General features: G+C 53.5%; 48 protein-coding genes, 1 tRNA gene and 2 pseudogenes. 24 read left to right on the top strand and 27 right to left on the bottom strand.

The window, feature by feature from the left end; all coding sequences use genetic code 11:
- Positions 1-832: pseudogene (locus AC5S3R_RS20695) on the bottom strand (mechanosensitive ion channel domain-containing protein); the annotation flags it as partial.
- Between the two features lie 241 nt (positions 833-1073).
- On the opposite strand from AC5S3R_RS20695, the gene AC5S3R_RS20690 reads away from it, so the two are divergent.
- Positions 1074-1367, top strand: a complete 294-nt coding sequence (locus AC5S3R_RS20690; RefSeq protein WP_494269098.1) for a ComEA family DNA-binding protein — start codon at positions 1074-1076, stop codon at positions 1365-1367.
- A gap of 15 nt (positions 1368-1382) precedes the next feature.
- Here the strand turns inward: AC5S3R_RS20690 and AC5S3R_RS20685 are convergent, their stop codons facing one another.
- Both AC5S3R_RS20685 and AC5S3R_RS20680 read right to left on the bottom strand, forming a co-directional pair.
- Positions 1383-4559 carry an efflux RND transporter permease subunit gene (locus AC5S3R_RS20685; RefSeq protein WP_494269097.1) on the bottom strand — a complete coding sequence of 1059 codons (3177 nt, stop codon included), beginning with the start codon at positions 4557-4559 and terminating at the stop codon, positions 1383-1385.
- Positions 4560-4631: 72 nt separating this feature from the next.
- On the bottom strand, positions 4632-5696 hold the full coding sequence (locus tag AC5S3R_RS20680; RefSeq protein ID WP_494269096.1) for an efflux RND transporter periplasmic adaptor subunit: 1065 nt from the start codon (positions 5694-5696) through the stop codon (positions 4632-4634).
- 416 nt (positions 5697-6112) lie between these two features.
- Between AC5S3R_RS20680 and AC5S3R_RS20675 the strand changes: the two genes are divergently transcribed.
- Positions 6113-6190, top strand: a tRNA-Glu gene (locus AC5S3R_RS20675).
- A gap of 188 nt (positions 6191-6378) precedes the next feature.
- Here AC5S3R_RS20675 and AC5S3R_RS20670 read toward each other — a convergent pair.
- From AC5S3R_RS20670 to AC5S3R_RS20655, 4 genes are all read right to left on the bottom strand, one after another.
- Positions 6379-6678 carry a hypothetical protein gene (locus AC5S3R_RS20670; protein ID WP_494269095.1) on the bottom strand — a complete coding sequence of 100 codons (300 nt, stop codon included), beginning with the start codon at positions 6676-6678 and terminating at the stop codon, positions 6379-6381.
- Between the two features lie 32 nt (positions 6679-6710).
- On the bottom strand, positions 6711-6887 hold the full coding sequence (locus AC5S3R_RS20665) for a hypothetical protein (RefSeq protein WP_494269094.1): 177 nt from the start codon (positions 6885-6887) through the stop codon (positions 6711-6713).
- Positions 6888-6921: 34 nt separating this feature from the next.
- Positions 6922-7809: a tyrosine-type recombinase/integrase gene (locus AC5S3R_RS20660; protein WP_494269093.1), complete on the bottom strand. Its 888-nt coding sequence runs from the start codon at positions 7807-7809 to the stop codon at positions 6922-6924.
- A 164-nt stretch (positions 7810-7973) separates the two neighbouring features.
- Positions 7974-8633, bottom strand: a complete 660-nt coding sequence (locus AC5S3R_RS20655) for a hypothetical protein (protein WP_494269092.1) — start codon at positions 8631-8633, stop codon at positions 7974-7976.
- 149 nt (positions 8634-8782) lie between these two features.
- On the opposite strand from AC5S3R_RS20655, the gene AC5S3R_RS20650 reads away from it, so the two are divergent.
- From AC5S3R_RS20650 to AC5S3R_RS20585, 14 genes are all read left to right on the top strand, one after another.
- A complete protein-coding gene (locus AC5S3R_RS20650) occupies positions 8783-8983 on the top strand; it encodes a helix-turn-helix domain-containing protein (protein WP_494269091.1) in 201 nt (66 codons plus the stop codon).
- Positions 8980-9756 (top strand): ParA family protein, encoded by a 777-nt coding sequence (locus AC5S3R_RS20645; RefSeq protein WP_494269090.1) that lies wholly within the window; start codon positions 8980-8982, stop codon positions 9754-9756. Before AC5S3R_RS20650 ends, AC5S3R_RS20645 begins: the two co-directional genes overlap by 4 nt.
- A complete protein-coding gene (locus tag AC5S3R_RS20640; RefSeq protein ID WP_494269089.1) occupies positions 9740-11152 on the top strand; it encodes a DnaA N-terminal domain-containing protein in 1413 nt (470 codons plus the stop codon). Before AC5S3R_RS20645 ends, AC5S3R_RS20640 begins: the two co-directional genes overlap by 17 nt.
- 179 nt (positions 11153-11331) lie before the next feature.
- Entirely contained in the window at positions 11332-11736 is a 405-nt protein-coding gene (locus AC5S3R_RS20635) for a plasmid mobilization protein (RefSeq protein WP_494269088.1), read from the top strand.
- Positions 11702-13219 (top strand): relaxase family protein, encoded by a 1518-nt coding sequence (locus AC5S3R_RS20630; RefSeq protein ID WP_494269087.1) that lies wholly within the window; start codon positions 11702-11704, stop codon positions 13217-13219. Before AC5S3R_RS20635 ends, AC5S3R_RS20630 begins: the two co-directional genes overlap by 35 nt.
- The gene (locus AC5S3R_RS20625; protein ID WP_494269086.1) at positions 13167-14042 is read left to right on the top strand and encodes a metallophosphatase domain-containing protein; all 876 of its coding nucleotides are present in this window, start codon (positions 13167-13169) and stop codon (positions 14040-14042) included. The genes AC5S3R_RS20630 and AC5S3R_RS20625 overlap by 53 nt, the downstream gene beginning before the upstream one ends.
- Before the next feature lie 82 nt (positions 14043-14124).
- Positions 14125-14442, top strand: coding sequence for a helix-turn-helix domain-containing protein (locus AC5S3R_RS20620; RefSeq protein ID WP_494269085.1), 318 nt, complete (start codon positions 14125-14127; stop codon positions 14440-14442).
- 2 nt (positions 14443-14444) lie between these two features.
- A complete protein-coding gene (locus AC5S3R_RS20615; protein ID WP_494269084.1) occupies positions 14445-15167 on the top strand; it encodes an ImmA/IrrE family metallo-endopeptidase in 723 nt (240 codons plus the stop codon).
- Between the two features lie 93 nt (positions 15168-15260).
- A complete protein-coding gene (locus AC5S3R_RS20610; RefSeq protein ID WP_494269083.1) occupies positions 15261-15545 on the top strand; it encodes a DUF3892 domain-containing protein in 285 nt (94 codons plus the stop codon).
- A gap of 15 nt (positions 15546-15560) precedes the next feature.
- Complete coding sequence (locus AC5S3R_RS20605) at positions 15561-16028, top strand: multiubiquitin domain-containing protein (protein WP_494269082.1); 468 nt, start codon at positions 15561-15563, stop codon at positions 16026-16028.
- The gene (locus AC5S3R_RS20600; protein ID WP_494269081.1) at positions 16003-17190 is read left to right on the top strand and encodes a ThiF family adenylyltransferase; all 1188 of its coding nucleotides are present in this window, start codon (positions 16003-16005) and stop codon (positions 17188-17190) included. Before AC5S3R_RS20605 ends, AC5S3R_RS20600 begins: the two co-directional genes overlap by 26 nt.
- On the top strand, positions 17187-17627 hold the full coding sequence (locus tag AC5S3R_RS20595) for a ubiquitination-like system serine protease family protein (RefSeq protein ID WP_494269080.1): 441 nt from the start codon (positions 17187-17189) through the stop codon (positions 17625-17627). The genes AC5S3R_RS20600 and AC5S3R_RS20595 overlap by 4 nt, the downstream gene beginning before the upstream one ends.
- 1 nt (position 17628) lies before the next feature.
- Positions 17629-18312 carry a metallophosphatase domain-containing protein gene (locus tag AC5S3R_RS20590; protein WP_494269079.1) on the top strand — a complete coding sequence of 228 codons (684 nt, stop codon included), beginning with the start codon at positions 17629-17631 and terminating at the stop codon, positions 18310-18312.
- A gap of 53 nt (positions 18313-18365) precedes the next feature.
- Complete coding sequence (locus AC5S3R_RS20585; RefSeq protein ID WP_494269078.1) at positions 18366-18863, top strand: very short patch repair endonuclease; 498 nt, start codon at positions 18366-18368, stop codon at positions 18861-18863.
- Here the strand turns inward: AC5S3R_RS20585 and AC5S3R_RS20580 are convergent.
- From AC5S3R_RS20580 to AC5S3R_RS20500, 17 genes are all read right to left on the bottom strand, one after another.
- Positions 18855-20465, bottom strand: coding sequence for a hypothetical protein (locus tag AC5S3R_RS20580; RefSeq protein ID WP_494269077.1), 1611 nt, complete (start codon positions 20463-20465; stop codon positions 18855-18857). The genes AC5S3R_RS20585 and AC5S3R_RS20580 overlap by 9 nt on opposite strands.
- Positions 20462-20725 (bottom strand): helix-turn-helix domain-containing protein, encoded by a 264-nt coding sequence (locus tag AC5S3R_RS20575; RefSeq protein ID WP_494269099.1) that lies wholly within the window; start codon positions 20723-20725, stop codon positions 20462-20464. Before AC5S3R_RS20575 ends, AC5S3R_RS20580 begins: the two co-directional genes overlap by 4 nt.
- Before the next feature lie 53 nt (positions 20726-20778).
- Positions 20779-21774: a DNA cytosine methyltransferase gene (locus tag AC5S3R_RS20570; RefSeq protein WP_494269076.1), complete on the bottom strand. Its 996-nt coding sequence runs from the start codon at positions 21772-21774 to the stop codon at positions 20779-20781.
- 1109 nt (positions 21775-22883) lie between these two features.
- Positions 22884-23819 carry an acyl-CoA dehydrogenase family protein gene (locus AC5S3R_RS20565; RefSeq protein WP_494269075.1) on the bottom strand — a complete coding sequence of 312 codons (936 nt, stop codon included), beginning with the start codon at positions 23817-23819 and terminating at the stop codon, positions 22884-22886.
- Positions 23813-24529 carry a glycosyltransferase family 2 protein gene (locus AC5S3R_RS20560; RefSeq protein ID WP_494269074.1) on the bottom strand — a complete coding sequence of 239 codons (717 nt, stop codon included), beginning with the start codon at positions 24527-24529 and terminating at the stop codon, positions 23813-23815. The genes AC5S3R_RS20565 and AC5S3R_RS20560 overlap by 7 nt, the downstream gene beginning before the upstream one ends.
- Positions 24526-25101 carry an SAM-dependent methyltransferase gene (locus AC5S3R_RS20555; protein ID WP_494269073.1) on the bottom strand — a complete coding sequence of 192 codons (576 nt, stop codon included), beginning with the start codon at positions 25099-25101 and terminating at the stop codon, positions 24526-24528. Before AC5S3R_RS20555 ends, AC5S3R_RS20560 begins: the two co-directional genes overlap by 4 nt.
- Positions 25098-25787 carry a PIG-L deacetylase family protein gene (locus AC5S3R_RS20550; protein ID WP_494269072.1) on the bottom strand — a complete coding sequence of 230 codons (690 nt, stop codon included), beginning with the start codon at positions 25785-25787 and terminating at the stop codon, positions 25098-25100. Before AC5S3R_RS20550 ends, AC5S3R_RS20555 begins: the two co-directional genes overlap by 4 nt.
- 35 nt (positions 25788-25822) lie before the next feature.
- Entirely contained in the window at positions 25823-27922 is a 2100-nt protein-coding gene (locus tag AC5S3R_RS20545; protein WP_494269071.1) for a catalase, read from the bottom strand.
- Between the two features lie 48 nt (positions 27923-27970).
- A complete protein-coding gene (locus AC5S3R_RS20540; RefSeq protein WP_494269070.1) occupies positions 27971-28465 on the bottom strand; it encodes a YciE/YciF ferroxidase family protein in 495 nt (164 codons plus the stop codon).
- A 222-nt stretch (positions 28466-28687) separates the two neighbouring features.
- Positions 28688-29317 carry a hypothetical protein gene (locus tag AC5S3R_RS20535; RefSeq protein WP_494269069.1) on the bottom strand — a complete coding sequence of 210 codons (630 nt, stop codon included), beginning with the start codon at positions 29315-29317 and terminating at the stop codon, positions 28688-28690.
- Positions 29318-29454: 137 nt separating this feature from the next.
- A complete protein-coding gene (locus AC5S3R_RS20530) occupies positions 29455-30789 on the bottom strand; it encodes an alpha-amylase domain-containing protein (protein ID WP_494269068.1) in 1335 nt (444 codons plus the stop codon).
- A 28-nt stretch (positions 30790-30817) separates the two neighbouring features.
- Positions 30818-31294 carry a ferritin-like domain-containing protein gene (locus tag AC5S3R_RS20525; RefSeq protein WP_494269066.1) on the bottom strand — a complete coding sequence of 159 codons (477 nt, stop codon included), beginning with the start codon at positions 31292-31294 and terminating at the stop codon, positions 30818-30820.
- Between the two features lie 77 nt (positions 31295-31371).
- Positions 31372-31977 carry a hypothetical protein gene (locus AC5S3R_RS20520; RefSeq protein WP_494269065.1) on the bottom strand — a complete coding sequence of 202 codons (606 nt, stop codon included), beginning with the start codon at positions 31975-31977 and terminating at the stop codon, positions 31372-31374.
- Between the two features lie 30 nt (positions 31978-32007).
- On the bottom strand, positions 32008-32259 hold the full coding sequence (locus AC5S3R_RS20515; protein ID WP_494269064.1) for a GlsB/YeaQ/YmgE family stress response membrane protein: 252 nt from the start codon (positions 32257-32259) through the stop codon (positions 32008-32010).
- Between the two features lie 74 nt (positions 32260-32333).
- Entirely contained in the window at positions 32334-33029 is a 696-nt protein-coding gene (locus AC5S3R_RS20510; protein ID WP_494269063.1) for a lipid-binding SYLF domain-containing protein, read from the bottom strand.
- Between the two features lies 1 nt (position 33030).
- Complete coding sequence (locus tag AC5S3R_RS20505) at positions 33031-33462, bottom strand: response regulator (RefSeq protein ID WP_494269062.1); 432 nt, start codon at positions 33460-33462, stop codon at positions 33031-33033.
- 83 nt (positions 33463-33545) lie between these two features.
- Positions 33546-33746, bottom strand: a complete 201-nt coding sequence (locus AC5S3R_RS20500) for a CsbD family protein (RefSeq protein WP_494269061.1) — start codon at positions 33744-33746, stop codon at positions 33546-33548.
- Positions 33747-34115: 369 nt separating this feature from the next.
- Here AC5S3R_RS20500 and AC5S3R_RS20495 point away from each other — a divergent pair, with 369 nt between their 5' ends.
- The 3 genes from AC5S3R_RS20495 to AC5S3R_RS20485 are packed head-to-tail and all read left to right on the top strand — an operon-like array spanning position 34116 to position 35757.
- Positions 34116-34664: an RNA polymerase sigma factor gene (locus AC5S3R_RS20495; protein WP_494269060.1), complete on the top strand. Its 549-nt coding sequence runs from the start codon at positions 34116-34118 to the stop codon at positions 34662-34664.
- Entirely contained in the window at positions 34661-34933 is a 273-nt protein-coding gene (locus AC5S3R_RS20490; protein WP_494269059.1) for a hypothetical protein, read from the top strand. The genes AC5S3R_RS20495 and AC5S3R_RS20490 overlap by 4 nt, the downstream gene beginning before the upstream one ends.
- Positions 34934-34935: 2 nt before the next feature.
- Entirely contained in the window at positions 34936-35757 is an 822-nt protein-coding gene (locus AC5S3R_RS20485; protein WP_494269058.1) for a mechanosensitive ion channel family protein, read from the top strand.
- 258 nt (positions 35758-36015) lie between these two features.
- Here the strand turns inward: AC5S3R_RS20485 and AC5S3R_RS20480 are convergent, their stop codons facing one another.
- Positions 36016-37749 carry a sensor domain-containing diguanylate cyclase gene (locus AC5S3R_RS20480; RefSeq protein ID WP_494269057.1) on the bottom strand — a complete coding sequence of 578 codons (1734 nt, stop codon included), beginning with the start codon at positions 37747-37749 and terminating at the stop codon, positions 36016-36018.
- A gap of 661 nt (positions 37750-38410) precedes the next feature.
- Here AC5S3R_RS20480 and AC5S3R_RS20475 point away from each other — a divergent pair.
- Positions 38411-39196 carry a dienelactone hydrolase family protein gene (locus tag AC5S3R_RS20475; RefSeq protein ID WP_494269056.1) on the top strand — a complete coding sequence of 262 codons (786 nt, stop codon included), beginning with the start codon at positions 38411-38413 and terminating at the stop codon, positions 39194-39196.
- A gap of 58 nt (positions 39197-39254) precedes the next feature.
- Here AC5S3R_RS20475 and AC5S3R_RS20470 read toward each other — a convergent pair whose 3' ends face one another.
- Positions 39255-40274, bottom strand: a complete 1020-nt coding sequence (locus AC5S3R_RS20470) for a metallophosphoesterase (RefSeq protein WP_494269055.1) — start codon at positions 40272-40274, stop codon at positions 39255-39257.
- A 152-nt stretch (positions 40275-40426) separates the two neighbouring features.
- Positions 40427-41116 (bottom strand): hypothetical protein, encoded by a 690-nt coding sequence (locus AC5S3R_RS20465; RefSeq protein WP_494269054.1) that lies wholly within the window; start codon positions 41114-41116, stop codon positions 40427-40429.
- 228 nt (positions 41117-41344) lie between these two features.
- On the opposite strand from AC5S3R_RS20465, the gene AC5S3R_RS20460 reads away from it, so the two are divergent.
- From AC5S3R_RS20460 to AC5S3R_RS20445, 4 genes and pseudogenes are all read left to right on the top strand, one after another.
- On the top strand, positions 41345-42538 hold the full coding sequence (locus AC5S3R_RS20460; RefSeq protein WP_494269053.1) for an ROK family transcriptional regulator: 1194 nt from the start codon (positions 41345-41347) through the stop codon (positions 42536-42538).
- A 325-nt stretch (positions 42539-42863) separates the two neighbouring features.
- On the top strand, positions 42864-43046 hold the full coding sequence (locus tag AC5S3R_RS20455; RefSeq protein WP_494269051.1) for a hypothetical protein: 183 nt from the start codon (positions 42864-42866) through the stop codon (positions 43044-43046).
- Positions 43047-43050: 4 nt separating this feature from the next.
- Positions 43051-43829, top strand: a pseudogene (locus tag AC5S3R_RS20450) (IS5 family transposase).
- Between the two features lie 61 nt (positions 43830-43890).
- On the top strand, positions 43891-44104 hold a 214-nt coding region (locus AC5S3R_RS20445), incomplete at its 3' end, for a transposase (RefSeq protein WP_494268401.1).

The following is a 44104-nucleotide window of genomic DNA, read 5'->3' as shown; positions in this document are numbered from 1 at the left end:
CTTCGTAAATGCTCACCAGTTGCTGCCGCAGGCTTGCCGCCTGGATACGAGCCAGCCGTGTCGTTCCATTGCTGGCCGCCGCATTTGCTTGTGAGCCTGCTTGCGTCGCAAGCGTGCTCTGCGTCTTGGCCAGGTTGGTTGCTGCCGCACGCGCCTCATCCGCGGCCTGCTCAATTAGCATCAGCCGCGAGCTCTGCTTGAACCACGCGCCGACTCTGCCTGCCAACGTGGCATACTTCGCCGCGTTCATCACAGCGGTCTCGCCGGTCGCATGGTCTTCGGCGTCATACTTCTTCATCGCCGCATTGCGTGCACCCAGCTCATCTTCAATCTGAGGACGAACATCTCCTGACGCCCGTGCCACATCTTGCCTGGCATCCGTCAACTCATCCGAATCCAGGGACAATTGCGCCTTCGCAATATCAAGATCGCTTCCGCTGCTCGATTGCCCGCTTTGTTGGCCGCCCTGTGGATTCTGTCCAGCCGCCGCGCCTGCAGTGCTCTGCGCCGCCGCCAACTGCTTCACCAGCGTCTGGTCCTGCGCCACTGCCTGTTCCAGTTGTGTAACCTTCTGGGCCAGCGCCAGCGCGGGGCCGGTCAGCGTGGTATTTTGCGCTCTCAGCGTAGCCTCACGCAGCGCCGCGGCAAATGCCTGATCCACGGCATGGTCCGCCAGCCGTTCCGCTTCGCGCGCATACCGAATCTCTTCCGTGCTCACAGCCAGCGGAGTCAGCGCCTGCGCCGTCTGCCATGGGCTCTGGTCAACAAGGGAAGTGCCGGTTCTCAGCTTGCCCCTCAGTCTCGGCAGGCTGCGCATGGCGTCGCGTGTCACCCACGCAAACACCAGGCAAAGAATAAGCAGAACAGAAAAAATAATTATCGATATAAGGCGTGGCCGTGTCAGAATACGTTCTTTTATATCTGGCCCGGCCGCAGAAGAATGCGGTGTAGTTGCCATGCAGCTATTCTTGCAGATTTGCGCCGATTCTCACAGCGCGCCCACGCAACAACCTGTCACGTGCCCCGCGCATCATGCTCTTGCGAGCCGCCGCCCTCTGTCGCACAATGAAAGCGTGCGCCCCCTTGCCATCTTCTTCTTCGCGCTTCTATGCGCAGCCCAGCCCGCGCTGCCGCAGACACAGCACGCTCCTTCCGCGCATATCACCATTGCGCCAGAAGACCGCATCGACATCAATCACTCAACCGTCGAACAGCTCATGAAAGCCCCCGGCATCACGCGCATCTGGGCCAACCGCATCGTGCGTTTCCGTCCTTATCGCGCAAAAAATGAGCTGATAGAGCACGGCATTCTTCCTGCCAGTGTCTATCAGCGCATCAAGGATTACATCATCGCGCACCGGGAGTAGCGCTTGCGCAATGTTTTAGGCGTGCGCCGGCTCTGACTCCGCCTTGCCTGCCTTCGCTCCCAATATCCTGCTCAAAATCACATACAGCACAGGAATAAAGAAGAGATTCAGTACAGTTGAAAGCAGCATGCCGCCCACAATCGTGGTACCCACAGAACGCCGCCCCAACGCGCCCGCGCCTGTTGCAAATGCCAGCGGCAGCACGCCAAGAATAAACGCGAACGATGTCATCAGAATCGGACGCAGTCGCAACTCCGACGCCTCAATCGCAGCCTCCACAACGGAACGCCCCTGCTTGCGGAGCTGCTCGGCAAACTCCACAATCAGAATCGAGTTCTTTGCCGAGAGGCCAATCAGCATCACCAATCCAATCTGGCAATACACGTCATTCGATAGCCCGCGCCACCACACTGCACCCAGCGCGCCCAGCACCGCCATCGGCACCGCCAACAAGATAATGAACGGCAGCGCAAAGCTTTCATACTGCGCGGAAAGCGTCAGGTACACAACCAGGATGCCGAGTCCGAAGATGATGATTGCCTTACCGCTCGATTCAATTTCATCCAGCGTCAGGCCAGTCCACTGATACGTCATTCCCGGCATCATGCTCTGCTTCGCCAGGTCTTCCATCGCGTTGATGCTCGCGCTGGAGCTATACCCCGGCGCCGACGAGCCATCAATTTCCACAGCGCGGAAAAGATTGTAGTGATTGATGACCGGCGGACCTGCGTTGTTAGTCACCTTCACAATGTTGTCCAGCGGCACCATCGTTCCTGAGTCCGACCGAACATAGAACGCATGCAGATTGCTCGCGTTCATGCGAAAGCCTTGATCCGCCTGCGCATATACGCGATACGTTCGGTTGTTGAAGTCGAAATCATTCACATACTGCGAGCCCATGAAGACGCCCAGCGTCGAAGTAATCTGCGAGAGCGAAATATTCAACGCCTTCGCCTTCTCGCGGTCAATCGTCACCAGCACCTGCGGGTCATTTGCAGAGAACTGCGTCAGCACGCTCGTCAGCTCTTTATGCGCTCCGGCAGAATTCACAATCTGGTGCGCCACGCGGTCTAAATCGGCCACCGTATTCTGTCCCGTGTCCTGCAGCATGAACTGGAATCCGCCCACGCTGCCCACACCCTGCACAGCCGGCGGCTCAATCATCGCCACCAGACCGCCATCCGGCGCAAACATCAGCATCTGCAGCTTCGGCCCAAGCCGCGCCACAATATCTTTTGCCGAGTGCCCCTTGGCCTTGCGCTCTGCGGACGGCTTCGTTGCCACAAACATCAAGCCCGCATTCGATGCAGCACCAGAGAAGCTAAAGCCCATAACCGCAAACGCACCCGCAATATCCGGGTCCTGCGCGATAATCGCATTCGCGCGGTCAGCAAGCGACGTTGTATACGCCAGCGACGAGCCCGGAGGCGCCTGCACAATCACCATCAGAAAGTTCTGGTCTTCCTGCGGAATAAATCCCGTCGGCACCACGCGGTACATCCACGCCGTCACGCCGAGCCCCACAAAGAAGATGAGCAACAGCAGATAGCGCAACCGCAGTGCCACGTGAACCATGCGCGCATACGTGCTCCCCATCCACTGAATCAACGCATCCGCGCCATGAATGAACGAGGCAAACGCCTTGGACAACGGAGCAATGTGCAAAAAGTCCAACTGCTTCGGACGTTCTTCCTCACCACGCAAAAACAATGCCGACAACGCCGGGGAAAGCGTCAGCGCATTAAACGCAGAAATCGCAATCGAGAACGCAATCGTCAGCGAAAACTGCCGGTACAGAATACCCGTCGTCCCCGGAAAGAATGACACTGGCACAAACACCGCAATCAGCACCAGCGACGTCGCAATTACCGCACTTGTCACCTCGTGCATTGCGCGCGAAGCCGCCAGGTGCGGGTCCGAGTGCTCAAGGTGCATGTGCCGCTGCACATTCTCAATCACCACAATCGCGTCGTCTACAACAAGTCCCGTCGCCAGCGTAATGCCAAACAACGTCAGCGTGTTGATCGAGAACCCGAACAGCTTGATAAACGCAAACGTACCGACAAGCGAAACCGGAATCGTCACCGCCGGAATAATCGTCGCTCTCCAGTCCAACAGGAACATGAAGATCACGACAATCACAATCACAATCGCTTCCACCAGCGTCGTAATCACTTCATGAATCGAGTCGCCAACCACCGTCGTTCCGTCAAAGGCAATCGCATATTCCAGCCCCGGCGGAAAACTCTTCGACAGCTTATCCAACATCGCTCGCGCCTCTTTATCCACCTCCAGCGCATTAGCCGTTGCAAGCTGCTGCACACCGATGCCCATTGCATCGTGCCCCATAAACTTCAGCGACGAGCTATAGTCCTCCGCGCCAACTTCGCTGTGCCCCACATCCTTCAGCAGCACCAGCCCGTTCGCCGAGTTCTTCACAATAATGTTGTCGAACTCCTGCGGACTGCTCAGCCTGCCCACCACGCGCACTGGTACCTGGTATGCCTGCCCGTTATCCGATGGCGGCTGTCCAAGCTGGCCTGCGGGAATCTCCACGTTCTGCTCGCCCAGCGCATTCACTACGTCTGCCGCAGTCAAATTCCGCGTCGCCAGCTTCGCCGGATCAAGCCATACGCGCATCGCATATTTGCGCTCGCCAAAGATCATCACATCGCCCACACCCGGAACGCGCTTCAGCGCATCCTTCACATAAACGTCCAGGTAGTTCGATAAAAACTCCGACGAGTAGCGCCCATCCTTCGTATAAAAGCCCGCGCCAAAGACAAAGTTGCTGTTTGCCTTGGTAATCGAAATGCCGGCCTGGTTCACAGCAGAAGGCAACCGCCCGGACACGCTGGCTACGCGGTTCTGCACGTCCACCGCGCCAATGTCCATGCTGTAGCCCGTCTGGAAAGTTACCGTAATCGTACTCACGCCGCTGTTCGTGCTCGACGAGTTGATATACCGCATTCCCTCAACGCCGTTAATAGCCTCTTCGAGAGGAATCGTCACAGCCTTCTCAACGGTATCCGCATTCGCACCCACATAGCTGCTCGTAACCGTCACCTGCGGCGGCGCCAACTGCGGATACATCGCAATCGGAAGCGTCGGAATACAAACCGCGCCCGCAAGAATAATCAGCAGTGCGCAGACCGTAGCAAATACCGGCCGATGAATAAAAAAATCTACCAAAGCGAGCCTTCCTTATCGTGTCGTGCATGGGTTCGCGGCCAGGTTTCATGGCCAAATCACGCGACCGGATTTTTAGCTGGGCAGCAGCATCACCGGCATTCCATTCACCAGGAACTGAGTAGCCGAAACAATCACCTTATCGCCCTCGCTCAGGCCCGCGGTCACGGCATAGTTGTTGCCCACCACATCGCCCAGCGTCACTGGAACCTGCGTGGCAAAATAATGCCCCTGCTGCTCCTTCGCCACATACACAAAGCTCTGCACGCCCTGCCGCGTCACCGCCAGCACCGGAACCACAGGCATCGGCTTGGTCTGCCATATCACGCGAGCCTTCACAAGCTGCGCCGTCCGCACCTTCTCCAGGCTTGAGTGAACGGGAGCTTTCACCAGCACGCCCTGCACTGTCGAATCCACCTGCGGCGAAAGGAAATTGATGCTCGTCTTCTCCAGCAGATTCCCATTCGTATCGGTCAAATCCACCGCAAGCCCCTGCCGCAGATCCGTCGCCCGCTCCGTCGGCACATAAATATAGGCTTCGAGATCTTTGTTCTCATCCACCGTCGTCAGCATCGTCGTAGCCGAAACATAATCGCCCACGTGCACGGGAATATCGCCAACCACCCCATCAAACGGCGCGCGAATCGTGTAGTAAGCAAGCTGCTCTTCCGCTGTCTTGCGCTGCGCCACCGAACTCTCATAATCAGCCTTCGAGTTCTCGTAAGACTGCTCGGCCTGCTCATACACATCGCGGCTCGTAATGCCGGCGTCAAACAGCTTCTTCTGCCGGTCAATCTCACGCACGTTGTAGTCGTAAACTGCCTTCTTCTGCAGCTCCGTCGCCTTCTGCGCATCCACGGTGGCCTGCTGGTGCAGCGGATCAATCGTCATCAGCACCTGCCCAGCCTTCACATGGTCACCCGAATGCGAATGAATCCCCGTCAACCGCCCATCCACCTGCGGCTGCAGCGTCGCCGAGCGCCGGGACTTGACTGTCGCAACATACTCACTCGCCTGCGCCACCGGAGCCATCGACACCGCCACCGTCCGCACCGGCATCGCCTGCGCACCGCCACCCTGCGCCGCCGGAGCAGCCGCCTGCTTATGACACCCGGCCACCGCCATGCCCATCACAATCATTCCGCTAAGCTTCCCAACACGCTTCAACAAAATAGATACCCTCACTATCGTCACTTCAGACAGGACTTCTCTCACTCATCGCTGCCACTCAGTCGATCCGGTTCAGCAACAGCAACTCATATTCCGGGGACGGTCCATTGTCGCAAAACTCTCATGAACTTGCCCATCTCCACGCACCCAGGCACAGAAAAGGTATCCAAAGATACGCACAACCCGCCCCGCCAGTTTCAAGCACCACAAAACCCTGCCCGCAGCACGTACCCTGCGCCCTGTACCCCGTCCCCTGTCTCTTTGACATACCCCCATAAAATTGATAATTTTGTAGATGGGCATCTGCGGCCACGCAGTCAGCCCTCTGGCCTTGGGACGATCCGTCGTACAACCGACCAACCAGCCCTCGCAGCCATCCCAACCGCGTCCCCGTCGTCTAGCCCGGCCTAGGACACCGCCCTTTCACGGCGATAACACGGGTTCGAATCCCGTCGGGGACGCCAATTAGAATCAATTACTTACAGGAAATATCATTGCCGGGCCGAAATTCTGGTAACGCCTGGGTAACGTATTTCTTTGATAATACTGGCGCGCACACTACTTTCTTCGATACACAATCTCGCCTACAGCATGGTAAGGAATTCCTATCGACTCAACTCGCCGGAGACATACTGCTTGGCCAGTTCGCGCACTACGCATCCCGCCAAGTGTGCTCTTTGAAACGCAGCCGCCAAAACTCTTCGGTTTCGGCCTTTCGATACCAGAAGGGCTTGCGGTCAATTATGGAACCATCGGGGCCGTCCACATCGCACACTCCCTGGGCATACAGGTGGGCCTCTTCGGGCGGCGGCGGGTCGTAGCGATCTGTTGCTTTGATGATTGTTCCCAACTCGTCCAGACGAGCGCGGTCAGCCTCGGTGAAGACGTGCTCACCTATCGGCAGGTTAGCAAGCAGGCTGAGATCAGCGGCAGTGTAAGGCTCGTTGCTCATAGGCTCTCCAGAAATTAGACGCTGCTCAACGTTTAGGCTCGGTTATCATTCAGCCTCATGATCTGCTGCACACCCTCGTGGAACGTCGCCGCCATTCGCATGAGCTTTTTGTCGAGCCGGTCGGTGTAGTGCCTATGTAGCACAGCCTGCACGATAAAGGCCAGCGTCGGTACACTTGCCGCGAGAATTGCGATAACTACTGTTCTCATCGTCAGCACCATCCTTGTTCCCTGTTCTAAATTTCTAGTTCGTGGTCGCGGGCAAGCTCTCAAGCTGGCCGAACACACCATCCAGTCTACCGACTGCCTCGGAGAGAAATGTTGGGGAGAGGTGCTGATACCGCGCGGCCATTCGTAAATCCTTGTGGCCGAGTAGCAGCGCGACAGTATGGATATCAGCCCCCTGCATCCGTAGCCAGCTTGCAGCGGTGTGGCGTAGATCATGAAATCGGAAGTCGTGAATTTCGAGCCGCGCACAAATACGGGAAAATGTCATACTGACGTGCGCTCCGGTGAATTCACCAAATGGCCGCGCTGTTGGTTGCGGCTTTTTCTCTGGAACTACAGATTCGAGCGCTGCAACGGCCATTTTGTTCAAGTAAACAATTCGGCCCTCGCCGTTTTTTGTCTGCGGTAGCAGAACACGGTTATTTTTGAAATCAATATCCAGCCACCGCAGTCCGAGAATTTCGGAGCGTCTCATCCCCGTGCACGCTGCTATAACCACAATCGGCTGCAACCATTCCGGGCACGCTTCCGTTACAGCTTTCAGCTCGCCGGGCTGCAAATACCGGATTCGACCAGCAGGCACGCGCGGCGGTTTGATCCCCTGTGCAGGATTGACTGGAATAATTTCCCACTCCATAGCCATCCGCAGCAAATGCTTCAGGCTGTTCAGTTCCTTTTGCACGCTATACGCCGAAACAATTCCGGAGCGTTTGGTAATGTACCGCTGAATGTCGCCACGGCGGATCGATGCGATAGGTCCCGGAAAAGCAGGCTGCAGGTGGTCTTCCAGAATTCCCTTTTCGCGGACGTATGCAGTATGGCTCACGCGAGCTTTTTGATGCGCCAAGTATCGCGGAGCAAGCTCGGACAATGTTTCTTTCCCCGGCGGCGTGAATCCCAGCACCTTCGCGTGTTCCACTCGGAGCAGTTCTGCCGCTCTTGCAGAGCGAGCCTGCGATAGCGTTTGTGCATTTGTTTTTCGGAACCGACGCCGGCCCTGAGCGTCCGTCCATGAAATCCAATAACCCTCACGATCAGGTCGCGTGTAAACGCCATCTGCACTTTTGCTCATTTATGGCCCCCAATTTTCTTTCGGCCATTTCGAGAGAAGAAGTTCTTTTCCCGTTCCGCCGAATTTCGATAGCTTTTCCGCCGAACAGCGTTTCTCTGTTCCCGCTTTTCTGGGCGGTTTTCAAAATCCCGTTGTCGGCACGCAATCGAACAAAACCTATTGTCATCGCGTATAGCTGCAATCCATTTGTTGCAGCATGAACAGCGGCGAATTCTGTCGAGTCGGTTTGCACTGAGCAATTCCAATGTCCAAATAATCAATCTCCGATAAGAAATAGGAATTGCGTCAGGCAGTTCAAACTCGGGCACCATCTCCTCTCCATAGCTTCCGTCCACATAGTGAACTACTTGCAAATGAAACTTGAACGGTGCCAGTCTGTCGTTCAGAGCACGAAGCGATTCCCATTGCTCGAAAACACGAGGTTCAAAACTATCGCGTTCTCTCACTCCTGGCGCAGCGAGTGACTTCCGTTCCACTTGAATTGACATTGCCAAGTCAAAAACTGCCCAGAATTCTGGCGGCAACCCCTCATTCAAGTGGTCGGCAAGCATTTGGGACTGGAGAGTGAGGCGACCTCTCGCGCGCCTTCGCGCCCGCTCATCTGAAGTGGAATCCTTGTGCTCCCAGACTAACCGCATCTCTTCTTCGCCACTCATGTCGGATTTAGATATACCACACATAATCAGTGTTATACGATGCACGACGCAGTAATTTTTAATCCGTCGTTACGAAAGTACCAACGGATTAAAACTGCCCTCCTTCAAACTGCAACCAGTTGTAAGCCTTTGTTTGAAAGGAGCACTACATGGACGAGTTGTTATCTGTTCAGGTCGCAGCAGCGCGACTTGGAGGACTTAGTAAATGGACCCTGTATGCCTGGCTCAGTCAGGGCAAGTTGACGCGTGTCAAAATCGGCGGACGCACCATGATTCGCGCCAGTGATCTTGAGAAAATCCCGCAAGTCGGTGCCAAATCGCCAGCACCGCGGAGGCGCGATTGGCAATGACAACAAGAATCACCATCTCAAATCAGCGCGGCGGCGTAGGAAAGACAACTACGGCAATCAATATTGCAGCTATGGCTGCGGATCAGGGAGTCTCCACGCTGCTCATTGACGCCGATCCGCAGGGCTCGATTGGCACAGTGCTCGGCCTATCGCCCAAACATCACCTGTATGACTTTATTGTTGGCGGTGTCGTCTTTGAGGATTGCGTTGTTGAGCCTCGCAAGAATCTGCACGTTATCTGCTCAAACCGCAAAACAGCACAGGCGGAGGCAGTTCTAACGGGCATGTTGGCGCGGGAAATGGTGCTCAAAAATCTCTTCGCGCAGGTGGATGCTCCATACGACCTTGTAGTTATCGACGTAAGTCCGTCCATTACGCAGATTCAGACCTGTGCAATGGTCTACACAGAGCGCCTGGTTGTTCCGGTCTCGATGGACATCCTGAGCTTCCAGGGCGCGGGTGCATCCATCGAAACCGCAAAAAGTCTGAACCATCTCCTAAAAACCGACATTCGCACACTGGCAATTTTGCCGGTCATGGTACACCGGCGAATGGTAATGACAGAACTCGTTCTGCAGGGGCTGGAAGACCTGAGCAGACAGCAAGGTATCCCCCTTCTTCCGGCAATCCGCACGGACGCAACTGTGCCCAAGGCTGCGAGGAGTCAACAATTCCTAGCTGATTACGACTCAAATTGCAAAGCGTATAGCGATTACATCCAGGCTTGCTACGCGCTCAATATCGGAGCCCTCCCCTGTGCAGAAAGCCGTTAAGAGTGATGCCCGTACAAAGCGCCGTTTGCAGCCCCTGAGTGTACAGGAGGCCATGGCTGGCCCGAGTCTGAGTGGCTTGGATGACGTACTCAAAACAATGGTTGAGCCCATTCTGCCAACCCCAGCCGCGAATACTAATCCACGATTGATGCTCGTGTCGCCCGGTGTCGTGAAGTCACCGGATGACATAAAGTCACCCGGTGACACGAAAGCTACTCATAAGAAAAAAGCACCGCTGCGACATTCGAGAGCGCCGGTAGAGATGGAAAGAGTACAGCAGGGGTTGAACGCTTCTGAGCAAGCTGTTTATCAGTTTCTTTTCGCTGAGGAGAGGGATGCAGAAGGCCGCGTATTCAAACCAAGCATTCCAGAAATCGCTGCTAAAACAGGCCTATCCAAGCGCACCTGTCAGCGTGTCCTGCACGAGTTGTCTGAGAAAAGAGTCATCGAAATCGTGCCTCCTTCGTATAGAAGCGTTGAGCCATGCAAATACATTGTTCGGAGCTACGAAGCCATCCGTCAGATTTGGGGGAAACTCGGATTTACTCATGTATTAGGCAACCGCACGCGCATATTGATTGATCCGATGAACCCAGGACGTCAGCTCGGTGGGAAATCGCAGTCAGAGCAGAGCAATGAATCAGTCGGCATCGCCGAAAATACGACCGTGTCACCGGGTGACTTCATGTCATCTGGTGACTTGGTGACACCTCCCCCCGGTGTCATGAAGTCACCCCTATCTATTAAAGGAAATATATATAGGAATAAATACAAGGAAACGACGACGAGCGCCGTCGATGTCGTCGCCGTCGTTGCTGCGATATGCGAATTTCTTCCCGGTGACAGGACCGCTGCCGAACAGATCATCGAATCTGCCATTGCTCTCTGCCCAGATTGCACCACCGCTGACGTTGTAACGGCCATACAGCGCAAGGTAGCCCAGATTCGAGCCCAGGAGGGCATCAAGAACCCTGTAGCCGTTCTAAAGGCATCCTGTTCTGATCTCGTCGTAGCAGTCCGTGCAGAGCGCCTTGCTGCAGAAGCTCAGCAGTCCAACGAAACAGCGCGTGAAAAGCAGGCTATCAAACATGCAGCTTTTTTAAGTTCTCTTCACGGCTTGCCGGCAAACAACGAATGGCAGCAAATTCTTGGCAACATCCGGCACCACATCCCCACCCACGCTTACGAAACGTGGCTCAAACCGATACAGTTTGCGAACTGCTCTGACCGCATTCTCTTGGTCTGCGTACCTAGCCACGAGTTCAAACACGTTGGCGAAAAATACGCCGGGCCAATCAGTCGAGCTATTCAAACTCTTGCCCTCGACATTGCCGCGATTAAGTATCTGACCATCGACGAGCTTATCCGCAAGGAGGAGCAAACCGATGCCCATTGATTGTCTTCTGGCACTCAAGTCGAAAATCCTGCTCACCAAATCATCAACATGGGATGGACCACCCACATATCTCTTAAGAACTAGCCAGGACACGCATGTATCCGCTTATGCGTCTCATGCGGCCTGGCCGGGGGATAGGCTGCGCCTCCCCTCGGAACCCCAACCGCAGAGGCAACGGCATGGCCATCGCGCGTAATCGTGGCAAAAAGGCCCGGAACATCAGCCTGAATATCTGGCTGAGTCCCGATGAAAAAGCGGCACTCAAAGCGCGCGCAGGTGATGCGCCTGTCTCGAGCTGGCTGCGTAGTCTGGGGCTTGGCCAGCCCATTCCTGCAGCCATACTCGCACGTCAAAAGCGCGTCAGGAACATCGATGCCGCCATCGCTCCGCTTGTGCGCGCTGTCGCAAAAATAGGCAACAATCTCAACCAAATTGCACGGCAGGTCAATACGGATTCCATCGCGGGCCAGGCCATCGATGTTACCGAGATTCGGCTTGCTCTGGCCGCGATTCGCTCAGAAGTCAGTTCAATTCCAGAGGAGGTCAAGCGTGCTTGTGAAAATCTTCCCACACGGAGCAGCTAAAGGCTCTTCCGCACGCGGGCCGGTTGATTACCTTCTGGACAGCAAGAACCACGAGCACATAACCCGTGTCGTGGCTCCGGAGCTGCTACGAGGTGATCCAGAACTGACCAAGTCTCTGATCGACTCTGTAAGCTTCAAACAGCGCTATACCTCCGGCGTCATCAGCTTTTCCCCGGAGGAGTCCAAGCTGCTTACTTCAGAACTCCGTCAGTCCCTCATGGATAGTTTTGAGCACATGGTCCTGCCTGGAGTGCAGAAAGATAGCACCTGCTGGCTTTGGGTTCTGCACGCGGAACATTCGCGGTTTGAGCTTCACTGGGTCATCCCCAATGTCGATCTGGATACCGGCAAGCGGTTGGAGCCATACTACGACCCCAAGGACCGGGCTCGCTTCGCCACATGGCAGAGCTACCACAACCTGCTGCACGGACTTTCCGATCCCCAGGACCCGAGCCGTCGCCGCATTGTCACAGTTGGCCGTTGGGTTCCACGGGAAGGGAAAGACAACGCAGCCGAGTTAATGGCATTCCTGGAAGAAAAGTGCGTGAGCGGCGATTTGCAAACCCGGAATGACGTTATTGAGTTCCTTGAGAACGAGCTTGAAGTCAAAGTGCCGCGCCGGGGCAAAGACTACATAACAGTCCAGTATGGAGAGGAAAAACATGAACGATTCCGACTTAAAGGAGCAATCTGCCAGGAAGACTACCGATTTGAGAGCGCTTTTGCAGACGAAGCGAGCAGAGCACGCCAGCCAAGCGCAGAAGATCGAGAAAGAAGCCTTCGAGAGCTTCGAGAGCGACTTGAATGGCTTACTCTGCGCCGAGAAGAACGCAATCGCAAACGTGTTCGCAAGTCTCAACACAGCCTTCAGCGAACAAGCCTTACAGATTCAGAAAAGCACGATCATCCAAACCCGACGAATGCTATGGATGCTGAAGCTCCCGCTTTTGTCTACAGCGATAGTTTGCCTGGCGATGATCGCGTTCTGTCTGCTTTGGTTTCGAGTGGAACACCGGGAGCGGGTACGGATGTCCCGCAGGCAGGAGGGCGGCAAAACCTACCTGGTAGTGGACGATCCATCTTGGCTACTATGCCGGATGGGGACTCTCGACAAATCGTCAACGCTGAAGACAACTACAGTAATTCTTCAACCTTGCAAGCCCTTGGAGTAAGCACACATGGCCCTGACAAACGAGTTGGAGCAGTTGCTTTTGAGCTCGTTGAAGCAATTCGCAGCGGAGTTCGACGCGCGGCACAAGCAAATATCAGAAGAGCACATAGCCTGTATGAAGGCTTGCAACGAGTTATCCGAATCCTTGATGAGTCAATACAAATCGGCCATGCAGGAAATGAGCGTCTTAGAAGTTCATTACGATCAGGTGCTGAAGTTATTGCAGCGCTTGAACGTCACGCTCAGCGACTAGAAGAACGTGCGCAGCAGAATCATCATCGGGGACCAAGACGGCGTTCGCTATCACGATAACCGGCCATGTAACCCGTGGCCTGCCATTTTTGGTATCTCAAAGAAAGAAAATCATGCAGTAGAACTGTACTGCAAATGCAGTAAAAATCTACTGCAATTATTAGCAAAAGGAGCAGCAATGAGCCCAAAGCGCAGATCATCTACTGCCACTGAAACCAGCAAAATAAACCAGCCGCAGCGTCTCAAAATAGTCTGCATCAGTGATACACACGGCTATCATCGCCATCTGATCGTTCCTGACGGCGACATCCTTATTCATGCCGGTGACTTCATGGCCTATGGACACTCGATTGAGTCAATACTGGATTTCAATAGGTGGCTTGGCAACTTGCCACATCGACACCGCATTGTTATAGCCGGTAATCATGATATGGTTTTCCAGTCGGAACCGAAAGCCGCCCGTGCCGAACTGAGTAATGCTATCTATCTCGAAAACTCCGGCGTCACTGTGGAGGGTCTTCACTTCTGGGGTTGTCCGATCACGCCAGTTCTCGGCCACATGGCGTTCGCCGTCGAGCGCGGGGCCGCCAGCCGTAAATACTGGGACCGCGTACCGGACGGAACTGATGTTCTCATTACACACGGCCCGCCGTTCCGCGTGCTGGACAAAGACAATATCGCAGGCGAACATCTAGGCTGCCAGGAGCTAACCCGTGCTATTCTGCGGGTGAAACCGCGTCTGCACATCTTTGGCCATGTCCACGGCGGCTACGGCCAGGAACCCGGCCCCAGCGGTACCCACATGGTCAACTGCGCCCTGCTGAACGGGAAAACCCTTAATCCACCCATCGTTGTTGAGCTTGCGAGCACAACAAGGCAATGACGCAAGTTCAGTGTTCTTGCATAGGCTGAGCACATAGTTCCCTTGATTCCCAAATCAGCGGATAATAATAGTGGTGAAACATATGAAGACGTTCGGGGCATTACTCTCAGAAGCGCGTAAGGCCAAGGGCATGAGCCAGAAGGAACTCGCCGCCAAGGTCATGAAAGAAGATGGCCAAGCAATCTCGCCACAGTATTTGAACGACATCGAGCATGACCGCAGGAATCCGCCGTCGGAGTTTCTGATTGGACAGATGGCAAAACTACTTGGATGCGACAAGGACACGCTATGCCTCGCCGCAGGCACGATCCCTAGCGACGTGATGAAGATGGCCTCCACTCAGCCTGGCAAAGTAGAGGAAGCGTTTAAGGCGTTTCGCCGTACCGTGAAAGGCAGCTAACAGTGAAGTGGGTAACCGACAGGACGGGACGGTTCGCGAAGCGCCCTCACTACCTCCCCGAAGAGCTGGACTCCGAGTGCGAACGTGTCATCCTAGCCTTTCTCCACACAAGGTATGGCCGGGCTGAGTTCCCGATCAAGACGGACGATCTCACCGTCTTGATCGAGGAACAGGCTGATCTTGACAGCTATGCCGACTTGTCAAGCGAGGGAGAAGGCGTTGAGGGCGTCACTGAGTTCGTTTCGGGTAAACGGCCAGTCGTTAAAATTGACGACGTGCTCAATGCGTCGCACTTGGAAAACCGACTGCGAACAACACTAACCCATGAATACGGCCATGTTCATTTTCACCGCTTCATGTTCGAAGATAGCCACGGCACTTCTGGCTCGCTTTTCGAGCAGGCGCATACCACGCAGGGCAATAAATGCCACCGGGACACAATCGTAGGTGCGCCGGAGCGTGATTGGATGGAATGGCAGGCCGGATACGCCTGCGGCGCAATTCTGATGCCAGTGAGCGCCCTTTTCGACGCGGTGCAGCGGTTCAGGGCGGAGAACAACCTGCTTTACAACAACATGTCGCTTCAGTCGGAACCTGGCCAGAGACTGGTCACTGCGATCGCCTCAGGCTTCCAGACTTCGCGGGACGCTGCTCGCGTCCGCTTGCTAAAAAAGGGAATTTTAACGGATTCCGGTACGCAGCGCACGGCAGACTTATTCGGATAATTTTTTTCGTGTAGCAGTACTCAAATCCGCAGATTTTGGTATAGTGGTATTGAAGTCAACTTTCGATGGCACTCGCCGGAAAGGAATCGGAGCATGGCAGAAGTAAGGGTCACCTGTATCACCAAGCCAAACCCGCAGAGCGCGCATGAACACATCACCCATCTGGGCAATTCCGTCGCCGGTTGGAAATGGACGCGCGAGCAGGTCATCCAGAGCATCGAGACGAAAACCAATACGTTCTTCGTGATCGATCCCTATAACGGCAAGCGTTCCGACGTCGGGGTGGTATACCCTGCGGGCCGTGTGCCTTACCTCAGAACCCACGCTGACGGCGACTGGAACGACAATCTACTCTCGCTGAACCCGTGCGGCCTATAACGAAAGGAGACATCAGTGGAACAGCACGAACCTCAACACCACGTCCGCATTCATATCGATCAGAAACCATATGTGTCACTGAACCCAACCACCGGCGAGGCGCTTTACGCGCTCGGGCATGTCCAGCCAGGTCACGAACTCTTCCGAGAGGTCGGAGGCGACCGAGAAGATCAGGCCGTGCCGAATGAACCGGAGCCGATTCATTTGAGAGAGGATGAACATTTTCACAGCGGGCCGGAGCAGCCTAAACAATTCACTATCATTGTGAACGGTCAGAAAAAGGTAGTTACCTCAAAGACTGTTACCTTCAATGAAATAGTCAAGCTAGCCTTTCCGACACCGCCGGAGGGAACCAACATCTTATACACCGTTTCCTACGAGGACGGCCCGCGCGTGAATCCGCAAGGATCGCTGAAGGAAGGACAAACAGTCAAAGTAAAGGACTGGATGATTTTCAATGTCACAGCGACCGATAAGTCATAGTGCTGACCTGAAAAGGTTACGCGACGAAGGGTTCAACCTAGAAGTGCGCTCGGGCTGCCTGCTGGTGAAGGACGTTCCATACGTCAACGCGAGCAAGCAGATCAAGCGTGGCATCTTGGTCATCAAGCTAGTGCTTGCGAACGATCAGACCGTCAAGCCTGATACCCACGTCGCGTACTTTTCAGGGGACTATCCTTGCAATGAGGATGGCTCAGAAATAGCGAAGATCAAACACGTGAGCCAGACACGCTCTCTTGCCGACGGCGTTACCGTCAGTCACTCGTTCTCGGCCAAGCCCAAGCCGGACAACGCCTACCCCGATTACTATGCCCAGGTAAAGACGTACATCGCCATCATCTCTGGCCCCGCGCGCCGAATCGATACAGCAATCACAGCCCAAACCCATCCGCTGATCGGGCCGGAAGAAGATAACGATGAGCCGTTTAACTATACAGACACTGCGTCCAGCAGGGCGGAGATTGTTACGGTCACGAAAAAGCTGGCACTCAGGAAGATCGCCATCCTGGGTCTTGGTGGCACTGGCTCCTATGTGCTTGATTTAGTCGCTAAAACCCCCGTCAAGGAAATCCATCTCTATGATGGCGATACGTTCTTTCAGCACAATGCATTCCGCTCACCCGGTGCACCGTCGGGCGATGAACTGAATGCGCAACCGCACAAAACCACCTATTTCAAAAGTCTCTACGGAAAGATGCACCGCGACATTGTCGATCATCCGGTTTATCTCGACGCCGCTAATGTAGAAGAGTTACGAGGCATGGACTTTGTTTTTGTGTGCCTTGATAAGAATAGCCCGAAGAAATTGATTGTCGAAAAACTTGAAGAATTTAATATACCCTTCACTGACGTGGGCATGGGTATCCAGTTGGATGACAACAAGCTAGGCGGTATCGTGCGAGTCACTACCAGTACTGCGCAGAAGCGTGACCATTTTCGCAGTAGAGTGTCATTTGAGGATGCGCTAGGCCACAATGACTATAACCGCAACATCCAGATCGCCGACCTTAATGCATTGAATGCAGCTCTTGCAGTTATCAAATGGAAAAAGCTGTTCGGATTCTACCGCGACCTAAAATCCGAACACCATAGCCAATTCAGCATCGACACAAATCTTTTACTTAATGAGGACCGGTTGCAATGATCCGAGACGCTATCCTCAAGCATCAATTTGTTGAGTTCATCCCAGATGAACTGGAACAGGGAACGATTTATGTTTCGATCCGTTTCGCCACAGCATCGCACCTGTGCTGCTGCGGCTGTAGGAACAAAGTTGTAACGCCGATCCGGCCCACAGACTGGAAGCTCATCTTCGATGGGAAGTCCATCTCATTTGCCCCTTCGATTGGTAATTGGAGCTTTCCCTGCAAGTCGCATTACTGGATAATAAACAATCAAATTAGTTGGACTACTCAGTGGAGTCAGGAACGGATTGAGCGAGGCCGGCTTCATGATCGTCATGCGAAGCAAGGCTACTTTGGCAGCTTAGAGACTCCGCCTGAAGTGCGTGCGAAAACACAGGATGCGATTAAACCTAAGCTGAGATGGTGGCGGGCCTTCAAAAAATGGCGGTCTCAATAGAATGGCTGTACCTATCAAAATCGTCTGTATTAGTGACACCCATGGACAGCATTCTCGACTGCAGGTGCCAGAAGGCGACATCCTCGTTCATGCTGGCGACTTCATGCATACCGGTCGCAGGTTGGCGGAGATTGCCGAATTCGACCGCTGGCTCGGAGAGCAACCCCATCCGTTCAAGGTTGTCATTGCCGGGAACCACGATGTCCTGTTTGAGCGCGCCCCAGGACTCGCGCAATCACAGCTCACGAACGCCATCTATCTCGAAAACTCTGGCACGGAAGTACTGGGGCTGAAGTTCTGGGGTTCGCCCGTCCAGCCGGCATTCAACAACTGGGCCTTCAATGTAGAGCGTGGAGCGATCATCCGAAGATATTGGAACATGATCCCTGGTGATACGGATGTCTTGTTAACACACGGTCCTCCCTTCGGCATCTTGGACTGCATTCGGCCTGGAGAAATCCACTTGGGCTGCGAAGAATTGTCCATCGTAGTAAAACGCATAAAGCCGCGGTTGCACATCTTTGGGCATATTCATGGCGGCCATGGAGAGTTTCGAGGAAAGCGAGATAGGCAGAATACCCATTTCATCAATGCTGCCGTTCTGAACGAGGCATATCATCTTGTCCACTCGGCACAAGTTGTAGAAATTGATACCGGCACCATTGCAAAAATTAACAGGCAATGAGCGGCTGCAAAAACACTCAACCTGAGGTTTAATGCTGTTAGGCATAGTTCGGCATGGATATTATTTCAGCCCAAACTCGCAGCAAGACCATGGCCGCCATACGAAGCCGCGATACATCTATAGAACGCGCCTTTGAGGAAAGGCTGCGCCAGTCGAGATTTTCTTTCATATCTCATCCTAAATGGCTGGGCTCACCGGACTTTGCATTTCCGAACCGCGGATGCGTGGTGTTTCTTGATTCGTGCTTTTGGCACAAATGCCCGCAGCACTTTAGACCCCCAAAATCGCATACAGAATATTGGGAGCCTAAAATAGCTCGAAACGTAGAAAGAGATTCATGCGTTCGCATCGAATACCGTCAAAAGGGATGGACAGTAATTGAATTCTGGGAACACTCTATAAAAGATGATTTGGCCGAATGCATCAAATCGTTGTTAGCACAGTTGCGCAGAGCAAGGAGATTGCATTTAGAACCGCTACCGCCAAAACGTACCCCAGGGGGAGGGGTGAGTTTCTCAGCGTTGGACAATTCGCCAAGCACCTCAGGATAGCTGAGTAAGAACTTTGACTCGGATGTTATCTGGCGTCCTTCGCGCACGAAGTGGAGGCAAGAACCAATTTGTAAATCCTTCAATCACCGCGTTATCTATAGTGACAATTGCGAAAAGATCGCTGAAAGTTGCCAACTCAAAGTTGATCGATAGACCATCAATCGTTACGGGATCTGGTAAATCCGCATTTAGTTCATGTGCAAAGAAACGTACAGTGACCTGCCATTCTTCAACGGGCGCTACCGATTCCAATTCAGGCTTGCGGAGAGGTACTACTTTTCTTAGCGTGTGCAAGTGCTCCTGTATATATACGCTCGAAAGAGTTCCTCCGTGCGCTTCATACGCAATAATTTGACGGGTAGCGCCATTTTGAAAATCACAATCTCCGAGCTTCTTGCGACTGATGTTCGTTGCATTAACCGCATCTCCTCGGCCCCGTTGCTTCCATGCTCCATCGGGATGCTGAAGAGATACAATTGCGTCGAGACACCGCTGCTCAAGAATCCCTAGAGAGCTGGTATTAGCATGCCCAATAAAAGTTAAGAGTTGCTGCGTCTGTTGGGCTGTTAAAGTCTCAGGCAATTGAGTTGCGACATCTCCTGATAGGCGAATGAATCGCATGATCCATGAGCGAACAATCATCGCCAACTCTCTACGAGCGGTATAGCTCATCTCGTCTATGGCTGAAAGCAACGTGAACAACGCGCGAGCGCCGGGACGCTCTGCGGGCTTTTTGCTTTCCACCCAGAAGCTATCCATGACACCAACAGATTTGGCATTATTAAGGAATGGATTGCCAGCGGAAACGAGATTTGCTGGATAACGTGTTAATAGGTTATTCACTGTTTGCCCGCGCGGTTTAAATTCATAGAGATCGAGAATTGAGTGATCGAAATATTCCAAAATTACACACTGAAAATGCAGAATCTGAATGTAAGGGATATACCTCTCAGGTTCTCCCGCTGATGCTAGTGTCAGCAATGCGCCTCTCAGGTCGCCTCTGAAGCCAAGAGCCGAAGCAGCATCACCGGCAATTTCGGCGCTAGCAATTAAGTCAGCATCAGCAAAGAAGACCCCCTCAAAACTCCTATCTCTTTCCCATACTCGGTCAAGTTGATCAATGCTTATTTGGGAATGAAGGGCAAGTTCGCTGATCGACTGCGAGACACTTTGTCTGCTGAAGCGAACTCTTGTATCGATGCTGCTTAGAACCTGCGCCAAGCGAGCTGCCGTAAATCTGTGTGCCTGTGCCAGGCCTATTGCTAGGTTGAAATGACTAAGAAACGCTGTGCTTTCATCGTGGTCAAGCCCGTGCTCAAGGCAAAGACGCTTGTGCGAATTGAAATATTCAGCACTATTGAGTATGGCCCCATTTGCATGTTCAACTGACAGAATCGCTTCAATGGCGTTACCAAGATCAATGCTTGGATTTCCGCTTTCCTTCCATAACGTCAATTCGAGACGGGTCCAAGTCAATGAATCCTCGTAAAGAATGGACCGTTGTTTCAAGAAACGCGCAAGCGCTCTGCATGCAGCCAATTCGCTACTAACTTGAATCGGCAACTGGAGAATACGAAGTGACTGCCGGATCAGGCCTCTCATTTGCGGTGCGCTCCAATCTCAGCACCTGTATTCGAAGGAGAATCAAAGAAAACCGCAGGGGAGACATGAAGCGCCTTTGCTAAGCGAGTCATCGCGTCAAGGGAGACATTCCGTCGCCCACGCTCAACACTGCTGATGTACGTCCTATCCAACTCGGCTAGCTCACCGAGCTTCTCCTGGCTCAATCCTTGAGCAATACGAAGAGACCGGAGCTTGCCACCGAAATGTTGCCGGACAAGTTGGTTATGATTCAGGGGCACGATGGCAATCTTCACCCCGTGCAGACTTTAGGTCTACGGACTATAAGTCAACATCAGAAATTTTGATAAATTGCCCTTCCGACAGCCTCACTAAATAGCGGAGGAACTGCATTCCCCACCTGACGGTACTGGGCACTGCGTTCTCCAGCAAACTCAAACTCGTCTGGAAAGGATTGCAACCGCGCAGATTCACGCACTGTTAGCCTCCTCACTCCTTTCACAAGGCCTGTGCGGGGTTGGCCACCAGCCAGCAGGTAATGATGGTATTCAACCAACAAGCACCTACGATCAACTATGTGCGTCCTATTGCCTCCCGCTGATGCGGGTATCGTTTGTGATGGTCGATCCAGATCAATCGGCCGCCCGCCGCCGTTAACCAGCATGCCCGCAAATGGGCTTGGGCGGAGAACAGGCTTTTTCGCATACGTGACAATGGCACGATTGGACTCATCATGAGGGACATGCAGCAAAGCCTGTCTTGATGTTCTATATGGAGCTTTTCCTTTTGGACCATATAGAGGAGCAGGAAATTGGAACTGCCCTTTGCGGAATCCAATTGCAATTACTCGCTTGCGATCTTGAGGAACACCAAAATCGGCGGCGTTTAGGATTTCAAATTTGACCTCATAGTCAAGTTCTGCGAGATCATCTAGCTTGCTGAGAAAATAAGCTCTGTGTCGTTTGGACGCAAGCCCTGCCACGTTTTCTAACAAAAAAGCTCGAGGCTGCAATTCACGAACAGCTCGGACAAACTCAGGTAGCATGTCCCTTGAATCCGTTGCAGCCTTTTGGTCACCAGCAACAGAAAATGGCTGGCACGGAGGACCACCAGCAACAAGGTCAATCTGCCCTTTATGTGACTTCCAATCGAACTGCCTTATATCAGATGTAATTACCGGAACTTGGGGGAAATTATATTTGAAGGTTTTTGTTGCGTATGGATCGAAATCCAATGCAACTACTGGAGTGAAACCCGCACGCTTGAGTCCCAGGCTTAAGCCACCAGCCCCACAGAAGAGGTCCACGAATTTCAGTCTGGCCTTTGGCATATGGCAGGTAATCCTTCTGTCAACGGGCCGTTGCAGTTTTCGTAGCCGTTGAGAATAGGTTAATGCAAGACAAATCCATATACATGTGTAAAACAAAGCACGAATCTATTAAATCACTTGCCTGCTCCCCATTTGAAATCTGCGTTGAGGTTCATTCCTTAAATGACCGCATCATTTGTAGCAGCAAATCAACTTGAAGGCAATCGTGCTTTGACTAGGCTATATTTTGACCGTTTTCCGGTAACGCCTGGGTAACGCATTTGCTCATAAATGGGTCCAAGACCACCCCAAGGAATACAAGTTCTAAATGCGTACAACTTAAATAATATGAACAATATAAACACAGAAATACAACCGCTCACAAAACAGTGCAAAATGGCTCCTGTAGGACTTTCACGGCGATAACACGGGTTCGAATCCCGTCGGGGACGCCAAATCATTTCAATAACTTAGCGTCTTTTAGAGCCAGATTTCCGTGTACACTTTTCCCCGCCTCTCCCTCTAGAATTTGACCGTTTCCGCGTAATTCGGGACGGATCATTGCCACGATCCGGCTCTGCGCTTCGCGCTTAGCCGGGGTCATGGCCTGCGTGTAAATGTCGAGCGTGATCTTGATTGAAGCGTGACGCAGGAGTTCCTGACCGCTGTCGCTTGTGCTTCGCTGAGAGCTTCAAGATCGTCCGTGGGCCGAAACATATAGGGTCCGAACCAAACAGACCCTGATGTCTTGAGGTACGGGAAAATAGCTATGGAGAAGAGTTCTTCGCGTGTATCGGTCATACGGATTTCCGGTTTACCACCCTAGAGATCCGTTGGTATGGATTCTGATCGATTTTTAGGAAGTCATGGCACAAAATCCAGCACCTATCGAGAAATATTAACCCTCGCACGAACGCAAGACATCGAGTGCTGGTCGTGTGAGACTTCTGCACGACTTGCGAGGGACAACGACTGCGTACTAGGTGGGTACTGAACACACTATTCAACAGAGATCTTATGCGTTGCTCAAGTTTCGTCGTTTCGATAGCTGTTTTGATTCTCACTGCATGCAATAGCGCAAAGACTCCGAATGACGCGAATTTCGCAAGAACCATCAACGCATAGCCTTCTCAAATATTGAGCATATAACGGCCTAATGACTCTAAATCGCGCTCGGCGTGAGATTGCCGAAGATATAAGTCGAGTTCCTGATAGCGACAAGAAGTATCCTCATCCATAGCGAGAGGGTGTGGGCCATAGGTCCGCGCTATTCTGCGAAGCACGTCCGTGCACGCTTGCTCCACAAGATGTCTCACGGTAAGCGCCCGCATGACCGCCTGCTTCCGATCCTCGGGAGAAGCGTCGATCTCCCGCCCCGCTAAATCGAGATATGACGAAAGTGCCCAGATGGATGCGTGCATAGCTCCGAGGTGTGCGAGAGTGTGAGCATCCGTTCGCGACTGTCTTTTTGCGTAGTCAAGCAATCCCGCAGCTCCTCCGGCCCAACAAGCAGCTGGGCCACATGCTCCATGCCAAAACCCTGGACGTTGCAGGTACCATCCGGGAGCCCCTATCAGTTCCGCGGAGGAAACGATGGCGTCGTTGAAGGTTGCAGCCGCCGTCCTCGTCTCTCGGAACGCATTTGTCTTCCATACCGAATCGTCGAACTGAATTGACTGAGCATTACGGCGAAGATCGATATCGACCAATCGTTGTTCCGGACGCCCAACAGTAACAAGCGCGCGATCGATCAAGCTGGCACCGCTGCAAAACATCTTTTTGCCATTGATCCGAAACAAGCTTTCGTGTTGTTCGATAGTTAGTTCCCAGCCTGCGCGTTCGGAGGCCCATACACCATAGACACAATTGGGCTCGGCTTGGGTTCCGTTCTCGGCGAGAATTGCTAGCGCATCCCAATGCGCCTCCGCGACACGAGCCAGCGAAAGATTTTGACGGCCTATTTCACATAAGCGGCGGTGGCGTAATGCAGTATTGCCGCCGCCAGGCAGGGGAAGATTTTCATGGAGCAATGATCGAACGGAAGCTAGAAGCTCGTCTGTCAGCATCCAAGAACCTCGTTATGAGCGGCCAGGGCGTCCGCAAAACCATGTGGAGCACGTCCTATGCGCCGTCCGCTTGTGAGCACCTTTATCTGGGCGGTGGAACATGGCCGTGAAGAAACACTCATCAGACGGTTCCACAGATCATGATCTTCTGCAGTTGCGAGCCTCTTCCAGCCGCCACATCGAAGATATACATCGGCACGAACGCCAAGGTTTGCTCCATGAATATGAGGGTGTGAGCCATCCTCATGAACCAGATAGCTGTCGCGGAAACGAAGATCGACTCCCGCGCCGTGTTCTTCAAAGGAATCCACAGCTATGATGCCTGCCAAGGTATCTATACCTCGCTGTGCAAGCGAAAACTGATCAATGAGCCATGTCTTGGGCACGCAACAATCGGCATCGGTATTAGCGAGCCAGCAGTGCTCCAATGGACCAGAATACCGCTTCAGGGCAACCTGGGCTGCGAGCCGCCGCACACAGCCAACCAATCCTGCCTGAGTCGTGACAACCGCGCCACGGCCTGGTAACATTCGTTCCGCGATTTGAACTGTGAGATCGGTGCAGCTATCACACGCAACGACGATATCGGACGTGACCGACGGAGGAAGAAGCAAGCAGGCATCAAGCACAGAATCCAAACAACGAGGAAGCAACGCTTCCTCGTTGCGTGCGGGAATCAGAATCGCAACATGCCAAGAGGATCGGCTCATTTACGCACCCATCGATCAATACGGAAACCCGGGTTTCGCTCAGAGTACTCGAGGGATAACTCCTCGAGGTCGAGAATCACTTCATGGATTTGATCTCCACTCAGAATGTGATCGGGTGAAGATCCGAGCCAGTGGGCGGCGAGAAAAGTGCCTCCCTGCGGCATGCGGCTGAGGAGTTCAATAGTGAGAGATCGCAATTCGTGGATTTTGAAGTAATATCCAATCTCGCTGAATACGATTAGATCCAATTCGCCAACAGGTGTATCTGCTGGCAGGGCGCCACACTGAATATTGACATTCCGAAGTTCTCTGCAGCGCTGACGCGCTCGCTCGACGGCAATGGGTGATATGTCAATGGCGTCAAGCACGTCACATCTTGCAGCCAGTTGTTCTGTGAGAACCCCAACAGAACAACCCGGCTCGAATGCGTGCCTATAACGAGCTAGAGGCAGGGCTTCGAGGATTGCACGGTACCGCCCGAGTTCGTAGCCGCTCGATGCGAACTTCCAGGGATCGACATGAAGCTGATACATTCTGTCGAAAAATTCCCGGCTTGTGGTGTCTATGCTCATGCCGAAAGGAAGATCTCAGAAGGGCGTCTCGCCGGCCACAAAAGATAGTCAGGAAGTATCGGTTCTCCTGAAGGGTGCGCCAATTGAGATAGATGGTTCGACAAAGCTTCCTTTTTCGCGCGCAGTTGATCGGGGTTAAGGGATAACAAGCGTAAAGGTAGATTTTGAAGAAGGGAGGGTGTTCCGAGGTGCCACGTCCAGAAGAAGTAAAACATCAGAGAAGCTCCCGTACTCCGCGCTATTTGTATAGCTGCACGGCCGCACGCTTCATGATCCGGATGAAGATCGCCTGTCCAGGGCGCAAGAATATGTGTGTCTCGGGTTACAAGCGGGAGGAGGCGCTCTGCCAGCGCATTTTCCTGGAAAGCGACTCCGCTATCAGGGAATTGGAACCGCACGACATCGTCGGCCTTTATTCCGAGCCTTTTTAGAGCGGCCATCTGTTCTGCGCGACGCACGATTCCGAGATGCGTTCCAGATGTGTATGCATTCTCGCCGTCAGTTACAGCAACAACCTTTACTGGAAGACCCTTTGCAACCTGAATCGCGATGAAGCCCCCAACGGTTAGAGTCTCATCGTCGGGATGAGGCACGATTACGAGTGAAGGTTTCTCTGGCGGTTGCCATGGCGTGGCTGTTGTCCATACAGACGCCCATTCCGCTTCGGAAGCAAGAGGAGTGATCATAAATTCGGCTCAATATCTCAGGTGTGGAGTGGTGATCAATATATTGTCCGGAGCGATGGTTCCCGTCCCCAGGCTCTCCCCTGTTCCGCCCTGGAAAGAAAAGTATCCGTGTCCGAGCCAACTAATATGCCGTCGTCGGGAACAACTCCAGCAGCATCGAGGAGTGCCTGTGCAGTGCTCGTTGCCCCAATGATCTTGCAATGCGCGAACGCGTCATGCACCCATGCCACGGCAGCGGCTTCTTTCCGCAGGATTTGGGCACCTTCTTCCGAGAGAGCTACATAGACGGCATCGAAGAGTACAGACGAACCGCCGGCGAGCTGAAAGTCGGCTTCGATCAGTTTTCCGTTCGACGCGACGGCTCCTCCGACTTTCGGCGCGACGATGGCAAAATCGGCATTCCGCTTCCTCGTCGCCGCTCTCAACGAAGCGACGAGCCTTGCATCGGTTCCGTCAGACAGCAGACAACCTACCTTGCGGCCTTCCAGTGTTTCCTTTGCATTCGCGAGAATACTGAGCGCCGGAGAAAGCATGAGATCCGTCCGGGCTCTTACCGTTGTCGGTAGAGGAGAGATCTCTTCTTCCAGGCCCAGCCCGTTGGCCACCCGCGCCGCGATCTTCGGATCGACATTTGCCAACTGACCGACCATGCGCTCGCGAACGGCCTTCGTCTCGACCTTGCTCAACTCAAAGATAAAAGCCGATATGATGTGATTTTGCTCCGGCTCGGTCTGAGAATAGAAAAACTGCCGGGCCTGCGAGAAATGATCGGCGAAGGATTCGGCGCGAATCCGCAGTTTGTTTCCTTCCATCGGCTCAGCGAAACTCAACAATCCTCGATGCGGATCCTGACGTGGTGTGTCGGGCTGGAGCGAACTTGGTGAATAGTTTACTCGCCCCCTAGGCGCAGTCATTTGCATATGGCCGTCGCGCTGCAGGTGCATGACTGGGCACTTAGGGGCATTGATCGGAATCTGCTGGAAATTCGGACCGCCCAAACGACTGAGCTGCGTGTCCTGATAGGAGAAGATGCGGCCTTGCAGCAGAGGATCATTGGTGAAATCGATGCCTGGCACTACGTTCCTCGCGCAGAAGGCCGCTTGCTCAGTCTCGGCGAAGAAGTTGTCCACGTTACGATCAAGCACCATCCGGCCTACAATGCGAAGCGGCAAAGCTTCCTCTGGAATTAGTTTCGTCGCATCCAAGACATCGAAGTCGAACTCCTCAGCAAACTTTTCATCGAAGAGTTGCAAGCCTAGTTCCCACTCGGGATAACTTCCTTCGTTGATGGCGTTCCACAGGTCCCGGCGATGAAAGTCTGGATCGGCTCCGGAGATCTTCAGGGCTTCGTCCCAGACTACCGATTGCATTCCCAGCTTCGGTCGCCAGTGAAATTTCACAAAGGTCGCTTTGCCTTCTTCGTTAAGAAAGCGATAGGTGTGAACACCGAAGCCTTCCATCATGCGCAATGAGCGCGGAATTGCGCGGTCCGACATAGCCCACATCAGCATATGCGTCGATTCAGGCATCAGGGACGCAAAATCCCAGAAACTGTCATGGGCCGTTTGAGCTTGCGGGAATCCCTGATCCGGCGCCTCTTTCGCCGCATGGATCAGGTCCGGAAACTTGATGGCCTCCTGAATAAAGAAGACCGGGATGTTGTTACCGACAAGATCCCAGTTACCTTCTTTGGTATAGAACTTCACGGCGAAGCCTCGGACATCGCGAGCGAGATCGGTAGAACCCTTGTTCCCGGCTACCGTCGAAAAACGCACAAACAGCGGCGTCTTGACGCCAACTTCATTGAAGATGGCAGCACGAGAGATGCCTTTGAGCGAATCGGTCAGCTCGAAATAACCGTGAACCCCAAAACCGCGCGCATGGACGATCCGTTCGGGAATGCGTTCGTGGTCGAAGTGCTGGATCTTCTCCAGAAGAGCACCGTCTTCGAGCAGAGCAGGGCCTCGCTCACCGGCCTTGAGAGAGTTCTCATCATCGCTAACGATGGCGCCTGTCTGTGTCGTCATCGGCGGATGCGTTGCATCAGCCAACTGGTGCAATTCTCCACCTATACCGTTCCGATCATCGATGTCTTGATGAGATGTCTCTTGAGATTTACTGATTCTCTTTGGCATAAGTTCTCCTTAACCGGTACAGTGCGGATTTCGTAGATTGGTATCGTGTCAACCAGCGCGTTTTGCTGCCTGATTGATCTGCTTCGAGATCGCGCTAAGCTTCTTGTCCGCACTCTTCTCCTCACCGAGTGTTTCGTCTAGAAGAGACGCTATCTCGGTGAGTCCAAGTGTTTTGGCGAAATCTCGCGCAGATCCGTATCCTGCCATCTCGTAATGTTCGACACGCTGTGCTGCCGAAATAAGACCAGCGTCACGAACCACGCCCTTCTCCGTTTCCTCCAATACCTCAGAGCCTTCCTCCAGCACACCTTTCGTTCCTACGCATAATTTCCCGGTGAGTTTCTTTCCAACTAGATCCGAAATCTTTTCAAGGCGAACAATCTGCCCTTTGGTTTCCTCGAGATGACTAAGAAAAGCCTGTTGCAACTCAGGTGTGGATGCAGCTTTCGCCAGTTTGGGCAAAGCGCGGACAATCTGCTTCTCCGCGGAATAAAGATCCTTCAACTCATCAATCAAAAGTTCCTGCATGGTTTCGATGCTCATTTCTTATCCACCTCCATGAAGTAAATTTGCGAGCGGACGATGGTGCTCCACTTACCCATCCGATATTCGAGTTTCTGTCGAGCCCTTCCACGACTTAGGCATTCGATACATGACCGCCTCTTTCGCCGCGGTTATAAGCGCGTTCTCTGAATGTATTGGCGTGTTGATTCAAGGAGCGCGACGAAGAGCGCTCTTTCATAAGTCCTGACGTTAACTTTTAGATCAACGCAGGTTAAAGACGAATCCTAGACGGGCCATACCGCTGTTCTGCCAGCTCTCGTTGTAATCGAAACGTTCGCCTGTCCACTCTGCTGGAATGACCTGAATAGAAAATCCCGGAGAGAGCTTCATATCGAAGCCGATACCTGCTGAAGCTGTCGGGTTCCAATCCACGCCGGGATGAGATCCATAGACATTTTTGCCATAGCTGGTCCTGGTTTCCCCCGCTTCGCCAAAGAAAAACGGAGTGCCTTTCCAATATGGATTCATCGTGTAGCGTGGACCAGCAGCTATCATGAATTTGCTGATTCCGGGGTAGACCCCATCCGTATAGGAGCTGACAAAGTCTCCCTGAAAGCCGAGATGCTTCGTGAGGTTCAGCTCCGGAGTGGCACCCCATCCTGCTAACAAGCGGCGGCTTGTGCCCGGAACATTCTGCGTCCACTGGTAGGCAAATACCCCTGTGAAGGACAGTGTCCCGTACATTTTTCCATGCTTAAGCTCATCAGGGTTCGCCTTCGGGGCGACACCCACGCCATTCATCTGCTGAGCGGGGCTGTCCTGTTGCTGAGCTTCTGCTGCCGCGGCAGTACCGGACAGAATCATTAAAAGTGCAAAGATGATGTTTTTCATTTCAGTAACGAGCCTCCTGACTCTGGATTTGAAATTTGACAAGTTTATTGTTCTACTAATAACGATTTGGTAACCATGTTTGGAGCAATGCCGTCAGACTCAAGGATCCTCCTGGTTCCTAAGGATGCGCGGAGATATCAGGAAGCGTCTGGAGCATAGACACAATATCCTCGCGGCGGAGCAGGAAATTCAGCGTTGCCCTCCTCATCGGTCGTTCTTTCGTCTGGATGGGATGAATCGTAACCATCCCATGCGACCGGCCTGAATTTCTGATTGGCCCACTTTGTCTTCACCGATGTTCCGCTCCATTGGTTGCCCAGATTGTTCAGCACATACACCAATCCGCTTTGCCCTTCCGTTCCCGCACGCTGCATGATGTACAGATCCGGGTCGGCATGAAGAATCAACGATTCTCCGCCGGCATGTCGATGATGAGCAGCAATCAGAGCATCGATTCCATTTGGCGTTTCGGGCCTCGCCAATTCACAGTTGAAGTAATCCCACCAGAAAACACAGGGATATCCCTCTGCTGTGAGGATGAACGAATAGGCGAGCATCTTATCGTTTACAACTTCATCGCCGCGCATATCGTGATTGTCCACGAAGGTTACGGCGTTAAATGGGCGTGCCGCAGAAACCGACCCCTCATCGGTCAGATTGCGCAGGTCATAGTTGGGAATATCACAGACATTCTTTAACTTGTAACGCAAAGGAAAGTCGAAGGCAGCGATTTGCTGATCGGTAACGGCGCGAACATTGTCAAGCCACCCTTCAATATCTTCCGGTCCGGACCAGTATTCTCCCACGACGAAGGGAGAGTGCTCACTGCCATCCTTCTTCTGATACTGGTACTTGGCCAGCAATCCAATCATCCAAGCACCATACCCTTTTGCAAAGTCGAACCGGAGACTGTCAAAGTCGAGTTCTTCAATCAGAAGACGGGCATATTCAAACATAGCTGTATAGACTCGCGGGTTTCGGTGACATAGGTGCGGAAAACCTGCGAAGTTCTCTCCTTCGATCATCGTCCGCTCGTAACGGCTTGGGTGAAAACAATTCCAGTCACGAACAAACCTTCCGCTCTTAGGTTTGAACTTCGTCCATCGTTTCTGACCGTCCAATGGATTAGTCTCTTCTTCATCAGCTCCGGAGTTATGGTTAATTACCATATCTGCAATCGCACTCATCTTGTGCTGACGCAATGAACGGATCAACTCTTCGAGTTCTGCTCGATTTCCATATAGAGTTTTTACTGATCCCTTCTGATCGAAATCGCCCAAGTCAAAATAATCGTAAGGATCGTAACCATTAGAGTTGGGATCGGCCGCCTTGCTGACAGGAGGGAGCCACAGTGCGTTGAATCCCGAAGCCGCCAGTTGGGGAACTTTCTCTCGGATATAGTTCCACCATTCACCTCGCTTGTTTTCTTTTATTGGGGCGTCCCAGTAAAACGCCTGCATCATGACAGCCATCGGCCGTTCCTCCGTGTCGGGTCACAAATTAGTCGGCAATCCCCGGATTGGGCGGATCGATGCCAAGTGCCATAGCCAGCGCCGTCAAATGGTCTTGCTCCTGTACCAAAATGCCGCGCAGGCTTTCGGCGATAGCAAACTCATTGAGTTCTTCGGCTTGCTTTACGCGACGACGATAATTACGGATTGTCTCTTTTTCATTGTCGAGATCGAAGCGAAGCATTTCTTCTGCTTTTTCCGATGTCTTAACAAACTTCGGCGTGACCGATGGCATGCCGCCGAGATAATCGACATGATCGGCAATCTGCAGTGCGTGATCCAGCTCTTCCCTTGCATGCACGACAAGTTCATCGGCAATGTTCATGTATGCCGCACCTTTGAGAACCTTCGAATAGTTCACATATGCAATGATTGCCTGGTATTCACGCGAAAGGTCCTGGTTCAGTGCATCGATGAACTTCTTACGAGTGATTTTGCTTTCTGTTTTGGTAGACGTGGATTTCATTCTTCCCTCAATTCAGAATTCCTGGCGAGTGACGCTCGCAATGGGAACCGGCTAACATGCGTTAGCTCGGACCTATATTAGTGGGACACCTGCCATCCATTTTGCGTCTGTACAAGCTTCGCTGTGGCTGGCTGCGGTCCTGCCAACGCAGTCTGTACATTTGGGAAGGCTGTTTTGACTTCAGCCGACTGGGCCCAGTCGGGTACATCAGTCATGTCATAGTGATAGCTAATGGTTGTCGCATTGACGCCATTCTCGGGCGTTACGGGTGTAAAGCTATCGATAGACGTGACGTGCCTGTGTCCATAACAGAAATTTCCATATCCCGGCTGTGAGGTATCAGGCATCCATTGTGCACGCCCCTTGTCCGAGACGTCATAATCAGTCACCTGCTTGGAGCCAATCAGGAAACGCTTCTTTTCTTCTGCCTTGCGGGTTAACAGGCCAGCATCCGTCAAAGCATCGAAGCCCTTTGTTTGACTATCATTCGATGCATCAAGCTGTGCTGGAAATTTCACCGAATCATGCCACACGCAGACCGGCTGTATCCGGTAATAATCGTCCAGAGCTGCTTTGAAGCTTGCCGTGTCCGGCTCTTTGTTATTTCCGTGACATCCCGACACTATAAGCATTAGAGCAGCGGCAGAGAACATGCTGCATGACTTGAAATTCAGTCGAAACATAGAATTCCTCCCGAAAGTCGCTTACAAGTTTTACGCTCTGTTGCCTGTGACGAGTCGAAGCAGCAAGGTCAGGACCACAGCTCCGATTACGGCAACAATCACGGTGTAAATCAACCCACCCTGGTCGGCAAATCCGAGCGAACGCATGATAAAGCCTCCGACAATTGCACCAACAATACCGATGGCGATGTCCATTAGCGGCCCGTATCCGCTGCCCTTCATCAACTTTCCAGTAATAAAGCCTGCGATGAGGCCGACGATGATCCACCACAAAATGAACATGGATAAATCTCCTTCCCTAACTACACAAAGGTGAGAACCAAAACAAGCTCTCCAATTTCAAACTGTGGACGTGCTTACTGTCCTGTATGGGCAACGCGAAAATACCTTCCAACAGCTGCGACGAACGGTTTTGCTGCCATTGGAACGGGAACACTCCCGTGAAGAATGCGCTCAAACTCTTCTGCCTGACCACCATAAAATGCATTGGTATCATCGGTATTCTGCGACACTACAGCACCATTCAGATCTATGCCGGCGAATACACCTTTCGATCGGGAGTATGTCAACAGTTCTGCATTGAGCTTCAGGTCTGTGCTTGCCGCTGCATTTCTCCCTACTGGACCGGCCGCGGCGGCCGCATCCGCTCCGATCTTGAACTTCGACTTCAGCAGGTCCTGAAATCCTTTGTCGTTGACGGCTACAAGAACAAGATCCGTTGCTTGGCCTCCAATCTGAAATCCAACGCTGCCGCCTGCAAGCCGGATGAACACAGGAGCGCTCCATCCGGATCGAGTCCGGCACGTAACCACTCCTTGACCATACGATCCACCTACAATAAAAGCGGCTTTCTTGACGCTTGGAATCACTCCGATGCAAGTCGCCTGCCGCGCGATACTATTTGGAATCGCTTTGTCCGGGGTCATCATGATCTGCAGCAAAACATCGCGAGCGTCATTGATACGTTCATTGAGGCTGGCTGTATCTGCTGCGAAAACACGAACAGAACATGCCGCTAAACATAGTGCAAGTACCATATTTCCGAGTTTCATTTCACAACCTCTTTGCCAGTCGTGCATTTTTCAGCACGGGAGAATAGTTCGTCAATCTCGCTTCGGAGCCGCATAGTTTTTCCAGAAGATCCACGGGATGAATCGGCTTGTTCAGGAGTTCGAAATGGTGTCCTTTCTCTTCCGCCTTCTTCAGTAAATATGCCGTGTTTCCATCACCAGAAAGCAAGAGAACCCTGCAGCTTGGATAGCGGTTTCTGAAGTAGATGGCCAGATGGATCCCGGACATCGTGGGCATTTCTACATCGCTGATCAGAAATTGAGGAGGAGATGTCTCTCCTGCCTCCATAGCCGATTCGCCTGAATAGAAAGACATTGCGTCATAGCCGTTCTGCTTCAGAATCGTTGCCAGCGTATCGGCAATCACTTTCTCATCATCGACAACAAAAGCAGTCTTTGGGGCATATGCAGTCATTTACAAAAACCTTTTCATTCTTGTTTGATTAGTTCCTAATGTGAGCTGCGAACCGAGATTCATCGATTCGCAGCTCAACTCCACTACTTTTTGTGGGAATCGATATTGCTTTTGAGATCGCGTCCAGCGTCTTTGACATCGCCGATGGTCTTATGCGCTTCCCCTTTGAGCTGATCCACTTGACCTTCCCGCTTCAGCCGATCATTGCCTGTGAGGTTTCCCACACCTTCCTTGATCTTGCCCTTTACCTGCTCGACTGTACCTTTAACATGCTCCTGGTTCATGACCGTTCTCCTTTGTGATAAGTGACATGCTCCTGACGGAGTCCGATGAAGCTCTACGAGATCCCACTGCTCGCTTCATCCGATCTCTGTCAAAGTTTCAGGCCTTTACTGTTTCACCTGAATGGGAGTAGGATTCTCCGTCATGTCTGATCCGAAAGGCATTCTCTCGCCTTTCGATCACTAAGACAAAGCGGAGAGAGCATCGGTCACTTCGAAAGAAAATAGTTTTGTCACGTGACTTTCTTCTCTTCGTGCTTGTCTTATCTGCGGAGGAGGATTTTGGTCTCACCGCAGTGAAAAGGGAGTCTCTCGTTGCAAGTAGATGTAACGGGCTTCAATTACATGAATTGCTCATGGTAAGGACCTGCAATGATGAGAACTCCTGGGGAAGATTTAGCTTTGGTATCGCGTTGCAAACGTGAACTTCCCCATCAGCACAAAGCGTTTGAACAACTCATCGCTGCCTATAAGGACATGATTTATACGCTTTGCTACCGGATGACGGGAGACGTGACCGATGCGGAAGATCTTTTGCAGGAGATCCTGACGAAGTTATTTGTGAATATCGGCAAGTTCGATGGAAGATCAGCGTTTTCAAGCTGGCTTTACCGCGTTGCATATAATCACTGCCTAAACTTTCTTTCTCAGCGCAAAACAAAATACGCGACTATCTATACACTTCCAGACGGCGATGCTATTGTCGATACGTCCACAAACTTAACCTGGCAGGACGAGCGTACGCAGGCGGTTCTGGAAAGCATCGATCCAGCCAGCCGCTCCCTTCTGATTATGAAATATGTGATGGATCTTGACGTAAAAGAGATCAGCGATATTCTCCAGGTCGGACTGAGCGCAACCAAGATGCGACTTGCACGCGCAAGAGACGAATTCAAGCGAATGTTTCAGGAGACGCGATGACAGACCAGAGAGAAAATCGGCAAATGTTCAGCGGCAATGAGGAGCGCGAATTCCAGCAATTTCGCAGGCTATTTGTTACGGCCCCGTCATCGACATTTGCTCGGTTCCGCAAGCGTACCAATATTTTCCTCGGGACCCGCATGCTCTTTGAATCGCAGATTCATGGCTTCTGGATTGTTCTGGATGTTGTACTGAAGCGGCTTTTCCGTGTAGTTCGAAGTTCTCCAGATCACTACTCTACCCGCCCAGACGTAAGAGAGAGAGGATGAACATGAACGATCTCTATCACAGCATTCTTCAGACCTTACAGGTATCGGTACTGGATGCCTTGCACCACATTGCAGAATTCCTGCCGAACCTGCTCAGCGCATGCCTGATTCTTATTCTGGGATGGCTGCTGGCTTATGTGAGCACAAAGCTCGCCGCGAAAGCTCTCCAAACGTTGCAAGTCGATCGCTTCGCCGAAAAGCATGGTCTTACCAGAACGCTTAACGATCTTGGATTTACCGGAAGCCTGATCCATATCTTGAGCGCCTCTATTTATTGGATTATCCTGCTTCTGGCTGTTCTGCCAGCCGTCGAAGCGCTTCGTCTGACATATTTCACCATGATGGTCGCAAAGCTGTTAGGCTACCTGCCGGCCCTGATAGCAGCACTCATTATTTTTCTCGTAGGGCTGTCGGTCTCTCGATTATTATCTACCGCTCTGACGCGATCGGCACGCAATGCAAACCTGGAATATGCCAATGCTCTCGGTATTATCAGCCGCTACTTTCTTTCTCTGATCACGATCGTCATTACCCTGGCTCAGTTGGGTGTGCAGACGGCAATTCTCACTGTGATCCTGGCGGTGGTACTAATCTCAGCTGGCCTGGCAACTGCCCTTGCTCTGGGCTTCGGAAGCCGTGCCGTTGTGTCCAATATTCTTGCAGGAGCATTCGTGCGCGACCATTTCCCCGTAGGAAGGACGATTGTGGTTCAGGGTGTCCGTGGCACGATTGTCGAGGTCAACTCTGTAGGTACCACTTTGGAGCATGAGGGTGGCATCATTACTATCCCCAATACTGTTCTGATGGAGAACGTCGTCGAATAACTGGTCCTTGCAATGATGCTTGAGTAAGTCATTGTTGCACTGGATAGCTACTCATTTTATCGCCAGATCGGTGGCACCTCGGCTTCAGGTAGTGGTTCAGTTTGAAAGGTACGGGCTTTAGCCCGTACGTTAAGTGCCACAAAAAGAATGGGGCTTTAGCCCCCGAGGGAATGCTTCCTCTCAAATTGACCCACTACCCGGCTTCAGCGTTCTGATCCAGCCGAGTATACTCAGGCCAAACTGCGATTGTACGGGATGCTATGCCGTGGCGAAGCGAATGATGTGACGATTTCGCCCTGCCGTCTTCGCTTCGTAAAGAGTTTCGTCACTCGCCTTCAGGATGTGTATCGGGGAAAGATTGGAACTGGAATTGAAGACGACACAGCCGCAACTGATCGTCAGGTAACCGGTGGGCGAATCCTCATGAACGATGGCCAGTTCCCTTACGGCTGCAGTGAATCGCTCAACTGCCTGCGCGGGATCTTTCATACCGGTTAGAACAAATGCAAATTCTTCCCCACCATAACGGGCGACAAAATCGGACTTCCTGGCCACAGACTGGAGCGCCGTAGCAATCCGGCGAAGAGCCGCGTCTCCCTCCGTATGACCATAGCGGTCATTGTATGCCTTGAAATGATCTACATCGATCATGCCGACGCAGATTGCTTCTCCCGTTTCGCTGGCTCGAATGCAGATACGTGCAAGTTCGCTGTCCAGGTGGCGTCTGTTGGCAATTCCGGTTAGAGGATCTTCAAGGCTCTGGCGAGCAAGCGATGTTTTTTCCTCTTCCAGTGCGCGGTTCGCGTCACGCAGAGCCAGTTCGCCGCGCCAGGCATCGGTGATATCGACCACGAAGCCAATTGCGCGTATGGTGACGCCAGCCCTGTCCTGAATCAGGGATGCTTCGGATCGTACCCAGCGGATGTCCCCATTTGGACGGACGATTCGGAACACGATTGCATAGTTGCGTTGTGCTTCAACAAGCTCATCCACAATCTCCTTGATATCCGCGGCCTGATCCGCATCCTCCGGGTGGACGAATGGCTTGAATTCCGCAATGGAGCGAATAGGACAACCCGGATCTCGGCCCATGATCCGGTACCAGGATTCATCACAATGCAGTTCGTCACTCTGCATGTTGTAATCCCATATGCCCAGACCGCCGACACGCGCCGCGATTGCCAGCCGCGCCTCGCTCTCCCGGAGCGATTCCAGGGCTTCACGTTCTGAGGTGACTTCGCGCGATACGCACAGGATAGCCGTAGGCTGCCCTCCAGCACCTATAACCGGCGTCAGCATATTGTCCCAATGCTGTTCTTTCTGTCCTGGCAGCACGCTCCTGCCTGGGAAGCGAGCAAACACTCCTGTTCGAGCGCAGGCAAGTGCCTTCTCTCCGGCCTCCCGCACGTCTTCGGGCAAAAGTGGCAACCATGGCATGCCGAAGGATGAGCCATCTGGAACACCTAGCGCACGGCAGCCCGCCTTGTTCATGTGCACCACATTGCCATCGAGCGCGATCAGTTTGATGCAATCCACGCTAATGTTGAGCATATCGGTCTGAATGGATGCGCACTTTTCGAGATCGATCTCTCTACGCTTCAGCTTGTGAATATCGGTGCCAATACACAACCAGTTACCGCATTCACCGGCCATCTCCTTGTTCATGGGTTGCAGGCTGAGAAGAAACCAGCGCGCTGTTCCACGAGCATTCTGGAGCCGGCATTCGAAATCGATTCGGTCGCCTGTCATGGCGGCGGATCGAAACTGGGACAGTACGGTATACCGGTCTTCCGAGTAGATCAACTGCGCCAACGATATATGCTCATCCCCACCATCTGCGGGTCCGGCATGTTCACGCCACGCTGCATTCAGATGTGTGATGATCCCCACCTCATTCAGAAGGCATGCGGGTGACTGCAATAGTTCTAGTAGCGCGTTGGGGGTGGGATTTGTTTCAGGTTGGCATTCGGTCTCAGCTTCAAATTCAGGCACAGAGTTCCGGTTGGGCACTGAAGAGACCCAAAAGGCTGATTCTTTTGAGGTTAATCCATCGTTATTTGGCCGCGGCATCCCGTCGCCTCCATTAGGACAAATCGCACTTCAGAATCCAGACAACTCCCTGTTCCAGATCCCTTCCACTTTAGATGCGATCAGGACGAGGACATACGAAGATGGCGCACAAATCCGCCGTTTAGTTGGAGCACAGTGGTGTCTTCCATTTCGTCTGGTCCATTCCTCTAACCTCGGATGCTTTGCCGCTACCCTAATGGAGATGGAAACGAATCACCGCTCGTTTTCTGCTGGGAAGATGCTGTTCCATTCGTGTACAAACCGTGTACACAAAACTCTGTTTTTTCTGTTCTTTCGTGTACATTTCAGTGCAACCCGATGCCTTTATGTTGTTGAAATTGCAGGTTTAATCCCAGCTTTCACGGCGATAACACGGGTTCGAATCCCGTCGGGGACGCCAATATAATCAATAATTTGCGTTACACCGCACGTGACCCTGCCCCTCCGCGCCATAATGTTCCTGTACCTATTCTCAGGCCGCGACGTGGTCTCTACCCATGCGCAGCCAGCCGAGCGGCCGGACCACGTCTTCCTACAGAAGCCCCTGCGCTATGCCTGACGATTTCACTGAAGGAGCACCCTAATGATTGTTGTTGATGAAATTGTTGAACTGACCACTCCCTACGGCCCCATGCGTACGCATATCGTGCGTCCCGCCGCGCCGGGCAAGTACCCCGCCATCCTCTTCTACTCGGAAATCTTCCAGATCACCGGCCCCATCCACCGCACCGCCGCCGCACTCGCCGGTCACGGATACATCGTCGCCGCGCCCGAAATCTACCATGAATTTGAAGAGCCCGGCACCGTCTTCGCCTATGACCAGGCCGGCTCCGACCGCGGCAACGCGCTCAAAACCACCAAGGAACTAGCCAGCTACGACGCCGACGCCCGTGCCGTCCTCGACTACCTGAAAACGCGCCCCGACTGCACCGGCCAGCTCGGTGCCATGGGCATCTGCATCGGCGGCCACCTCGCCTTCCGCGCCTCCTTCCAGCCCGACGTGCGCGGCACCGTCTGCTTCTACGCCACAGACATCCACAAGCAAGGCCTCGGCAAGGGAACCAACGACGACTCCCTCGAACGCGCCAAGGAAATCAAGGGCGAACTGCTCATGGTCTGGGGCCGCCAGGACCCGCACATCCCCCTCGAAGGCCGCATGAAGGTCCTCGCCCGCCTCAACGAGCTGGGCATCCGCCTCAACTGGCATGAAGTCAACGGCGCACACGCCTTCCTCCGCGACGAAGGCCCGCGCTACGACCCCGAGCTCGCCCGCTCCTGCTTCGGCCTCGCGCTCGACCTCTTCCACCGCAAGCTCCACTTCGGCGACGAAACCATTCAGCTAGCCGCCTCCACCGAAACCCGCCACTAAAAAATCCGCAAAACAAAAGGCCCGCCCCAGTCAGGACGGGCCTTTCGCATTCCCTCACTTACGCAAGAATCTCAACCTTCCCCTCATGCGTCCGCGTAAACGCATGCACCAGCTGTCCCTTGTCATCCAGGTGCCGCAGCGTGAACTTCTTCGGCGTCACCGACAGATGGCTGAACCCATACACCCTCTGCGCATACGGCCCGCGCTTCGCAGGATCGACCTTGATCTCATAGAGATCAGCGCCACCACCGCCCGAAAGGAAAAAGCTCGTCGGGTGCCCTTCAAACTCAATGTGCTGCAGATCATGGTCGTGCCCGGCAAAATAGAAATCCGCCTTGTACTTCCGCAATAGCGGGTCCCAGTCACGAACCAGCGTAGCCGTATCACCATGCCGGCCATTCGAGTACACCGGATGATGTCCCAGCACCGCCAGGTACGGAGTGGTACGTGGCTTTTGCAACTCCGCTTCCAGCCACTTCAACTGTGCGGCATACTCATCCGGCGTCATCGTAAAGTCCACGCCGTTGCTCTTTCCGTTCTCGTGCGGCACGTTGGTGTCTAGCGCCAGAAACGTAATCAAAGGCTTCTTCTTCGGAAACTCAAACCGGTAGTAGCGTGCCGGCATCGTCCAGCGCGACTTGCCCAACCGCGCATACTCCAGCTCATTTTCCACCTTGTTTCCCGGCCAGGTCTGGTAATCATGGTTGCCCAGGATCGCATACGCCGGACAGTTGAACACATCCGCTGGATACATCTGCTCGAACTCCGTCTGCCAGCGCTCCGACTGCGCACCACCCTCCAGCGCGCCATACCAGTTGTCGCCCAGAAAGAGGAACCCTTCGGCATTCACCTTCTTATCCTGTGCATACTTCTTCAACGCCGCCGCAACCACCTTCTGCGGCTCCTTCTGCTTGTCATAGCCCCAGTCGCCAATCGCAAACAGGTTCACTTCTCCTGCACCATCGGAAACGGCAGGCGCCGCAACACCGGGTATGGAGCCAAGCGCGGTAAGCGCGCTAAAAGCAAAGGTCTCCTTCAAAAACCGGCGGCGGCTGGCAGCCAATTGAATGTCGGTCATAATGCTCCTCGTTTCGTAATTACACAAGTGTTGCACCTGTTCTATCGCAACAACATGAACACCACGTAACCAATCTTAAGAACGCATTAGGAGCGCACGCCTTCACTCACGGAAAGCAAACTTTCCATGTCTCAACCACACTTCAACTCGCACTATTGTTTTTGCGGCTGTCCTGCCGGGGGCTTCTGCGCCGAGCCGTTCTGCCCAGCCGCATTTGGCGTAGGAGTCGTGTTCTTCACCGCCGGCTTCTTCTTCCGCACAGCCTTCTTCACCGGCGGAGCGGGGCAATCTGCCTCCGTCTTCATCGGCTGCGATGGTTGCGCCGCAGCGACGCTAACCGTCTTCACCCGCGTCTCCAGATCCGCAGTGTGCATCTCCTGCGCCGCTATCGTCTTCTGCAGCTGGTCGTAGATATCCTTATTCGCGCCCGCCAGGATATTCACGGCATCCTGCATCTTATTCGCCTGGTCTCCCGGAGCCGCAATCCGCGCCGCATCCAGCAGCCGCAATGCCACGTCATATAGCGCATTCACATTCCGTACCAGCGGCAGCGCCGCGCCTGCCAGTTGCGGAGAAGCATCCGCACTCTTCATCAACCCCGGCAGCGTCTGGTTCACATCCTTGATGACCGACTCCGCATTGCGCCCGCCCTCTTCGCGAACATTTCCGCCCTTCCACTTATCAAAGCGCAATCCCATCACCGTGTCATGCAGGGACTGCACCGCGGGCTGAAGCAAATCCGTATAGGGAGTAGACACAGCCGGAGCTGCCGCCTGGGGTTGCGCGTTCATGGAAGCCTGCGGATTCGCAGGCGCAGACTGTGCTCCTGCGGTCACTGCCACAGAAAGCATCAACGAAAAAAACATAGCTCTGTTTGGAAAGCACATAAAAATCACTCGGTTGTTCAGAATCTATCCTGCAATAAATAGCATTATTTAGACTACAAAGGGACCTGTACAGCACAACATTGGCGTATTATGCAGCGTGGACTTTATTGTACGCGCAATTGCGCAGCCGTTCGTACCCTATCCAGGCCACGTTGATCCACCCGGCGCAGAAAGGATCTGCCCTTGCACACACGTCCCCACGGACGCGGCATTCCATATATTGATCTGACGGACGCCCAGCCCGCCTCCAGCGAAACCGCCCGCCGCATCAACCGCGATATCGTTCTCGAGTTCATTCGCGACAATCAGCCGCTCTCCCGTGCCGATCTTGCGCGGCTCTCCGGTCTTCAACGCAGCACCGTCTCGCAAATCGTCGAGCAGCTCATTCATGAAAAGTGGATTCGCGAAGGCGCGCAGGCCTCCGCCGCACGCGGACGCCGCCCTACGCTGCTCCATCTTAATGAAGACCGCGTCGTTCTCGCCGCAGACATTCGCCCAAAGCACGCCATCATCGCCACCGTGGACCTCAACGGAACCCTGCTCTCCCGCGATTCCGTTCCTCTCACCCGCGACTCCGCCCGCTCCACGCAACTCATCGCGGAAGCCATGCAGCGCCTGCAGAAGAACACTCCCGGCAGCTCCACGGAAGGCATCGGCATCAGCCTTCCCGGCCGCATTGACCCGCTCACCTCGCACATCCTCTTCGCGCCCAACCTCCACTGGCGCGACTTCGACCTGCAATCCGCTCTCGCAAAAAAGATGCGGCTGCCCGTACACATTGAAAACGCCGCCACCGCCTGCCTGCTCGCCGAGCTCACCTTCGGCAATCTCGACGGCAACCGCGATGTTGTTCTCATCACCATCTCGGAAGGCGTCGGCACCGGCATCCTCGCCAATGGCCGCGTCATCAGCGGACATCACGGCATGGCCGGCGAATTCGGCCATATCGCCCTCGAAGAATCCGGCCCCAAATGCGCCTGCGGCAACAACGGCTGCTGGGAAGTCTTTGCATCCGCCCGCGCCGCCGTTCGCTACTACCAGGAGCTGGCTCCCAACACGCGCGCCATTCCATTTCCGCAGCTTCTCCAACTTGCAGAGAGCGGCAACAAACCCGCCGTGCAAGCCATTGAAAAGCATGCCCGCGCCATTGCCCGCGGCCTCCGCGCCGTCCTCGCCGCACTCGCGCCCAGCACTATCCTCATCGCCGGAGACCTCACCTCCGCATGGCATCTCTACGCCTCCATCCTTGAACGCGCCGTGGCTAAGCACTCTCTCGCAGGCATCCCGCCGCGCATCATGCCCGCGCATCATGGAGACCTCGCGCGCCTGCGTGGCGCAGCCGCTCTTGCCTTCCAGGGACGCACCTCCCGCGCCTGATTTCCGCTCTCTAAATTCCACGAAAAAATGCACTTCCATGCCGCTCCCTCACGGCACGGATTTTCAGGAATAAATCGCTTTCCCTTCTTGACAATCCCCTAAATCCGGGCATATAGTTCGGCCCGCAAATTAAATAGACGCGATGGCACTCCGGAAAAATTCTTTGCTAAATCGCGCCGGTCGTTTCGCACAATGCAGCGGGTCGAGTGCTGCCATGTAATCCATGTGCCGCATTCGAAGCAATCCAGTTTTCAGGAAGATGCACGGAGGCATCATGACGCACAGGGCACATCCACACTGCAGGAAATTTGCGTTCTATTTAGGGATGGCACTTCTCACACTGCTCTCCCTTGGCTCATTCAAAACAGCGCACGCACAAGTCCTCTACGGCTCCATCACCGGCACAGTCACAGATAAAACAGGCGCTGTCGTTCCCAGCGTAGCCATCACGCTCACTAGGCCGTATCGACATATACACTTTGCATCCATTGTTTGGCTGTTGCAGTAGAAGTATGGCAAGCCGGTACGAGTTAAGCGAGGCACAGTGGGATCGGGTTAATAAGGATTTTCTGCCAGGCCGCAAGGAGCATGTGGGCCGCACGGCAGTTGATAACCGCACGTTTGTGAACGGTGTCCTGTGGGTTCTCCGCTCAGGAGCGCGCTGGAGTTACCTTCCCGAGCAGTATGGCAAGTACAAGAGCGTGCACAAGCGGTTTGTCCGCTGGGCTCACACCGGCGTATGGGAGCGTATCTTTCACGAATTGATTCGGGATAAAAAGAACCAGTACTTGATGATCGATTCTACCCTGGTCCGGGCTCACCAGCAGGCAGCCACGGGCCGCAAAAAAGGGGCGACAAGGCTCTGGGGTGTTCCCGAGGAGGACTGACGACCAAGATTCATCTGCTGGTCAACGAACTGGGCCTGCCAGTGGACTTCCTGCTCACTGGAGGGCAGATCAGTGACTACGCGCCTGCGGTAGAACTGCTGGGTGAGCACCAAGCCGAGGCCGTGATCGCCGACAAGGGCTATGACTCGGATAAGATCGTCGCACACGTGGAAAAAACGATGCAGGCCAGAGCCGTGATTCCGCCGCGCTCCAACCGCAAACAGCAGCGCAATTACGACAGAACCCTGTACAAGCTGCGCAACCGTATCGAACGGTGCTTCAACAAGCTCAAGCACTTCCGCAGATTCGCCACCTGATACGAGAAATCCAAAACCTGCTTCCATGCCCTCGTCGCGCTTGCCTGCACCTACATCGTTCTCAACTTAATTGTCGATACGGCCTAGGGACTAGGCCGTATCGACATATACACTTTGCGTGCGTTGGTCGAGCTGCTGCAGTGTAAGTATGGCGAGCCGGTACGAGTTAAGCGAGGCGCAGTGGGAGCGGATCAAGGATATTCTGCCTGGACGCAAGGAGCATGTGGGCCGCACAGCAGCCGATAACCGTATCTTTGTAAACGGCGTGCTGTGGGTGCTGCGTTCCGGAGCGCGCTGGAGCGACCTTCCCGACCGCTATGGCAAGTACAAGACCGTGCACAAGCGCTTTGTGCGCTGGGCCC

It is taken from the genome of Occallatibacter sp. FHG110214_02, from assembly GCF_059115385.1.
The sequence above is the reverse complement of the archived record's forward strand: the minus strand, read 5'-3'. Positions and strand labels throughout refer to the sequence as shown.

Coding starts and splice junctions, on each gene's coding strand:
- AC5S3R_RS20680 (WP_494269096.1), bottom strand. CDS start 5,696: ATGATTGTGATGGGCATGGCGGTGGCCGGGTGTCATAAGCAGGCGGCT.
- AC5S3R_RS20670 (WP_494269095.1), bottom strand. CDS start 6,678: ATGAGCAACGAGCCTTACACTGCCGCTGATCTCAGCCTGCTTGCTAAC.
- AC5S3R_RS20665 (WP_494269094.1), bottom strand. CDS start 6,887: ATGAGAACAGTAGTTATCGCAATTCTCGCGGCAAGTGTACCGACGCTG.
- AC5S3R_RS20655 (WP_494269092.1), bottom strand. CDS start 8,633: ATGAGTGGCGAAGAAGAGATGCGGTTAGTCTGGGAGCACAAGGATTCC.
- AC5S3R_RS20650 (WP_494269091.1), top strand. CDS start 8,783: ATGGACGAGTTGTTATCTGTTCAGGTCGCAGCAGCGCGACTTGGAGGA.
- AC5S3R_RS20645 (WP_494269090.1), top strand. CDS start 8,980: ATGACAACAAGAATCACCATCTCAAATCAGCGCGGCGGCGTAGGAAAG.
- AC5S3R_RS20635 (WP_494269088.1), top strand. CDS start 11,332: ATGGCCATCGCGCGTAATCGTGGCAAAAAGGCCCGGAACATCAGCCTG.
- AC5S3R_RS20620 (WP_494269085.1), top strand. CDS start 14,125: ATGAAGACGTTCGGGGCATTACTCTCAGAAGCGCGTAAGGCCAAGGGC.
- AC5S3R_RS20610 (WP_494269083.1), top strand. CDS start 15,261: ATGGCAGAAGTAAGGGTCACCTGTATCACCAAGCCAAACCCGCAGAGC.
- AC5S3R_RS20600 (WP_494269081.1), top strand. CDS start 16,003: ATGTCACAGCGACCGATAAGTCATAGTGCTGACCTGAAAAGGTTACGC.
- AC5S3R_RS20595 (WP_494269080.1), top strand. CDS start 17,187: ATGATCCGAGACGCTATCCTCAAGCATCAATTTGTTGAGTTCATCCCA.
- AC5S3R_RS20590 (WP_494269079.1), top strand. CDS start 17,629: ATGGCTGTACCTATCAAAATCGTCTGTATTAGTGACACCCATGGACAG.
- AC5S3R_RS20585 (WP_494269078.1), top strand. CDS start 18,366: ATGGATATTATTTCAGCCCAAACTCGCAGCAAGACCATGGCCGCCATA.
- AC5S3R_RS20580 (WP_494269077.1), bottom strand. CDS start 20,465: ATGAGAGGCCTGATCCGGCAGTCACTTCGTATTCTCCAGTTGCCGATT.
- AC5S3R_RS20570 (WP_494269076.1), bottom strand. CDS start 21,774: ATGCCAAAGGCCAGACTGAAATTCGTGGACCTCTTCTGTGGGGCTGGT.
- AC5S3R_RS20565 (WP_494269075.1), bottom strand. CDS start 23,819: ATGCTGACAGACGAGCTTCTAGCTTCCGTTCGATCATTGCTCCATGAA.
- AC5S3R_RS20560 (WP_494269074.1), bottom strand. CDS start 24,529: ATGAGCCGATCCTCTTGGCATGTTGCGATTCTGATTCCCGCACGCAAC.
- AC5S3R_RS20555 (WP_494269073.1), bottom strand. CDS start 25,101: ATGAGCATAGACACCACAAGCCGGGAATTTTTCGACAGAATGTATCAG.
- AC5S3R_RS20550 (WP_494269072.1), bottom strand. CDS start 25,787: ATGATCACTCCTCTTGCTTCCGAAGCGGAATGGGCGTCTGTATGGACA.
- AC5S3R_RS20545 (WP_494269071.1), bottom strand. CDS start 27,922: ATGCCAAAGAGAATCAGTAAATCTCAAGAGACATCTCATCAAGACATC.
- AC5S3R_RS20540 (WP_494269070.1), bottom strand. CDS start 28,465: ATGAGCATCGAAACCATGCAGGAACTTTTGATTGATGAGTTGAAGGAT.
- AC5S3R_RS20535 (WP_494269069.1), bottom strand. CDS start 29,317: ATGAAAAACATCATCTTTGCACTTTTAATGATTCTGTCCGGTACTGCC.
- AC5S3R_RS20530 (WP_494269068.1), bottom strand. CDS start 30,789: ATGGCTGTCATGATGCAGGCGTTTTACTGGGACGCCCCAATAAAAGAA.
- AC5S3R_RS20525 (WP_494269066.1), bottom strand. CDS start 31,294: ATGAAATCCACGTCTACCAAAACAGAAAGCAAAATCACTCGTAAGAAG.
- AC5S3R_RS20520 (WP_494269065.1), bottom strand. CDS start 31,977: ATGTTTCGACTGAATTTCAAGTCATGCAGCATGTTCTCTGCCGCTGCT.
- AC5S3R_RS20515 (WP_494269064.1), bottom strand. CDS start 32,259: ATGTTCATTTTGTGGTGGATCATCGTCGGCCTCATCGCAGGCTTTATT.
- AC5S3R_RS20510 (WP_494269063.1), bottom strand. CDS start 33,029: ATGAAACTCGGAAATATGGTACTTGCACTATGTTTAGCGGCATGTTCT.
- AC5S3R_RS20505 (WP_494269062.1), bottom strand. CDS start 33,462: ATGACTGCATATGCCCCAAAGACTGCTTTTGTTGTCGATGATGAGAAA.
- AC5S3R_RS20500 (WP_494269061.1), bottom strand. CDS start 33,746: ATGAACCAGGAGCATGTTAAAGGTACAGTCGAGCAGGTAAAGGGCAAG.
- AC5S3R_RS20495 (WP_494269060.1), top strand. CDS start 34,116: ATGATGAGAACTCCTGGGGAAGATTTAGCTTTGGTATCGCGTTGCAAA.
- AC5S3R_RS20490 (WP_494269059.1), top strand. CDS start 34,661: ATGACAGACCAGAGAGAAAATCGGCAAATGTTCAGCGGCAATGAGGAG.
- AC5S3R_RS20485 (WP_494269058.1), top strand. CDS start 34,936: ATGAACGATCTCTATCACAGCATTCTTCAGACCTTACAGGTATCGGTA.
- AC5S3R_RS20475 (WP_494269056.1), top strand. CDS start 38,411: ATGATTGTTGTTGATGAAATTGTTGAACTGACCACTCCCTACGGCCCC.
- AC5S3R_RS20470 (WP_494269055.1), bottom strand. CDS start 40,274: ATGACCGACATTCAATTGGCTGCCAGCCGCCGCCGGTTTTTGAAGGAG.
- AC5S3R_RS20455 (WP_494269051.1), top strand. CDS start 42,864: ATGGCACTTCTCACACTGCTCTCCCTTGGCTCATTCAAAACAGCGCAC.